Source organism: Bradyrhizobium ottawaense (assembly GCF_002278135.3).
Classification (GTDB): domain Bacteria; phylum Pseudomonadota; class Alphaproteobacteria; order Rhizobiales; family Xanthobacteraceae; genus Bradyrhizobium; species Bradyrhizobium ottawaense.
In genome coordinates, this window is record NZ_CP029425.2 from 3981986 (window position 1) to 4039656 (window position 57671).

Annotated in this window: 51 protein-coding genes and 1 pseudogene (1 of these 52 cut by a window edge); 41 read left to right on the forward strand and 11 right to left on the reverse strand. The window is 64.1% G+C overall.

What is annotated here, in order from left to right:
- The first annotated feature begins 93 nt into the window (after window positions 1-93).
- The 22 genes from CIT37_RS19085 (at window position 94) to CIT37_RS19190 (ending at window position 22185) form a co-directional block, all read left to right on the forward strand.
- The gene (locus CIT37_RS19085; protein WP_161966432.1) at window positions 94-2349 is read left to right on the forward strand and encodes a TonB-dependent siderophore receptor; all 2256 of its coding nucleotides are present in this window, start codon (window positions 94-96) and stop codon (window positions 2347-2349) included.
- A 634-nt stretch (window positions 2350-2983) separates the two neighbouring features.
- Window positions 2984-3349 (forward strand): NADH-quinone oxidoreductase subunit A, encoded by a 366-nt coding sequence (locus CIT37_RS19090; protein WP_018320139.1) that lies wholly within the window; start codon window positions 2984-2986, stop codon window positions 3347-3349.
- On the forward strand, window positions 3340-3927 hold the full coding sequence (locus tag CIT37_RS19095; protein WP_161966433.1) for a NuoB/complex I 20 kDa subunit family protein: 588 nt from the start codon (window positions 3340-3342) through the stop codon (window positions 3925-3927). The genes CIT37_RS19090 and CIT37_RS19095 overlap by 10 nt, the downstream gene beginning before the upstream one ends.
- Before the next feature lie 11 nt (window positions 3928-3938).
- Window positions 3939-4553, forward strand: a complete 615-nt coding sequence (locus CIT37_RS19100) for an NADH-quinone oxidoreductase subunit C (protein ID WP_028141456.1) — start codon at window positions 3939-3941, stop codon at window positions 4551-4553.
- Window positions 4554-4555: 2 nt separating this feature from the next.
- Window positions 4556-5752 carry an NADH-quinone oxidoreductase subunit D gene (locus CIT37_RS19105; RefSeq protein ID WP_038948737.1) on the forward strand — a complete coding sequence of 399 codons (1197 nt, stop codon included), beginning with the start codon at window positions 4556-4558 and terminating at the stop codon, window positions 5750-5752.
- A complete protein-coding gene (locus tag CIT37_RS19110) occupies window positions 5752-6717 on the forward strand; it encodes an FkbM family methyltransferase (protein WP_028141458.1) in 966 nt (321 codons plus the stop codon). The genes CIT37_RS19105 and CIT37_RS19110 overlap by 1 nt, the downstream gene beginning before the upstream one ends.
- Before the next feature lie 12 nt (window positions 6718-6729).
- Window positions 6730-7341 (forward strand): NADH-quinone oxidoreductase subunit NuoE, encoded by a 612-nt coding sequence (gene nuoE / locus CIT37_RS19115; protein WP_018320144.1) that lies wholly within the window; start codon window positions 6730-6732, stop codon window positions 7339-7341.
- The gene (locus CIT37_RS19120; protein WP_028141459.1) at window positions 7341-7547 is read left to right on the forward strand and encodes a hypothetical protein; all 207 of its coding nucleotides are present in this window, start codon (window positions 7341-7343) and stop codon (window positions 7545-7547) included. Before nuoE ends, CIT37_RS19120 begins: the two co-directional genes overlap by 1 nt.
- Window positions 7548-7562: 15 nt before the next feature.
- Window positions 7563-8888, forward strand: coding sequence for an NADH-quinone oxidoreductase subunit NuoF (gene nuoF, locus CIT37_RS19125; RefSeq protein ID WP_028141460.1), 1326 nt, complete (start codon window positions 7563-7565; stop codon window positions 8886-8888).
- Window positions 8889-8893: 5 nt separating this feature from the next.
- Window positions 8894-10969 (forward strand): NADH-quinone oxidoreductase subunit NuoG, encoded by a 2076-nt coding sequence (gene nuoG, locus CIT37_RS19130; RefSeq protein WP_095425439.1) that lies wholly within the window; start codon window positions 8894-8896, stop codon window positions 10967-10969.
- A gap of 10 nt (window positions 10970-10979) precedes the next feature.
- Entirely contained in the window at window positions 10980-12047 is a 1068-nt protein-coding gene (gene nuoH / locus CIT37_RS19135) for an NADH-quinone oxidoreductase subunit NuoH (RefSeq protein ID WP_095425440.1), read from the forward strand.
- 8 nt (window positions 12048-12055) lie between these two features.
- Complete coding sequence (gene nuoI, locus CIT37_RS19140) at window positions 12056-12550, forward strand: NADH-quinone oxidoreductase subunit NuoI (RefSeq protein WP_191093171.1); 495 nt, start codon at window positions 12056-12058, stop codon at window positions 12548-12550.
- Window positions 12551-12559: 9 nt separating this feature from the next.
- Window positions 12560-13198, forward strand: a complete 639-nt coding sequence (locus CIT37_RS19145) for an NADH-quinone oxidoreductase subunit J (RefSeq protein ID WP_018320150.1) — start codon at window positions 12560-12562, stop codon at window positions 13196-13198.
- Window positions 13195-13503 (forward strand): NADH-quinone oxidoreductase subunit NuoK, encoded by a 309-nt coding sequence (gene nuoK, locus CIT37_RS19150; RefSeq protein WP_008547737.1) that lies wholly within the window; start codon window positions 13195-13197, stop codon window positions 13501-13503. Before CIT37_RS19145 ends, nuoK begins: the two co-directional genes overlap by 4 nt.
- 8 nt (window positions 13504-13511) lie before the next feature.
- Complete coding sequence (gene nuoL / locus CIT37_RS19155) at window positions 13512-15590, forward strand: NADH-quinone oxidoreductase subunit L (RefSeq protein ID WP_095425441.1); 2079 nt, start codon at window positions 13512-13514, stop codon at window positions 15588-15590.
- A complete protein-coding gene (locus CIT37_RS19160) occupies window positions 15591-17099 on the forward strand; it encodes an NADH-quinone oxidoreductase subunit M (RefSeq protein WP_038948733.1) in 1509 nt (502 codons plus the stop codon). It begins immediately after the preceding gene.
- Window positions 17100-17121: 22 nt separating this feature from the next.
- Window positions 17122-18558 (forward strand): NADH-quinone oxidoreductase subunit NuoN, encoded by a 1437-nt coding sequence (gene nuoN / locus CIT37_RS19165; RefSeq protein ID WP_028141465.1) that lies wholly within the window; start codon window positions 17122-17124, stop codon window positions 18556-18558.
- Between the two features lies 1 nt (window position 18559).
- A complete protein-coding gene (locus CIT37_RS19170; protein ID WP_095425442.1) occupies window positions 18560-19366 on the forward strand; it encodes a biotin--[acetyl-CoA-carboxylase] ligase in 807 nt (268 codons plus the stop codon).
- Window positions 19366-21033 carry a ribonuclease J gene (locus CIT37_RS19175; protein ID WP_095425443.1) on the forward strand — a complete coding sequence of 556 codons (1668 nt, stop codon included), beginning with the start codon at window positions 19366-19368 and terminating at the stop codon, window positions 21031-21033. Before CIT37_RS19170 ends, CIT37_RS19175 begins: the two co-directional genes overlap by 1 nt.
- A gap of 67 nt (window positions 21034-21100) precedes the next feature.
- On the forward strand, window positions 21101-21505 hold the full coding sequence (mce, locus tag CIT37_RS19180) for a methylmalonyl-CoA epimerase (protein ID WP_038971429.1): 405 nt from the start codon (window positions 21101-21103) through the stop codon (window positions 21503-21505).
- Between the two features lie 9 nt (window positions 21506-21514).
- A complete protein-coding gene (locus CIT37_RS19185; RefSeq protein ID WP_028141469.1) occupies window positions 21515-21790 on the forward strand; it encodes a DUF1467 family protein in 276 nt (91 codons plus the stop codon).
- A gap of 47 nt (window positions 21791-21837) precedes the next feature.
- Window positions 21838-22185: a hypothetical protein gene (locus CIT37_RS19190; RefSeq protein ID WP_028141470.1), complete on the forward strand. Its 348-nt coding sequence runs from the start codon at window positions 21838-21840 to the stop codon at window positions 22183-22185.
- A 90-nt stretch (window positions 22186-22275) separates the two neighbouring features.
- On the opposite strand, the gene CIT37_RS19195 is transcribed toward CIT37_RS19190, so the two are convergent.
- Both CIT37_RS19195 and CIT37_RS19200 read right to left on the reverse strand, forming a co-directional pair.
- Window positions 22276-22539: a GlsB/YeaQ/YmgE family stress response membrane protein gene (locus CIT37_RS19195; RefSeq protein WP_028141471.1), complete on the reverse strand. Its 264-nt coding sequence runs from the start codon at window positions 22537-22539 to the stop codon at window positions 22276-22278.
- A gap of 32 nt (window positions 22540-22571) precedes the next feature.
- Window positions 22572-23000: a YidB family protein gene (locus tag CIT37_RS19200; RefSeq protein WP_202975894.1), complete on the reverse strand. Its 429-nt coding sequence runs from the start codon at window positions 22998-23000 to the stop codon at window positions 22572-22574.
- 296 nt (window positions 23001-23296) lie between these two features.
- Here CIT37_RS19200 and mtnK point away from each other — a divergent pair, with 296 nt between their 5' ends.
- A complete protein-coding gene (gene mtnK / locus CIT37_RS19205; protein ID WP_095425445.1) occupies window positions 23297-24586 on the forward strand; it encodes an S-methyl-5-thioribose kinase in 1290 nt (429 codons plus the stop codon).
- Between the two features lie 163 nt (window positions 24587-24749).
- Here the strand turns inward: mtnK and CIT37_RS19210 are convergent, their stop codons facing one another.
- Window positions 24750-25634, reverse strand: coding sequence for a hypothetical protein (locus tag CIT37_RS19210; RefSeq protein WP_095425456.1), 885 nt, complete (start codon window positions 25632-25634; stop codon window positions 24750-24752).
- Between the two features lie 268 nt (window positions 25635-25902).
- On the opposite strand from CIT37_RS19210, the gene CIT37_RS19215 reads away from it, so the two are divergent.
- From CIT37_RS19215 to CIT37_RS19235, 5 genes are read left to right on the forward strand one after another with little or no spacing between them, the layout of a single operon-like run.
- Entirely contained in the window at window positions 25903-27492 is a 1590-nt protein-coding gene (locus CIT37_RS19215) for an ABC transporter substrate-binding protein (RefSeq protein ID WP_095425446.1), read from the forward strand.
- Window positions 27493-27552: 60 nt separating this feature from the next.
- Window positions 27553-28476 carry an ABC transporter permease gene (locus tag CIT37_RS19220; protein WP_038948726.1) on the forward strand — a complete coding sequence of 308 codons (924 nt, stop codon included), beginning with the start codon at window positions 27553-27555 and terminating at the stop codon, window positions 28474-28476.
- On the forward strand, window positions 28473-29294 hold the full coding sequence (locus tag CIT37_RS19225) for an ABC transporter permease (RefSeq protein WP_038948725.1): 822 nt from the start codon (window positions 28473-28475) through the stop codon (window positions 29292-29294). The genes CIT37_RS19220 and CIT37_RS19225 overlap by 4 nt, the downstream gene beginning before the upstream one ends.
- A complete protein-coding gene (locus CIT37_RS19230) occupies window positions 29291-30271 on the forward strand; it encodes an ABC transporter ATP-binding protein (RefSeq protein ID WP_028141479.1) in 981 nt (326 codons plus the stop codon). Before CIT37_RS19225 ends, CIT37_RS19230 begins: the two co-directional genes overlap by 4 nt.
- Window positions 30264-31307, forward strand: coding sequence for an ABC transporter ATP-binding protein (locus tag CIT37_RS19235; protein ID WP_028141480.1), 1044 nt, complete (start codon window positions 30264-30266; stop codon window positions 31305-31307). Before CIT37_RS19230 ends, CIT37_RS19235 begins: the two co-directional genes overlap by 8 nt.
- Before the next feature lie 137 nt (window positions 31308-31444).
- Here the strand turns inward: CIT37_RS19235 and CIT37_RS19240 are convergent, their stop codons facing one another.
- The 5 genes from CIT37_RS19240 to CIT37_RS19260 form a co-directional block, all read right to left on the reverse strand.
- Window positions 31445-32521 (reverse strand): serine hydrolase domain-containing protein, encoded by a 1077-nt coding sequence (locus tag CIT37_RS19240; RefSeq protein ID WP_028141481.1) that lies wholly within the window; start codon window positions 32519-32521, stop codon window positions 31445-31447.
- A gap of 233 nt (window positions 32522-32754) precedes the next feature.
- Window positions 32755-33780, reverse strand: coding sequence for an ABC transporter permease (locus CIT37_RS19245; protein WP_095425457.1), 1026 nt, complete (start codon window positions 33778-33780; stop codon window positions 32755-32757).
- Between the two features lie 11 nt (window positions 33781-33791).
- Complete coding sequence (locus CIT37_RS19250) at window positions 33792-35294, reverse strand: sugar ABC transporter ATP-binding protein (RefSeq protein ID WP_095425447.1); 1503 nt, start codon at window positions 35292-35294, stop codon at window positions 33792-33794.
- A gap of 6 nt (window positions 35295-35300) precedes the next feature.
- Window positions 35301-36323 (reverse strand): sugar ABC transporter substrate-binding protein, encoded by a 1023-nt coding sequence (locus CIT37_RS19255; protein WP_028141484.1) that lies wholly within the window; start codon window positions 36321-36323, stop codon window positions 35301-35303.
- A gap of 138 nt (window positions 36324-36461) precedes the next feature.
- Window positions 36462-36866, reverse strand: coding sequence for a globin (locus CIT37_RS19260; protein ID WP_161966434.1), 405 nt, complete (start codon window positions 36864-36866; stop codon window positions 36462-36464).
- Between the two features lie 479 nt (window positions 36867-37345).
- Between CIT37_RS19260 and CIT37_RS19265 the strand changes: the two genes are divergently transcribed.
- The 10 genes from CIT37_RS19265 (at window position 37346) to CIT37_RS19310 (ending at window position 48180) form a co-directional block, all read left to right on the forward strand.
- Entirely contained in the window at window positions 37346-37720 is a 375-nt protein-coding gene (locus tag CIT37_RS19265) for a DUF2946 domain-containing protein (protein WP_028141486.1), read from the forward strand.
- A 342-nt stretch (window positions 37721-38062) separates the two neighbouring features.
- On the forward strand, window positions 38063-40216 hold the full coding sequence (locus tag CIT37_RS19270; protein ID WP_095425458.1) for a TonB-dependent receptor family protein: 2154 nt from the start codon (window positions 38063-38065) through the stop codon (window positions 40214-40216).
- A gap of 26 nt (window positions 40217-40242) precedes the next feature.
- Window positions 40243-41454, forward strand: coding sequence for a sialidase family protein (locus CIT37_RS19275; RefSeq protein ID WP_095425449.1), 1212 nt, complete (start codon window positions 40243-40245; stop codon window positions 41452-41454).
- The gene (locus CIT37_RS19280; protein ID WP_038948713.1) at window positions 41451-41948 is read left to right on the forward strand and encodes a TlpA family protein disulfide reductase; all 498 of its coding nucleotides are present in this window, start codon (window positions 41451-41453) and stop codon (window positions 41946-41948) included. The genes CIT37_RS19275 and CIT37_RS19280 overlap by 4 nt, the downstream gene beginning before the upstream one ends.
- 28 nt (window positions 41949-41976) lie before the next feature.
- Entirely contained in the window at window positions 41977-42513 is a 537-nt protein-coding gene (locus tag CIT37_RS19285; protein WP_038948712.1) for a copper chaperone PCu(A)C, read from the forward strand.
- A 29-nt stretch (window positions 42514-42542) separates the two neighbouring features.
- On the forward strand, window positions 42543-43073 hold the full coding sequence (locus CIT37_RS19290) for a YcnI family copper-binding membrane protein (protein ID WP_161966435.1): 531 nt from the start codon (window positions 42543-42545) through the stop codon (window positions 43071-43073).
- Window positions 43073-44635: a copper resistance CopC/CopD family protein gene (locus CIT37_RS19295; protein WP_095425451.1), complete on the forward strand. Its 1563-nt coding sequence runs from the start codon at window positions 43073-43075 to the stop codon at window positions 44633-44635. Before CIT37_RS19290 ends, CIT37_RS19295 begins: the two co-directional genes overlap by 1 nt.
- 144 nt (window positions 44636-44779) lie before the next feature.
- On the forward strand, window positions 44780-46099 hold the full coding sequence (gene proS / locus CIT37_RS19300) for a proline--tRNA ligase (protein WP_028141493.1): 1320 nt from the start codon (window positions 44780-44782) through the stop codon (window positions 46097-46099).
- Between the two features lie 88 nt (window positions 46100-46187).
- Window positions 46188-47468: a lipoprotein-releasing ABC transporter permease subunit gene (locus tag CIT37_RS19305; RefSeq protein ID WP_018320183.1), complete on the forward strand. Its 1281-nt coding sequence runs from the start codon at window positions 46188-46190 to the stop codon at window positions 47466-47468.
- Window positions 47469-47475: 7 nt separating this feature from the next.
- A complete protein-coding gene (locus CIT37_RS19310; protein ID WP_018320184.1) occupies window positions 47476-48180 on the forward strand; it encodes an ABC transporter ATP-binding protein in 705 nt (234 codons plus the stop codon).
- A 94-nt stretch (window positions 48181-48274) separates the two neighbouring features.
- Here the strand turns inward: CIT37_RS19310 and CIT37_RS19315 are convergent, their stop codons facing one another.
- Window positions 48275-49354, reverse strand: coding sequence for a zinc-binding dehydrogenase (locus CIT37_RS19315; RefSeq protein ID WP_038948708.1), 1080 nt, complete (start codon window positions 49352-49354; stop codon window positions 48275-48277).
- Between the two features lie 110 nt (window positions 49355-49464).
- Between CIT37_RS19315 and CIT37_RS19320 the strand changes: the two genes are divergently transcribed.
- Window positions 49465-50244: a helix-turn-helix transcriptional regulator gene (locus CIT37_RS19320; protein ID WP_038948707.1), complete on the forward strand. Its 780-nt coding sequence runs from the start codon at window positions 49465-49467 to the stop codon at window positions 50242-50244.
- A 47-nt stretch (window positions 50245-50291) separates the two neighbouring features.
- On the opposite strand, the gene CIT37_RS19325 is transcribed toward CIT37_RS19320, so the two are convergent.
- Entirely contained in the window at window positions 50292-51587 is a 1296-nt protein-coding gene (locus CIT37_RS19325; protein WP_095425459.1) for a COG3904 family protein, read from the reverse strand.
- A 401-nt stretch (window positions 51588-51988) separates the two neighbouring features.
- Here CIT37_RS19325 and CIT37_RS19330 point away from each other — a divergent pair.
- Window positions 51989-55137, forward strand: a pseudogene (locus CIT37_RS19330) (GAF domain-containing protein).
- Window positions 55138-55349: 212 nt separating this feature from the next.
- Here CIT37_RS19330 and CIT37_RS19335 read toward each other — a convergent pair.
- Window positions 55350-56258: a LysR substrate-binding domain-containing protein gene (locus tag CIT37_RS19335; RefSeq protein ID WP_028141499.1), complete on the reverse strand. Its 909-nt coding sequence runs from the start codon at window positions 56256-56258 to the stop codon at window positions 55350-55352.
- A 108-nt stretch (window positions 56259-56366) separates the two neighbouring features.
- On the opposite strand from CIT37_RS19335, the gene CIT37_RS19340 reads away from it, so the two are divergent.
- Window positions 56367-57671: the 5' portion of an FAD-binding oxidoreductase gene (locus CIT37_RS19340; protein WP_028141500.1), read on the forward strand. Its footprint extends 72 nt past the window's final position; 1305 of the gene's 1377 nt are visible here — the first part of the coding sequence; its start codon is at window positions 56367-56369; the stop codon falls past the right edge of the window.

Consider the following 57671-nt stretch of genomic DNA (forward strand, 5'->3'; position numbering starts at 1 on the left):
ATAAGCGTCGCAGGTGAGCGCATGCCGTCCGGGGACAGGCGGCATGACGCATCGAACATGCAGCTTCGGGGTGGCGCGTTGAACAGTCTGGGAATGCTGCGGTCGGCCGTGTTGGCGACCGCGTCCGCTTGGGTTTTGATGCCGCAGGCATCGCTTGCACAATCGTCCGCGCAGGGTGGCGCAGCGAGCCTGCCGCCGGTGACCGTCACCGCGCCGGAAGCGCGCCGCCGCGCCGCCACGACCCCTCAGCGCCGCGCGCCGCGGTCGTCGGAGCAGACTGCCAACAGGAACAGGCCGCAGCTGCAGCGCAACGTCGGCTTCGTCGAGACGCCGCGCGGCCCGGTGAACGGCTACGTCGCGGGTCGCAGCTCGTCCGGCACCAAGACCAACACGCCGATCATCGAGACGCCGCAGTCGGTGTCCGTCATCGGCGCCGAGCAGATCCGCGACCAGAAGCCGAACAAGCTCGATGAGGTCCTGCGCTACACCGCCGGTGTGCGGGCGGGAACGTTTGGCACGGACACCCGCAACGATTGGTGGCTGATCCGCGGCTTCAAGTCCGAGGACATCGGACTGTTCCTCGACGGCATGCAGCTGTTCTACACCTCCTATGCGAGCTGGAAGCTCCAGACGCCGAACATGGAGCGGGTCGAGGTGCTGCGCGGTCCGTCCGCGGTGCTCTACGGTGGATCGAGCCCGAGCGGCATCGTCAACGTCATCAGCAAGTTGCCGCCCGCCGAGCCGATCCGCTACGTCGAGACCGGCGTCAACAATTTCGGCAACGCCTATGTCAGCTTCGATTTCGGCGGGCCGGTCGCGACCAGCCCCGAGAACGGCAAGCTGTTCGCCCGCGTGGTCGGCCAGGTCCAGAACGGCGGCACGCAGGTCAACTTCACGCCCGACAACAACTACTTCATCGCGCCATCGTTCACCTGGAAGCCGGACGCCGACACGAGCTTCACGGTGCTGGCCTCGGCCTCGAAGCAGGACACCCGCGGCATCAACTTCCTGCCCTACCAGGGCACGGTGACCAACGCACCGTTCGGCAAGATTCCGACCAGCTTCTTCGTCGGCGATCCCAGCGTCGACAAGTTCACGCGCGAGCAGGAGATGCTCGGCTATCAGTTCGCGCGCAATCTCACCGAGGACCTGACGTTCCGTCAGAACGCCCGCTTTGCGCATGTCGACATTACCTACCGCGGCTATGTCGGCAACGATTGGGCCAATATCAACACGGCCACGCTCAATCGGTACAATTGGTATGCAAAGAACACTGCCAATCAGGCCAATCTCGACAACCAGCTCGAGTATCGCTTCAATACGGGCCCGGTCAGGCACACGATGCTGTTCGGCGTCGACCTGAAGGGATACCAGATCGACGACTACCAGGCCTTCGGGGGCGGCGTGCCCGCGATCAACGTCTTCAATCCCGCCTATGGGGCGGCCGAGGTCGCACTGCCGGCCGCTCCGTTCCGGAACTTCCTGATCACTCAGAAGCAGGCCGGCACTTATCTTCAGGACCAGATGAAGCTCGGCAACTTCACGCTGGTGCTGAGTGGCCGCAATGACTGGGTCGAGACGACGCAGGAAACGCGTGACACCGGCGCCACGGTCGGGAGCCGCAACGACAGCAGGTTCAGCGGCCGCGCCGGGCTGATCTACAATTTCGACAATGGCATCGCACCCTACGTCTCCTATTCGACGAGCTACAATCCGATCATCGGGCTCAACGCCCAGAACCAGCTGTTTCTGCCGGAGACCGGCAAGCAGGCCGAAATCGGCGTAAAGGTCGCGCCAAAAGGCTTCGACGGTTATTTCACGGTCTCGGCGTTCGATCTGGTCCGTCAGAACGTCGCGACGACATTGCCGGGCAGCGTTCCAGTCCTGCAGAACCAGACGGGCGAGGTGACCTCGCGCGGTATCGAGCTCGAAGCGGTGGCCAATGCCACGAAGGAGCTGAAGTTCATCGGCTCCTTCACGGCCTATCATCTCTTCAACAGCAAGGATCTAGATCCGACGCTCGTCGGCAAGACACCGACCAACACGCCTGAGCTCCTGGTCTCGGGCTGGGCCGACTACACCTTCAAGGACGGACCGCTGGAAGGATTTGGTTTCGGCGGTGGCGTTCGCTACATCGGCGCGTCCTGGGCCGACACTGCCAATACCCTCGAGGTTCCCGCGGTGGTGCTCGGCGATCTCGCGGTCCATTACGAATGGCAGAACTGGCGGACGGCGCTCAACGTGATCAACGTGACCGACAAGATGTATGTCGCGAGTTGCGCGTCGACCACCTCCTGCTTCTACGGCGACCGCCGGCGCGTCACCGCCAGCGTTTCCTACAAATGGTGAGGACAGGTGAGGGCGGCTGACATCTGGTGCCGCCGGTCCTCCACCACGAGATAGATGAGCACCCGGGCTATGCCCCCCCAGCCCGAAGCTCATCGGAGCGCGGCGCGCGCGACGGCCCTCCACGTCGCCGCCGCCGCGCTCGCGACCGGTCGGGCTGCAATATATCGCAAGCCCGAGTTGTCTTCGCAGCAGGCAGGCCCGTCCCGCCGCGATGCATGGCTCGTCTGATCGCTTGCGCCTGTGGATAGGTGTCTTTGCTCCGGGGCGCTCGGCATTATGTCGCCGGGGTGACAGTCAGTCGGGGCCTAATGGCGGCCGCAGCTCGGTTTGGGTGCGCTGCCGCACCAAAAAACCAGGTGCTTTTCTCGTGCAATGCATGGCAAAAAGCTGCCTTGGCTCGCGCGGCCGCAATCTCAGAACGGCTGCCCTGCAAAACGGTGGCCGCCCTTGCTGGCCTTGGCGATCTGCTCCATACCAGCGCGGGGTGATTCCGGGATTTTCACCGTTCTGGGGGCGGCAAAGGGCCTAAAAAGAGCGTGTCTTGCGCCCATTGGTGCACTGCGCTAAGGCTCAGAATAATTCCAAATCGGACGAATCCGTGGCTGTCCCGAGGCTGCGGGAAAAAGGGCTCGCCATGAGCGGCATTCTGCAGAACTATCTTCCACTCGTCGTCTTTATAGGGGTAGCGGGCCTCATTGGCCTCGTGCTGCTGATCGCGCCCTTCGTCGTGGCGTTCCAGCAGCCGGACCCGGAAAAGCTGTCGGCGTATGAGTGCGGTTTCAACGCCTTCGACGACGCGCGCATGAAGTTCGACGTCCGCTTCTATCTGGTCGCCATTCTCTTCATCATCTTCGATCTCGAGGTGGCGTTCCTGTTTCCCTGGGCGGTGGCGTTCGGCAAGCTTGGCGCGACCGGCTTCTGGTCCATGGTGGTGTTCCTCGCCGTGCTGACGGTCGGGTTCGCCTATGAATGGAAGAAGGGAGCACTCGAATGGGATTGAACCCCGTGTCGTCCACAGGTCCGGCTATCGCGCCGGCCCCCAAGGGCATCCTGGATCCGTCGACCGGCCGGCCGGTCGGGGCCAATGATCCGTTCTTCATCGAGGTCAATTCCGAGCTGTCCGACAAGGGCTTCTTCGTGGCCGCGACCGACGACCTCATCACCTGGGCCCGTACCGGCTCCCTGATGTGGATGACCTTCGGTCTCGCCTGCTGTGCGGTCGAGATGATGCAGGTGTCGATGCCGCGTTACGACGTCGAGCGCTTCGGCTTCGCGCCGCGTGCCTCGCCGCGCCAGTCCGACGTGATGATCGTCGCAGGCACGCTGACCAACAAGATGGCGCCGGCGCTGCGCAAGGTCTACGACCAGATGCCCGAACCGCGCTACGTCATCTCGATGGGCTCCTGCGCCAACGGCGGCGGCTACTATCACTATTCCTACTCGGTCGTGCGCGGCTGCGACCGCATCGTGCCGATCGACATCTATGTGCCGGGCTGCCCGCCCACGGCGGAAGCGCTGCTTTACGGCGTGCTGCTGCTGCAGAAGAAGATCCGGCGCACCGGCACCATCGAACGCTAAGGTTTTACGTCATGGACGACGCCAAGCTCGACGCCCTGGGGCAGACGATCGTTAGCGCGCTTCCGGGCGCCGCCATCGGTCATTCGGTGGCCTTCAACCAGCTGACGGTTGATGTCGAAGCCAGCAAGATCGTCGAGGTGGTCAAGTACCTCCGCGACGACCCGAACTGCCGCTTCATCAACTTCACCGACATCACGGCCGCAGACTACCCGTCGCGCGAGAAGCGCTTCGACGTGATCTATCACTTCCTGTCCCCGACCCTGAACGCGCGGATCCGGCTCAAGGCCCAGGCCGACGAGACCACGCAGGTGCCGTCGCTGATCGAGGTGTTCCCCGGCGCCGACTGGTTCGAGCGCGAGGCTTACGACCTCTACGGCGTGTTCTTCGTCGGCCATCCCGACATGCGCCGCATCCTCACCGATTACGGTTTCGAGGGTCACCCGCTGCGCAAGGACTTCCCGACCACCGGTTTCGTCGAGGTCCGCTACGACGACCAGGAGAAGCGGGTTGTGTACGAGCCCGTCCGGCTCAACCAGGAATTCCGCAAGTTCGACTTTTTGTCTCCGTGGGAGGGGGCCGATTATCCGGTCCTTCCAGGGGATGAAAAAGCGGGACCGAAGGTCTGATCATGAACGAGCAACCCGAACAGCTTCGCAACTTCACCATCAATTTCGGTCCGCAGCATCCGGCCGCGCACGGCGTGCTGCGTCTGGTGTTGGAACTTGACGGCGAAGTCGTCGCGCGCGTCGATCCGCATATCGGCCTGCTTCACCGCGGCACCGAGAAGCTGATCGAGCAGAAGACCTATCTCCAGGCGATCCCGTACTTCGATCGGCTCGACTACGTCGCGCCGATGAACCAGGAGCACGCCTTCTGCATGGCGGCTGAAAAGCTGCTCGGCATCGAGGTGCCGCGCCGCGGTCAGCTCATCCGCGTGCTCTATTGCGAGATCGGCCGCATCCTGTCGCATCTGCTCAACGTCACCACGCAGGCGATGGACGTCGGCGCGCTGACCCCGCCGCTGTGGGGCTTCGAAGAGCGCGAAAAGCTGATGGTGTTCTACGAGCGCGCCTCGGGCAGCCGTATGCACGCAGCCTTCTTCCGCGTCGGCGGCGTGCATCAGGATTTGCCGCAGAAGCTGGTCGACGACATCGAGGCCTGGTGCGATCCGTTCCTGAAGGTCGTGGACGACCTCGACCGGTTGCTCACCGCCAATCGCATCTTCAAGCAGCGCAACGTCGATATCGGCGTGGTGCCGCTGAAGGAAGCCTGGGAGTGGGGCTTCTCCGGCGTGATGGTGCGCGGCTCGGGCGCGGCCTGGGACCTGCGCAAGTCGCAGCCCTATGAATGCTATGCCGAGATGGATTTCGACATTCCGATTGGCAAGAACGGCGACTGCTACGACCGCTACCTGATCCGCATGGAAGAGATGCGCCAGTCCATCCGCATCATGAAGCAGTGCATCCAGAAGCTGAACGCGCCCGACGGGAAGGGCCCGGTCGTCGTCGAAGACAACAAGGTCGCGCCGCCGCGCCGTGGCGAGATGAAGCGCTCGATGGAAGCGCTGATCCATCACTTCAAGCTCTACACCGAAGGCGTTCACGTGCCGGCCGGTGAAGTCTATGCCGCGGTCGAGGCGCCGAAGGGCGAGTTCGGCGTCTATCTGATCTCCGACGGCACCAACAAGCCCTACAAGTGCAAGATCCGCGCGCCGGGCTTTGCGCATCTGCAGGCGATGGATCACATCTGCCGCGGCCATCTGCTCGCCGACGTCTCGGCGATCCTCGGCTCGCTCGACATCGTGTTCGGAGAGGTCGATCGGTGATGGGGCAGCAGGCGCCAATCCAGTTTGACCGCGCCTCGGGGGCCCTTGAAGGGGCCAACCTGTGGGAGCGGACGGCTGCCTTGGCGCTGGTGACCGGATCGAAGATCTCCTCGCACTTCTCGCATATGGGCTACATCGCCTGCGCGAATTTGCTGCGGAAGACGCTGCCCGAGCGCAACATCGCGATCAGGCTCAATCCCGACGCCGTGTTCGAATTCCCTTACGGCGATGGCTATTGGAGCAAGCTGCTCAACCGCTCCTACAATTACGAGGACGAGCTCGAACTGCTGTTCGCCGATTCCGTCGACGTCGACTACACGCTGCTCGATTGCGGCGCCAATTACGGTTATTGGTCGGTGCTGGTGTCGAGCAGGCCGTTCGGTTCGCACAAGGCGATCGCGATCGAGCCGTCGGGGCAGAACTATCCGAAGCTCGCCAACAACGCCCGCGTCAACGGTAATCGCTTCGAGACCATGAAATGCGCGATCGGCGCCAGCCGCGGCACCGCGCGTCTGTCAGGCACCAAGCACGAAGCCTTCAGCATCGCCGGCGATCCCTCCGCGGGCGGTGAGGAGGTGCCGGTCATCGCACTCGACAATCTGATCGAGGACGGCAAGGTCGCAAGCACCGGCAAGTACCTGATCAAGCTCGACGTCGAGGGCGTCGAGATCGAGGCGATCAAGGGCGGCGCGCGTCTGCTCCAGGCCGACAGCGTCATCATGTGCGAGGAGCACGGCAGCGACCGCTCTCATGCGGTGTCGCGCTTCATCCTCGAGCAGACCCCGCTGAAGCTGATCGTGTTCGATCCGCGCAGCAACCGGATGGAGACCGTGACCGAGCTGTCGATCCTCGACCGCATCAAGGTCTCGACCCACGTCGGCTACAACGTTTTCGGCACCGCAAGCGCATTTTGGCAGGACAGGATCGAAGCCCTGAATGCGAAAACAGCGCGCCGCATGCAGTGAGAGATTGAAGAGATGTCCGTTCGCCGATTAGCACCGAAGGAAGTCCAGCCCGCGAGCTTTGCGTTCACGGAGGAGAACCTCGCATTCGCCAAGCAGCAGATCGCGAAATATCCGGCGGGACGTCAGGCCTCCGCCGTCATCGCCATCCTCTGGCGTGCCCAGGAGCAGCACGACGGCTGGGTCTCGGAAGCCGCGATCCGCGTCATCGCCGACATGCTCGACATGCCCTACATCCGCGTGCTGGAAGTCGCGACCTTCTACACGATGTTCCAGCTTGCCCCCGTCGGCAAGAAGGCCCACGTCCAGGTCTGCGGCACCACGCCGTGCCGCCTGCGCGGCGCCGAGGATCTGATCCACGTCTGCGAACACCGCATCCATCACGAGCCCTTCCATCTGTCCAAGGACGGCAATTTCAGCTGGGAGGAGGTCGAGTGCCTCGGTGCCTGCGTGAACGCGCCGATGGTGCTGATCGGCAAGGACACTTATGAGGACCTGACCAAGGAAAGCTTCGGCAAGGTGCTCGACGGTTTCGCTTCGGGCAATCCGCCCAAGCCCGGTCCGCAGAACGGCCGCCAGTTCTCGGCGCCGATCACCGGGCCGACCACGCTGAAGGAGAGCACCTGATGGGTGGTCTCTCGCAGCCTTCGGTGCAGGGGAGTGGTGCCATGAAGAAGTGGGGCTTCATCGCGTTGCACGCCGCCGTGGCGGCCGCTTTCATTTTCCTGCTGCAGCGTTTCAGCCTGAACGCGTCGCTGGAATCCAGTCTGCTCTGGGCGCTGACCTTCGCCGTCTGCGCCGCCGGACTTGCCTACAAGCAGACCATTCGTTGATCGGAAAGCACTGATATGCTCGAGGACAAGGACCGCATCTTCAAGAACCTCTACGGCCTCCACGATTGGGGGCTCGAGGGTGCGCGGCGCCGCGGCGCCTGGGATGGCACCAAGAACATCATCGACAAGGGCCGCGACTGGATCATCAACGAGATGAAGGCGTCGGGCCTGCGGGGCCGCGGCGGCGCCGGCTTCCCGACCGGCCTGAAATGGTCGTTCATGCCGAAGGAATCGACCGACGGCCGGCCGAGCTATCTCGTCGTCAACGCCGACGAGTCCGAGCCCGGCACCTGCAAGGATCGCGAGATCATGCGGCACGATCCGCATCTCCTGATCGAGGGCTGCCTGATCGCGAGCTGCGCCATGAACGCGCATGCCTGCTACATCTATGTCCGCGGCGAATTCATCCGCGAGCGCGAGCATCTGCAGGCCGCGATCGACCAGGCCTATGAGGCCAAGCTGGTCGGCAAGGACAACGTCAACGGCTGGCCGTTCGACATCTACGTCGCGCACGGCGCCGGCGCTTACATCTGCGGCGAGGAAACCGCGCTGCTCGAAAGCCTCGAAGGCAAGAAGGGTCAGCCGCGGCTGAAGCCGCCGTTCCCGGCCAATGTCGGCCTGTTCGGCTGCCCGACCACCGTCAACAACGTCGAGTCCATCGCGGTTGCGCCCGACATCCTCAGGCGCGGCGCAGCGTGGTTCGCCGGCATCGGCCGTCCGAACAATGTCGGCACGAAACTCTTCTGCATCTCCGGCCATGTCGAGCGGCCCTGCAACGTCGAAGAGGCCATGGGCATTCCGTTCCGTGAGCTGATCGACAAGCATTGCGGCGGCATCCGCGGCGGCTGGGACAACCTCAAGGCCGTGATCCCCGGCGGCTCGTCGGTGCGCATGGTGCCGGCCGAGCAGATCATCGACACGCCGATGGATTTCGACAGTCTGAGCAAGCTGCGCTCGGGCCTCGGCACCGCGGCTGTGATCGTGATGGACAAGTCCACCGACCTGATCCGCGCGATTGCCCGCATCTCCTATTTCTACAAGCACGAGAGCTGTGGCCAGTGCACGCCGTGCCGCGAGGGCACGGGCTGGATGTGGCGGGTCCTCACCCGCATGGCCGAGGGCCGCGCCCACAAGCGCGAGATCGACATGCTGCTCGAGGTGACCAAGCAGGTCGAGGGCCACACCATCTGCGCGCTCGGCGATGCTGCGGCATGGCCGATCCAGGGCCTGATCGCGCATTTCCGTCACGAGATCGAAGCGCGCATCGACCAATATTCGCACAGGGCCGACATCGACGATATCGGCGTCCGCGATCCCGTGAACATGGTCGCGGCGGAGTAAGAAGAATGACCAAGCTCATCATCGACGGCAAAGAGATCGATGTGCCCGCCGAGTACACGCTGCTTCAGGCGTGCGAGGCGGCCGGCGCCGAGATTCCGCGCTTCTGCTATCACGAGCGGCTGTCGATCGCCGGCAATTGCCGGATGTGCCTCGTCGAAGTGAAGGGCGGCCCCAAGCCGGTCGCAAGCTGCGCCTGGGGTGTGCGCGACTGCCGTCCGGGCCCCAAGGGCGAGCCGCCGGAGATCTCCACGCGTTCGCCGATGGTGAAGAAGGCGCGCGAAGGCGTGATGGAATTCCTTCTGATCAACCATCCGCTGGATTGCCCGATCTGCGACCAGGGCGGCGAGTGCGACCTGCAGGACCAGGCGATGGGCTATGGTGTCGACACCAGCCGGTTCGCCGAGAACAAGCGCGCGGTCGAGGACAAATATCTCGGCGCGCTGGTCAAGACCTCGATGAACCGCTGCATCCAGTGCACGCGCTGCGTCCGCTTCTCGGCGGAAGTCGCCGGCGCGCCCGAGATGGGCGCCACGGGCCGTGGCGAGGACATGGAGATCACGACCTATCTCGAGCACGCGCTCACGTCGGAGCTTCAAGGCAATCTCGTCGACATCTGCCCGGTGGGCGCGCTGACCTCGAAGCCCTACGCCTTCGCGGCGCGTCCGTGGGAACTCGGCAAGACGCAGTCGATCGACGTGATGGACGGCGTCGGCTCGGCAATCCGCGTCGACACCCGCGGCCGTGAGGTGATGCGCGTGCTGCCGCGCATCAACGAGGCCGTGAATGAGGAGTGGATCTCCGACAAGACCCGCCACGTCGTCGACGGCCTGCGCACCCAGCGCCTGGACCGGCCCTATATCCGTGAAGCCGGCAAGCTGCGCGCGGCGAGCTGGACCGAAGCCTTTGCCGCGATCGCCGCAAAGGCGGCGCGCACCGACGGCAAGCGCATCGGCGCGATCGCCGGCGATCTCGCCGGCGTCGAGGAGATGTTCGCGCTGAAGGATCTGCTCGCCAAGTTCGGCTCGACCAATATGGCGGTGCAGGGCGGCGACGCCTTCGACCCCGCGCTCGGCCGCAGCTCCTACATCTTCAACCCGACGCTGGTGGGGGTGGAGCAGGCGGATGCGCTGCTCATCATCGGCGCGAACCCGCGGAAAGAGGCGGCCGTGTTCAACGCCCGCATCCGCAAGCGCTGGCGCGCTGGCGGCTTCAAGGTCGGCGTGATCGGGGCCAAGGTCGATCTGACCTACGACTACGATCACCTCGGCGCGGGCACCGAGACGCTCGGTGATCTCGCGGCCGGCAAGCATTCCTTCATGGACGTGCTGAAGAACGCCAAGCACCCGATCATCCTGGTCGGCGCGGGCGCGGCTTCGCGTCACGACGGCGCCGCCATTCTCGCCAGCGCCGCCAAGCTCGCGCTCGACGTCGGTGCGGTCAAGGACGGCTGGAACGGCTTTGGCGTGCTGCATGAGAGCGCCTCGCGCGTCGGTGCGCTCGATATCGGCTTCTCCGCGACCGGCGGCGGCCTGAACGCCGCGCAGATGACGACGTTCGGCACGCTCGATTTGCTGTTCCTGCTCGGCGCCGACGAGATCAACGCGCCTGACGGTACCTTCGTCGTTTATATCGGCACCCATGGCGACCGCGGCGCGCATCGCGCCGACGTGATCCTGCCGGCGGCCGCCTACACCGAGAAGTCCGCGATCTACGTCAACACCGAAGGCCGCGTCCAGATGACGGGCCGCGCCGCGTTCCCGCCGGGTGAAGCCCGCGAGGACTGGGCGATCGTCCGGGCGCTGTCGGAAGCGCTCGGCAAGAAGCTCGGCTATGACTCGCTTTCGGCGCTGCGCCAGGCGATCTTCAAGGCCGTGCCGCACCTGATCCGTCTTGACCAGATCGAGGCCGGCTCGGCCGACCAGATCAAGAAGCTGGCGGGGAAGGGCGGTTCGCCCGAGAAGGCACCGTTCAAGCCGCTGGTCGAGGATTTCTATTTGACCAACCCAATCGCGCGTGCGTCCGCCGTGATGGCGGAATGCTCGCGCCTCGCCTCCGGGCACATGCTGACCGCAGCAGAGTGAGCGTGATCTGATGGAATTCTTCGAAAGCGCATTCTGGACCGGGTTCCTCTGGCCGCTGATCATCATGATCGCGGAGAGCGTCTTGGTGCTCGTCGTCCTCCTGGTCGCGATCGCCTACATCCTGCTCGCCGACCGCAAGATCTGGGCGGCGGTGCAGATCCGGCGCGGCCCGAACGTGGTCGGCCCCTGGGGCCTGCTGCAATCCTTCGCCGACTTGCTGAAGTTCGTGCTGAAGGAGCCGATCATTCCGGCCGGCGCCAACAAGGGCGTCTTCCTGCTGGCGCCGCTGGTCTCATGCGTGCTCGCGCTTGCCGCCTGGGCGGTGATCCCGACCAATCTCGGCTGGGTGATCTCCGACATCAATGTCGGCATCCTCTTCATCTTCGCGATCTCGTCGCTGTCGATCTACGGCATCATCATGGCCGGCTGGTCGTCGAACTCGAAGTACCCGTTCCTGGCCGCGCTGCGCTCGGCGGCGCAGATGGTGTCTTATGAAGTCTCGATCGGCTTCGTCATCATCACGGTGCTGCTCTGCGCCGGCACGCTGAACCTGTCGGCCGTTGTCGAGGCCCAGCATGTCCGCGGCCTTGCCAGCCTGATCGGGCTGCCGCAGCTCACGATCCTGAACTGGTACGTCTGGCCGCTGTTCCCGATGTTCGTGATCTTCTACGTTTCGGCGCTGGCGGAAACCAACCGCCCGCCGTTCGACCTCGTGGAAGCCGAATCCGAGCTGGTCGCCGGCTTCATGGTCGAGTACGGCTCGACCCCGTATCTGCTGTTCATGCTCGGCGAGTATGTCGCGATCGTCACGATGTGCGCGATGGCGACGATCCTGTTCCTCGGAGGCTGGCTGCCGCCGGTCGACCTGCCGCCCTTCAACTGGGTGCCGGGGATCATCTGGTTCTCGCTCAAAGTCTTCTTCATGTTCTTCCTGTTCGCGATGGCAAAGGCGATCGTGCCGCGCTACCGCTACGACCAACTGATGCGCCTCGGCTGGAAGGTGTTCCTGCCGCTGTCGCTGGCGATGGTGGTCGTGGTGGCCGGCGTGCTGCATTTCGCCGGCATCGCGCCGAAGTGAGGGCCGTCATGGGTATCAACGTCAACGCCACTGCACGCTCGCTTCTGCTGTCGGAATTCGTCTCGGCGTTCTTCCTCGCCATGCGCTATTTCTTCCAGCCGAAGCCGACCCTGAACTATCCGTTCGAGAAGGGCCCGATCTCGCCGCGCTTCCGCGGCGAGCATGCGCTGCGCCGCTATCCGAACGGCGAAGAGCGTTGCATCGCCTGCAAGCTCTGCGAGGCGGTTTGCCCGGCGCAGGCCATCACCATCGAGGCCGGCCCGCGTCGCAACGACGGCACCCGCCGCACCGTGCGCTACGACATCGACATGGTGAAGTGCATCTACTGCGGCCTCTGCCAGGAGGCCTGTCCGGTCGACGCCATCGTCGAAGGTCCGAACTTCGAGTTCGCGACCGAGACCCGCGAGGAACTGTTCTATGACAAGGCCAAGCTGCTCGCCAACGGCGACCGCTGGGAACGCGAGATCGCGAAAGCGATCGAGCTCGACGCGCCGTACCGGTGAGGTGAGGGCATGATCCTTCCCGCGCTGTTCTTCTATCTCTTTGCCGGCGTCTGTGTCGCCTCGGCCGTGATGGTGATTGTCTCGCGCAATCCCGTGCACTCCGTGCTGTACCTGATCCTGGCCTTCGTCAACGCCTCCGGCCTGTTCGTGCTGATGGGTGCCGAGTTCCTGGCGATGATCCTGATCGTCGTCTATGTCGGCGCGGTCGCGGTGCTGTTCCTGTTCGTGATCATGATGCTCGACGTGGACTTCACCGAGCTGCGCGAGGGCTTCATCGAGTACCTGCCGGTCGGCCTCGTGATCGGCGGCATCTTCCTGTTCGAGCTGCTGCTCACCGTCGGCTTCTGGGTCATCAATCCCGGCGTCGCCAAGACGATCACGGCGGCGATCCCGGCCAACGTCTCCAATACCGAGGCGCTCGGGCTCGTGCTCTATACGAAGTACATCCACTACTTCCAGCTCTCGGGCATGGTGCTGCTGGTCGCCATGATCGGCGCCATCGTGCTGACGCTGCGGCACAAGGCGAGCGTGAAGCGGCAGGACATCAACGTTCAGAACGCGCGCACGCCCGACATGGCGATGGCGATGCGCAAGGTGGCGCCGGGGCAGGGGCTCCAGGACTCTGACGCGGCGGAGTGGGTGAAATGACGATCGGGCTCGGACACTATCTGGCGGTCGGCGCGATCCTGTTCACGCTCGGCATCCTCGGCATCTTCCTGAACCGCAAGAACATCATCGTCATCCTGATGTCGATCGAGCTGATCCTGCTCTCGGTCAACATCAACCTCGTCGCGTTCTCGACCTTCCTCGGCGACATCGTCGGCCAGGTCTTCGCGCTTCTGGTGCTGACGGTCGCTGCCGCTGAAGCCGCGATCGGTCTCGCCATCCTGGTGGTCTATTTCCGCAACCGCGGCTCGATCGCGGTTGAGGACGTCAATCTGATGAAGGGCTGAGCTCAGTCATGGTTCAGGCAATCGTATTCCTGCCTCTGCTGGGCGCCATTCTGGCCGGGCTCATCGCCCTGGCCGGCGCGCATGCCCGCAACCCCTCGGGTGACGAGGTCGAGCATCACGGCGATCACGGTCATGGCGATGCCCATGCCGCGGCCGCCCATGACGACCATGGCCACGACGATCACGCCCATGACGACCACGGCCACGGCCCGGTCGAGCCGCCGGCGGCGGGCTCGCGCGGCGCCGAGCTGATCACGACGGGTCTGCTGTTCGTGTCGGCGGCGCTGTCCTGGATGACGCTCGTCGACGTCGGCTTCATGCACCATGACGCCCGCATCCAGCTGCTGCCTTTCATCTTTTCCGGCGACCTCCAGGTCTGGTGGACGCTACGCGTCGACACGCTCACCGCCGTGATGCTGGTGGTGGTGACGACCGTGTCCTCGCTCGTGCACCTCTATTCCATCGGCTACATGGACGAGGACCCGAACCGGCCCCGCTTCTTCGGCTATCTCAGCCTGTTCACCTTCGCCATGCTGATGCTGGTGACGGCGGACAACCTCGTGCAGCTGTTCTTCGGCTGGGAAGGCGTGGGTCTGGCGAGCTATCTGCTGATCGGCTTCTGGTACCAGAAGCCGTCGGCGAATGCGGCCGCCATCAAGGCCTTCGTGGTCAACCGCGTCGGCGACTTCGGTTTTGCGCTCGGCATCTTCGCGATCTTCATGCTGACCAGCTCGACCGATTTCGAGACCATCTTCCATGCCGCGCCCGGCCTGACCGGCAAGACCATCAACTTCCTCGGCTGGCACGCCGATGCGCTGACTCTGACCTGCCTGTTGCTGTTCATGGGCGCGATGGGCAAGTCGGCGCAGTTCCTGCTGCACACCTGGTTGCCGGACGCGATGGAAGGCCCGACGCCTGTGTCGGCGCTGATCCACGCCGCGACCATGGTCACCGCGGGCGTCTTCATGGTAGCGCGCCTGTCGCCGCTGTTCGAGCTCGCCCCGAACGCGCAGGCCGTCGTGATGTTCTTCGGCGCGACCACCGCGTTCTTTGCCGCGACCATCGGCCTCGTCCAGAACGACATCAAGCGCATCGTCGCCTATTCGACCTGTTCGCAGCTCGGATACATGTTCGTGGCGATGGGAGCAGGGGCCTATTCGGTCGGCATGTTCCATCTGTTCACGCACGCCTTCTTCAAGGCGTTGCTGTTCCTGGGCTCCGGCTCGGTGATCTACGCGATGCACCACGAGCAGGACATCCGCAACATGGGCGGCCTCTGGCGCAAGATCCCCTACACCTATGCGGTGATGGTGGTCGGCACGCTGGCGCTCACCGGATTCCCGCTCACCGCCGGCTACTTCTCCAAGGACGCAATCATCGAGTCCGCCTACGCCTCGCACAATCCGTTTGCGATGTACGGTTTCCTGATGACGGTCGTCGCCGCCGGCCTGACCTCGTTCTACTCCTGGCGCCTGATCTTCAAGACCTTCCACGGCGAGCCGCATGACGAGCATCACTACGAGGCCGCACATGAGGCCCCGCTCTGGATCCTGATCCCGATCGGCGTGCTCGCGGTCGGCTCGATCATCGCCGGCTTCCCGTTCAAGGAGCTGTTCGCAGGTCACGGCATCGAGGAGTTCTTCCGCGAGTCCGTGAAGATGAACCCGCACATCATCGAGGAGATGCACCACATCCCCGAGACCATCGCCGTCCTGCCGACGGTGATGATGGTGCTGGGCTTCCTCGTCTCGTACCTGTTCTACATCCGCCGGCCGTACATCCCTGTGCAGCTCGCTAAAGAGCAGCCGATGCTGTACCAGTTCCTGCTCAACAAATGGTACTTCGACGAGCTCTACGACATCATCTTCGTCCGTCCGGCGAAGTGGATCGGCTATCAGCTCTGGAAGAAGGGCGACGGCTTCATCATCGACGGCCTCGGTCCCGACGGCGTCTCGGCCCGCGTCCTGGACGTCACCCGCAACGTCGTGAAGATCCAGACCGGCTATCTCTATCACTACGCATTCGCCATGCTGATCGGCGCCGCCGGCCTGATCACCTGGTTCATGTTCGGCTTTGGAGGCCAGTAAATGACAACCTGGCCCATCCTATCGGTCACGACGTTCCTGCCGCTGGTCGGCGCGCTGATCGTCTATCTCAGCCGCGGCGATGACGAGGCGGCCAAGCGCAACTCGCGCTGGATCGCGCTCTGGACCACGCTGATCACCTTCGCGGTGTCGGTGATCCTGGTCATGCGGTTCGACCCGACCAATCCCGACTTCCAGTTCGTCGAGAAGGCGAACTGGCTCGCGACCGGCATCACCTACCACATGGGCGTCGACGGCATCTCGCTGCCGCTGGTGATCCTGACCACCGCCGTGATGCCGTTCTGCATCATCGCGAGCTGGAAGGCGATCACCAACCGCGTCCGCGAATACATGATGGCGTTCCTGATCCTGGAAACGCTGATGATCGGCACCTTCTCGGCGCTCGATCTCGTGCTGTTCTACCTGTTCTTCGAAGGCGGCCTGATCCCGATGTTCCTGATCATCGGCGTCTGGGGCGGTCCGCGCCGGGTCTACGCGTCGTTCAAGTTCTTCCTCTACACGCTGCTCGGCTCGGTCCTGATGCTGCTCGCCATCATGGCGCTGTACTGGAATGGCGGCACCACCGACATTCCGACCCTGATGCACACCGCCGTGCCGCGCTCGCTGCAGACCTGGGCCTGGCTCGCCTTCTTCGCTTCCTTCGCGGTGAAGATGCCGATGTGGCCCGTGCATACCTGGCTTCCCGACGCGCACGTCGAGGCGCCGACGGCCGGCTCCGTGGTCCTGGCCGCGATCCTGCTGAAGATGGGCGGCTACGGCTTCCTGCGCTTCTCGCTGCCGATGTTCCCGCTGGCCTCGCACGACTTCGCGCCGCTGATCTTCACGCTCTCGGCCATCGCCATCATCTACACCTCGCTGGTGGCCTTGATGCAGGAGGACATGAAGAAGCTGATCGCGTACTCCTCGGTCGCGCATATGGGCTTCGTCACCATGGGCATCTTCGCCGGCACCATGCAGGGCGTCGCCGGCGGCGTGTTCCAGATGATTTCGCACGGCATCGTCTCCGGCGCGCTGTTCCTCTGCGTCGGCGTCGTCTACGACCGCCTGCACACCCGCGAGATCGCGGCCTATGGCGGCCTCGTCAACCGGATGCCGCTCTACGCGCTGACCTTCATGGTCTTCACCATGGCCAATGTCGGTCTGCCCGGCACCAGCGGCTTCGTCGGCGAGTTCATGACGCTGCTCGGCACCTTCAAGGTCTCGATCCCGACCGCGTTCTTCGCCAGTTTCGGCGTGATCCTGTCGGCGGCCTACGCGCTGTGGCTCTACCGCAAGGTCGTGTTCGGCGCGCTGGTCAAGCCGTCGCTGGCGAGCATGAAGGATCTGACCCTGCGTGAATGCGTGATCCTGTTCCCGATGATCGCGCTGACGATCCTGTTCGGCGTCTATCCGAAGCCGGTGCTCGACATGTCGGCCGCCTCGGTCCAGCAACTCGTCAACAACTACAACACCGCTGTGACGGCCGTGAAGGCCGCCGCACTGCTCCAGTGATCGGGCAGGTCAGGATATCGCCATGAGCTTTGAGACTGCAGGTTATCAACTGGCGCCGGTGCTGCCCGAGATCGTGCTCGCGATCGGCGCCATGGCTCTGCTGATGCTGGGAGCCTATCGCGGGCAGGGGACGACCGGTGCGGTCACCTCGCTGGCGGTCGTGCTTCTGGTCGTGGTCGGCGTGCTCGAATACATGCTGCCTGCGGGCAAGCAGGTGACCTTCGGCGGCAGCTTCATCGTCGACGACTTCGCCCGCTTCATGAAGATCCTGGCCCTGATCGGCTCGGCGGTGACGCTGGTGCTGTCGACCGAGTTCCTGTCCGACCCGTCGCGTCGGATCTTCGAATACGCCATCCTCGTGCTGCTCTCGACGCTCGGCATGATGGTGCTGATCTCGGCCGGCGACCTGATCTCGCTCTATCTCGGCCTCGAATTGATGTCGCTGGCGCTCTATGTCGTGGCGGCCTCGAACCGGGACAACGCCAAGTCGACCGAAGCCGGCCTGAAGTATTTCGTGCTCGGCGCACTGTCCTCGGGCATGCTGCTGTACGGCGCCTCGCTGATCTACGGCTTCACCGGCACGGTCAGCTTCACTGGTATCGCGGCGGCCGCGACGGTCTCGAATGTCGGCCTCGTCTTCGGTCTGGTCTTCCTGCTCGTCGGCCTCTGCTTCAAGGTTTCGGCCGTGCCGTTCCACATGTGGACCCCTGATGTCTACGAGGGCGCGCCGACCCCGGTCACCGCCTTCTTCGCGTCGGCGCCGAAGGTCGCCGCGCTCGCCGTGTTCACCCGCGTCACGCTCACCGCTTTCCCGGGTATCGTCTCGCAGTGGCAGCAGATCCTGGTGTTCGTGGCGATCGCCTCGATGGCGCTGGGCTCCTTCGCCGCGATCGGCCAGAGCAACATCAAGCGCCTGATGGCCTATTCCTCGATCGGTCACATGGGCTTCGCGCTGGTCGGCCTTGCCTCCGGCACGGTCGAGGGCGCGCAGGGCGTCCTGATGTACATCGTGATATATGTCGCGATGACGCTGGGCTCGTTCTCGATCATCCTTGCCATGCGCCGCAACGGCCAGGCGGTCGAGCAGATCAGCGATTTCGCCGGCCTGTCGCGCACCAATCCGCTGCTCGCCTTCATGTTCGCGATGCTGCTGTTCTCGCTCGCGGGCATTCCGCCGCTCGCGGGCTTCTTCGCCAAATGGTACGTGTTCGTCGCCGCCATCAAGGCGAATTTGTTCACGCTCGCCGTCGTCGGCGTGCTGACCAGCGTGGTCGGCGCCTACTACTATCTCGCCATCGTCAAGACGATGTATTTCGACGAGCCGGCCGGCCAGGTCGATCCGGTGCGCGTCGAGGTGAAGACGGTGCTGGCGGTGTTTGGCCTGTTCAACATCCTGTTCGCGCTGTTCGCAGGTCCCGTGGTGAGCGTCGCCTCCGCCGCGGCAAAGTCGCTGTTCTAGGATGGGGTTCGCGCTCGGTCCTCGCGCATCATCCGCGGGCTACAGGCTCGCGGCCTTCGAACGGACCGGCTCGACCAATACCGAGGCGATCGAGCAAGCCAGGCGCGGCGAGCGCGGCCCGATGTGGTTCGTCACGTCGGAGCAGACCGCCGGCCGCGGCCGCCGTCAGCGCGCCTGGATCGCGCCGCGCGGCAATCTCGCCGCCAGCATCCTCGAAGTCATGGACGTGGCTCCCGCCGTCGCCGCCACCCTCGGCTTCGCCGCGGGCCTCGCCGAGGAGGCCGCGCTGGAGAAGGTCAGCCTCGAGGCCGCAATCCGCCTCGGCCCTGATCGTCCGCGCTACGCCCTGAAATGGCCGAACGACGTTTTGGCCGGTGGCAAGAAGCTGGTCGGCATTGGCCTCGAAGCCGAAGCCATCGACGACCGCCTTGCCGTCGTCGTCGGCATCGGCACCAATGTCGTCGCAGCGCCCGAGGGCATGCCGACGCCTGCGGTGTCGCTGGCCGCGCTCGGGGTGCAGATCAGTGCGGAGGAACTGTTCTCGGCGCTCTCCGACGCCTGGGTCGAGTTCCGCGGCATCTGGGACAATGGAAGCGGCTTTGCCGCGATCCGCAAGCTGTGGCTGGAGCGCGCCGCGGGGCTCGGCGAGCGGGTCGCAATCCACACGGGAGCGATGACGCTGGAAGGCATTTTTGACACGATCGACGACACCGGCTGCCTGATCGTCCGCACTGCGGAGGGCCGCCGCGTGCCGGTGGCCGCGGGCGAGGTGTTCTTCGGTTCGGCCGCGTCCGTAGGAGCTGCGTGATGGCGAAGCCCGAAGAACTGGTGTTTGCGCCGCTGGGCGGCGTCGGCGAGATCGGCATGAACCTGTCGATCTATGGGCTCGGCAGCCGCCAGCAGCGCGCCTGGATGGCGGTCGATCTCGGCGTCTCCTTCGGCGACGAAGAGCACCTGCCGGGCATCGACCTGATCATGCCCGACATCAGCTTCCTGGAGAAGGAGCGCAAGAACCTGATGGGCCTGGTGCTGACCCATGCTCATGAGGACCATTTCGGCGCGATCATCGACCTCTGGCCGAAGCTGAAATGCCCGATCTACGCGACGCAGTTCAGTGCGGCCCTGTTCGAGGCCAAATGCGCTGCCGAGCGCAACGCGCCGAAGATCCCCGTGACGGTGGTGCCGTCCGGCGGCCGCGTCGACGTCGGCCCGTTCAACGTCGAGTTCATTCCCGTCGCCCACTCCATTCCTGAAGCGCATGCGCTGGCGATCCACACCGAAGCCGGCACGGTGCTGCACACCGGCGACTGGAAGATCGATCCGACCCCGACCCTGGGGAGCCCGACCGACGAGAAGCGTCTGCGCGAACTCGGCGAGGAGGGCGTGCTCGCTCTGATCGGCGATTCCACCAATGCGGTGCGCGACGGCCGCTCGCCGTCCGAGGCCGAGGTCGCCCGCACCATCATCGATCTGGTGAAGGCCGCAAAGGGCCGCGTCGCGGTGACGACCTTCGCTTCCAACGTCGCGCGCATCAAGGCCGTCGCTGCCGCTGCCAAGGCCGCCGACCGCGAGGTTGTCGTGGTCGGCCGCGCCATGGAGCGCGTGGTGCAGGTCGCGCGCGAATGCGGCTATCTCGACGGCGTGCAGAATTTCCGCTCACCCGAAGTCTACGGCCATCCGCAGGACAAGGTGCTGGCGCTGTGCACCGGCAGCCAGGGCGAGCCGCGCGCGGCGCTGGCGCGCATCGCCAATGACGACCATCCCGAGATCACGCTGAACCGCGGCGATAGCGTCATCTTCTCCTCGCGCACGATCCCGGGCAACGAGAAGGCGGTCGGCTCGATCATCAACAATCTGGTGCTGCAGGGCGTCGAGATCATCACCGATCGCGACCATCTCGTCCACGTCTCCGGCCATCCCCGCCGCGACGAATTGCGCGACATGATTGGCTGGGTGAAGCCGCGGCTCCTGATCCCCGTCCACGGCGAGGCGCTGCATCTGAACGAGCACGCCAAGCTGGCGCGCGCCGCCGGCGTGCCGCGCGTGCTGGTGGTCCGCAACGGCGACCTGATCAAGCTCGGCCCGGGCGATCCCGGCATCATTGGCGAAGTGCCTTCCGGCCGCCTCTACAAGGACGGCACGATCCTGGAGGATTCCAAGTCCCGCGCCGTGGTCGAGCGGCGGCGCATGGCGTTTTCCGGCTGTGCCTTCGTCGCCATCGCCATGACCGAGCAGGGCGAGCTGGCCGACGATCCCGAGGTCGATCTGGTCGGCATCCCCGATAAGAACAGGGCAGGCGAGCCCTTCGACGACCTCGTCTTCGATGCCGTGGTCTCCACCATCGAGGGCCTGCCGAAGGCGCGCCGCCGCGACCCCGACGCATTGGGCGAGTCTGTGCGACGTGCTGTCCGGGCCGTGATCAACGAACATTGGGGCAAAAAGCCCCCCTGTCTGGTACACGTACTGACAGTATAATTTGGGCATGATCTTCTCGGAAAACCGCTTCACATTTTTCCGGATCTTGCCTTAGGGGAGAAGACACATGCTGGGCCGGCTCAACCATGTCGCGATCGCGACCAAGGACGCCGTCAAGGCCGCCAGGATCTATGGCGCCGCATTCGGCGCCGAGATTTCGGAGGCTGTCGCGCTGCCAGAGCACGGCGTGACCACCGTGTTCGCGACGCTCCCCAACACCAAGATCGAATTCATCGAGCCGCTCGGCGAGACCTCGCCGATCACAAAATTCCTCGAGCGCAATGCCGACGGCGGCATCCACCATGTCTGCTACGAGGTCGTCGACATCGTCGCCTCGCGCGACACGCTGGTGAAGGAGGGCGCGCGGGTGCTCGGCGACGGCGTGCCGAAGATCGGCGCCCATGGCAAGCCGGTGCTGTTCCTCCACCCGAAGGATTTTTCCGGCGCGCTGGTCGAGATCGAGCAGGCATAGGGCCGAACCATGGCCATCCAGATCTCAACCGCGATCGCAATCTACTTCGTCATCTGGTGGGTCGCGCTGTTCCTGACGCTGCCGTTCGGCGTGCGCAGCCAGCACGAGGATGGCGTCGGTGCGCCCGGCACCGACCCCGGTGCGCCGATCCTGACGCGGATGGGCCGCAAGCTGATCTGGACCACCATCATCTCGGCGATCATCTACGGCCTCGGCCTCGCGGCCTATCACGCCGGCTATCTCTCGATCGAGCGCCTGTCGAAATTGATGGGAATGCCTTTCTAGACGTTCTTGCTAGACGTTTTTGCCGACGACATTGTTTGGGGGAACGAATGACTTTTCAGAGGATCGTCATTGCACTTCTGGTGCTGATCGTCGCCGGCATCGGCGCCATCGGCTATTTCGAATGGCGGATGGCCGCGCAGGTGCGCACCCTGAAGGCGTTCGTCGAGGGCTATGTCTTCAACGAAGCCGTGATGGCCTGCGAGCAGGCCAAGAGCTCGACGCCGTTCAAATGGAACGGGGGCAAGAGCACCTCGGTGATCGGCCTGAACTCGGCCAAGCTGGACAAATACACGGTCAGCGCCAGCTACACGCTGGTGGCGGACAGCGTCTATTGTGATTACGATCCGATCAAAAGAAAGGCCGAGATCGGCTCCAGCTTTTTGGAGCGGGAGTAACGATCCGGCGCTGGCAGGCATGAGCGCGCCGCCGCCTGCTCGATGCGGCGCGAGTTCGCGCACGCCCGATCGGCCGCTTACGCAGTCGGGCTAGATCGCTCGGCGTTGTCGGCCGGCGATGAGCCCGTAGACGAACAGCACGATGATCGCGCCGACGACTGCACCGATCAGTCCCGCACCTTCTTCGGCACGATACCAGCCGAGCGCCTGCCCGAGATAAGTAGCAACGAAGGCGCCGACGATCCCGAGGATGGTCGTCAGGATGAAGCCGGACGGCTCGTTGTCGCCAGGCATGATGAACTTGGCGATCACGCCGGCGACGAAGCCGATGATGATTGTCCAGAGAACACCCATTTCCACACCTCTTCCAGGTTAAGCGGCAACAGCTATGCCTCAGGCAGACGTCCATCCGGCGTGTATTTGTCGACCGCCGAGGGCAATTCCCGGGATAGCCTTGTGAGGATCTCGTCTTGCGAGAGCCCCGTCTGCTGTTCGAGCTTCTCCAGAACGTCGGAGCCGATCGCATTCCTCAGCTCAGGCGACGAAATCTCCTTGTTGGGTCCGGGCTTCACCCATGAATCGGCGACTTCACCCTGGCCGTTCTGGTTGAACCGCTCCAGGAGCTCGCCAAGGCCGCCATTGAGCAGGCCCCCGATCCCGCCCGCGCCGAGCATGCCGCCCAGATTGCCGAGCACTCCCCCGGGCGGCTGCTGACCGCCCGCGGACGAGCCGCCGGTCGCACCTTTCAGCAGCTCAGCCAGCTTGTCGCGGTTCTGATAGCCGGCCATGGCCAGCATCGCCAGAAGGGCAGTCATGGAGGGCATCCCGCGCTCATTGGCAACTCCTTTAAAATCTCAGAAACGCAAAACTGTCTCAGCCCGCTTGTGTTCCAAAAATCGGCCAATCATGAGCTCGCGACCGCGCGGCCCGGCCTGGTCGCCCGACACGGAGAACTTTGCCTGCAACTGCTCCTGGCGTGCGCCGGCGACACTCAGGTGGCGGACCGCCTTGATTGCGATTACGATCCGATCAAAAGAATGGCCGGGATCGCCTAAGCTTCCCAGGAGCGGGAATTGCGATCAGGCCATGCCAAGCATGGGGTGGGATCGTCATGACCGGGGACCGGGCAGCGGACTATCGAATTCTGCATGAAGCGGCGCTGCGGGATTATCTGGCAGGCCTTCACGATATCGCCGCACTCCTGGGCGGCGAGCCGGCCTCATGGGAGATCACCGAGGTCGGCGACGGCAATCTCAATCTCGTCTTCATCATGAAGGGCGCGCGCGGCGGCGTCGCCGTCAAGCAGGCGCTGCCTTATGTCCGCCTCGTCGGCGAGAGCTGGCCGCTGCCGCTGTCGCGGGCCCATTACGAATATCTGGCTCTGTCCCGGCAAGCCCAGCTCGCGCCCGGCCTCGTGCCGGCTTTGCTGCATCACAACGAGGTCCTGGCGCTGACGGTGATGGAGCTGCTCGAGCCCCACATCATCATGCGCAAGGGGCTGGTTGCGGGAACGCAATATCCAGGCTTCGTCGGTGACATCACCACCTTCATGGCGCGAACGCTGTTCTTCACCTCCGACCTCGCGCTGTCCGCGGCCGAGAAGAAGCAGGGCATCGCCGCGTTCGCCGGCAACCACGCGCTCTGCAAGATCACCGAGGATCTGATCTTCACCGATCCCTACCGCATCGCCGAACAAAACCGCTGGACAGCGCCGTATCTCGATGTGCTCGCGGCAAGCCTGCGTGATGACATGGAGCTGCATGTTGCGATCTCCCGGCTGAAGCTGAAGTTCATGGCAGGCCCCGAGGCGCTGCTCCATGGCGACCTCCACACCGGCTCGATCATGGTGACAGACCACCAGACGCGGGTAATCGATCCCGAATTTGCGTTCTATGGTCCGATGGGGTTCGACGTCGGCGCCGTGATCGCCAACCTCGTGATGGCTTATTTTGCCTCCGCCGGCCACGAGCGCTCACCGGGCGAGCGGGCTGCGTTCGAGGCCTGGGTGCTGGAGACGGTCGAACAGGTCTGGAACGAGTTTGCACGAAAGTTCCTCGACCTCTGGCGGGCGAATGGCACCGGTGATGCCTATCCGGTCTCACTCTTTGCCGGCGCGCAGGGCGCTGCGCGCCTGGAGGCCGAACGGCAGGTCTACATGCAGCGTCTGTTCGCCGATACCGTCGGCTTCGCGGCCGCAAAGACCATCCGCCGCATCTTCGGCCTTGCCCACAACATCGATTTCGAGCTGATCGAGGACCCGAAGAAGCGCGCCGTCAGCGAAGCCCGCGCGGTGCGGCTCGCACGGGCGATGATGGTGGAGACGGGGACGTTTCGGACGATCGCCGACGTTACGAGTGCTGCGCGAAAACTGCGGGATTGGCAGCCGGAGCTAGCGGGCTGAAGACGTCGCGAAGGATGGACCCGCATACTCCGTCATTGCGAGGAGTCGCGACAAAATTGCGTAGCAATTTTGCGCTGATGCGACGAAGCAATCCAGACTGCCACCGAGATTCTGGATTGCTTCGCTTCGCTCGCAATGACGGGGAGGGAGCGTAGGCTGGCCCTTAATACAGCCGCATCGGCAGCGGGACGCCCTCGGGTCCGACCAGCAGCCCCCAGGTCTCGCTGACGGCGACCTCGAACGCACGCGTCTGGGCCGCGCTGCCTTTGAGCTTGAGGGTGACCTTGTACTTGCCCGGCGGCAGATCGATCTTCTGGCCATCAGGCAATTTGTCCGCGGCGGCGTCGGAGTCCATCAGGTTCTCTCCGGCGTGAGCCGCCAGTCTGATGGTTCGCTCATTGACCGTGATGTCGGCCGCTTCATCGGTCTTGTTTCCGAGCAACAACATCACTTGTCCCGGCGCCGGCCGGATTTTGGCCGTGGCGGCCAACGGCTTGCGCAGCGCAAGGTCGGCGATTGTTGTGTTGTCCTGACGGACGAGCCGGAGCAGCGCCGGCCCGTCCGACGTCGTGAAGGCGACAACGGCCCTGTCTGGCTCGACGACCGCACCGTCGTTCTCGGTCCAGCCGCGTTTTTCGAGTGCAGCGCGATAGAAGCCGAGCACGGCCTCGAGACCGAGCGGCGTCTCGACGTGAGCCGACCTCATGAAGGGCGAATTCTTCGCGGTCATCAGGGCCCAACGGTCGACCAGCGGCAGGCCCATGTCGTCGGACATTTTGGCCTCGAATGTCCGGCTCGTGGCTTGTGTCAGAAGCCCGATAGTGCCGCAGAGCAGGCGCTCGCCAAGATAGTCCGGGGCGCAACGGTCCCTTGTTGCCCACCATGTATCGTCGACAAATCCGTTTGACCGCTTGGTGTGGGACCAATTGATTTGAATGTTTTTCGTCGCGCCGTCGCGGGCAGGGTCCAGCGTGACGGGGATCGCCATCGCCGCTGTCGCGGCGACCAGACTGCCGGCGAGCAGAATACCTAGCGTTCGGCGGGTCATTTTTTGCGCGATCCCTTGGGCCCAGATAACGATCCTGAGCTTGGTCGCGTCGATCACGGAAAATGTTCACTATCCCTGGTCGCCGGATGACGCACCGCGTCAATCGGCGGCTTGCATCGCCGGACGGATACAACCTGACTTCCGGGTCCTCCATCGAAGGGCCGCCTTCCGGAACTGACATTGGTCTCCATCAAAAACGAAGCTTGCGCTCGACGGGCAACGAATGATCAAATCCCTGATCGGAATACCTGCGCTGGTGGGGACACACATGATGTTCAGGATGATGGCGATCGTCGCGGGCTTGGGACTGGCGCTCGCTGGATCTGCGGAAGCCCAGACGCCGCGCAAGGGCGGAACCATCCGCATGACAGCGCCCTATGGCTCGAGTTTCACCAGCCTGGACATTCACACCACGCAGCGCGCCCAGGACGAGATCTACGCCAAGGCGCTGCATCGTTCGCTCTACATCTGGAATTCCGCGGAAGGAAAGCCGGTCCTGGAGCTTGCCAAGGAGGATGTGGTCTCGGGCGGAGGCCTCGTTCACACCTTCAAGCTGCGCGATGACGCCTATTTCCACAATGGCCGCAAGATGACGGCCGACGATATCATCTGGTCCTACACCCGCATCATGGACGGCACCAAGGCCTATCCCGGCGCGCGGTTTGTCCGCGTGATCGAGGGCGCGGCCGCGGTCGAAAAGGGCCAGGCCAAGGAGATCTCCGGGCTGAAGAAGATCGATGACCTCACCGTTGAGATGAAGCTGACCGAGAAGGTCGATCCCGGCTTCTACTTCTTCACCGCGCTGACCTCGATCTATCCCGCCGACGAGGGTGCCAAGGAGAGTTTTATCCAGAAGCCGATCGGTCTCGGGCCCTTCAAATTCGTCGAGCACGTACCGGGATCGCGCATTGTCCTGGAGCGGTGGGACCGGTTCTACAAGCCCGGCAAGCCCTACGCCGACAGGATCGTCGTGTCGATCATGGGCGAGGCCGCGGCGCGCGATGTCGCTTTCCGCAACAAGGAGGTCGACACCTCGGTGCTCGGGCCCGCGCAATATGTGGCCTACCAGTCCGACGCCAATCTCAAGGGCACCATCGTCGAGGTCGCCGAGGTCTTCACCCGCTACATGGGCATGAATCCGTCATTCAAGCCGTTCGCCGACAAGCGCGTGAGACAGGCGATCAACTACGCGATCGATACCGACCTGATCATCAACAAGCTGGTCAAGGGCAAGGCCTATCGCGCCACCAGCTGGCTGCCGCTGACCTCGCCCGCTTACGACAAGGCGATGAAGCCGTACGCTTACGATCCCGCCAAGGCGAAGCAGCTGCTTAACGAGGCCGGCTATCCCAACGGCTTCGAGTTCGAATGGACCACCAGCCAGAACGAAAGCTGGGGCTTGCCGATCGTCGCGGCCGTGATCCCCATGCTGGACAAGGTCGGCATCAAGGCGAAGGTCAAGCAGGTTGAGACCGCGGTGCTGGCGGAGGTGGTTCGCACCGGCGACTACCAGGCCTTCATCTATTCCCAGGCGAGCGGGCCCGATCCCCAGGCGGCCCTCAAATGCTTCCACTCGTCGACGCCGCAGCCAGCCTGCAACTACATGATCTTCAAGAACGCCGATTTCGACAAGATCGTCGACGAGGCCGGGCAGGCCGACGACCCGGCAAAGCGCGCCCAGCTGCTGCAAAAGGCCAATGCGCTGCTCTACGAGGAGGCACCGGTCTGGTTCTTCAACTACAACAAGGCGGTCATGGCGGTGCAGCCATGGCTCAAGGGGATTCAGCTGAACGCGACGGAGCTGACCCATCAGAACGTCGAAGACCTCTGGGTCGACGAGACCTCGCCCGCGAAGTGACATGCGCTCTCGCGCTCCCTCCGTCGCCACAGACGATGGAGGGAGAGAGGAAAAGTGCCGATGCTCTCCTTCCTGTTCCGTCGCCTGCTGCAAACCGTTCCGACCGTGCTTGCCGTCGTGCTGCTGGTCTTCGTGTTGTTCAGCGTGGTTCCCGGCAGCATCGTCTCCTCCATGAGCGACGACAGCGATCCGCAGGTCGAGCTGCGCATGAAGAAGCAGCTCGGCCTCGACGATCCCGTTTACGTGCGTTTCGGCGTCTACATTGCCAAGCTCGCGACCGGTGATTTCGGCACCTCGTTCCGGACCCGCGAGCCTGTCACGACCATGATCGCCAAGCGGGCTTGGCCGACGCTGCAACTGATCTTCGCGGCCATGGCGTTTTCCGTCGTGATCGGCGTGCCGCTTGGCTTCATCGCGGCACTGCGACCGGGCGGAATCGTCGATACGCTTGCCATGGTCGTCGCGGTGTCGGGCCTTTCCATCGCCAAATTCTGGCTCGGACTTGTTCTGATGTACCTGTTCGCGTTGAAGCTCGGCTGGCTGCCGAGTTTCGGCTATGGCGACGGCGGACTGAAATATCTGCTGCTGCCGGCCGTGACCCTCGGCGTCTCGCCGATGGCGCTGTTTGCCCGGACGACGCGCGCCGCGGTCCTCGAGATCATGACCGCCGATTTCGTCCGCACCGCGCGCTCCAAGGGCATGAGCGAGACGCGGGTGGTGAAGTGGCATGTCATGCGCAACGCGCTCGTCATCATTCTCACCACCGTCGGCCTGCAATTCGGTGGCCTGATGGGGCAGGCGGTCGTGGTCGAGAAACTGTTCTCATGGCCAGGCATCGGCTCATTGCTGGTCGACAGTGTCTTGCAGCGCGACATTCCGGCGGTCCAGGGCTCCATTCTCGTGGTGGTGCTGGCCTTTCTCGCGATCAATCTGCTGATCGATTTGCTCTACGGCGTGATCGATCCCAGGATCAGATACGCATGAAGCTCCGCGCCAATCTCGTCATCGGTGGGGTGTTGTTCGCGCTGGCGATCCTGGTCGGTTTGCTCGCGCCCTGGCTGGCGCACACCGATCCCGTCATGGACGCGAATTTGATGAACGCGGAGGAGCCCCCGAGCTGGACCTGGTGGTTCGGGACCGACGACCAGGGCCGTGACATCTATTCCCGCGTCGTGTACGGCGCGCGGGTCTCGCTGACGGTCGGTATCATCTCTCAGCTCATCAACAGCGTCATCGGCGTGGCCCTGGGGCTGAGCGCCGGCTATTTCGGCGGCTGGTGGGACGATATCGTCAACGCCCTGACCAACCTCATGCTCGCGATCCCCTCGCTGATCTTCGCGCTGGCGATCATGGCGGTGCTCGGACCCGGCCTGACCAGCCTGCTGATCGCACTCGGGCTGACCAACTGGTCCTTTACGTGCCGGATCGCGCGGGCCTCGGCGCTGTCGCTGAGGAGCCAGGGTTACGTGCAGGCTGCGACCGTGCTGGGCTACGGCGATCTGCGCATCATGATCACGCAGCTGCTGCCGAACATGCTGGGCCCCATCATCGTTATCGGCACGCTGGGTATGGGCAGCGCGGTGTTGTCCGAAGCCGCATTGTCGTTCCTCGGCCTCGGCGTCCGTCCGCCGTTTCCCAGCTGGGGCAGCATGCTGTCGGAGGCCCGCGAGCAGATCACGACGGCGCCGTGGCTCTCGGTGTTTCCGGGCCTGGCCATCTTCCTGACGGTGCTTGGCCTCAACCTGCTCGGCGATGGCCTGCGCGACATTCTCGATCCCCAATCGCGGAGCCGGCGGACATGACCGGCGCGCCGCTGATCGAAGTCGAGGATTTGCGCATCGATCTCGACGACGGATCGAGGCGCGTCGCGGCGGCCGAGGGCGTTTCGTTCCGCATCTCACGCGGCGAGACGTTCGGCCTCGTCGGCGAATCCGGTTGCGGCAAGAGCATCACGGCGCTCGCCTTGATCGGGCTGTTGCGGCCGCCGCTCTCGATCGGCGGCGGCCTCATCCGGTTCGAGGGACAGGAGATCCAGCACCTTTCGGCGGCCAAACAGCGGGAGTTGCGCGGCAACCGCATTGCCATGATCTTCCAGGAGCCGATGACGGCACTGAACCCCGTCTCGCCCGTGGGCCGGCAGATCGCCGAGATGTTCGTGCTGCACAAGGGCAAGAGCTGGCGGGAAGCGAGCCGGTTGGCGGTGGAGGCGCTGGCGAGCGTCCGCGTCCCCGCGCCCGAGCGCCGCGTCCACGATTACCCGCACCAGCTCTCCGGCGGCATGCGCCAGCGCGTGATGATCGCGATTGCGCTCGCCTGCGGTCCGGATCTCCTCATCGCCGATGAGCCGACCACAGCGCTCGACGTCACCGTGCAGGCCGAGATCATCGAGCTGATGCGGAATTTGTGCGCCGAGCGTGGAACGGCCATCCTGATGATCAGCCATGATCTCGGCCTGGTCGCGAACGTCTGCCGCCGCGTCGCCGTGATGTATGCCGGCCGCATCGTCGAGGAGCGGGGTTCGGCCGATATCTTCCGCTCGCCCTCGCACCCCTATACGCAAGGCCTGGTCGCCTCGCTGCCGAGGCTCGGCAGCCGCGCTGCGCTCGGGCGCACCAGGCTCAAGGAGATCGCGGGCGTCGTCCCGGCGATCACGAATTTCCCCGATGGCTGCCGGTTCAATCCGCGCTGCGCGCAGGCGACCGAGATATGCCGGACAGTCGTGCCGGAGACGGATTGGCTGGACGCCGGCGGCCTGGTCAGGTGTCATCACCATGCATGAGCCGCAAAACATGCTGGGTGAGCGGAGGCCGGACGATGACCTCATCCTCAGCGTTAGGGATCTCGCGGTTCACTTTCCGCTCGGTGGCGGCCTGCTGGGCCGCGGCAAGCGGATGCTCCGGGCTGTCGATGGCGTCGATCTCAAGCTGAAGCGCGGCGAATGCCTCGGCCTCGTCGGTGAGTCCGGCTCCGGCAAGTCGACGGTCGCATTGTCGATCCTTGGCCTGCTGACGCCGACGCGCGGCCGCATCGTGCTGGACGGGCAGGTCGTGAGGAGCAGGCAATCCGGCGATCGGAAGGCGTTGGCGCGCACCGTGCAGATGGTGTTTCAGGACCCCTACGCCTCGCTCAATCCGCGCCAGACCGTTCGCCGCACGCTGGAGGATCCCCTGCGTGTGCACGGCGTCACCGCGAGGAGCGAGATCGAGGATCGCGTCGCGACCATGCTGCGGCATGTCGGCTTGCGGCCCGAGCAGTCGGGCCGCTACCCGCATGAATTCTCCGGCGGCCAGCGCCAGCGCATCGGCATTGCCCGTGCGCTGATCCTCAACCCGAAAATCGTCATCTGCGACGAGCCGGTCTCGGCACTCGACGTCTCGATCCGCGCCCAGATCATCAACCTGCTGCTGGAACTGAAGGACACTCTCGGCCTGTCCTACATCATGATCAGCCACGACCTCGGCGTCGTCGAGCACATGAGCGACCGCGTCGCGGTGATGTATCTCGGCCGCATCGTCGAGAACGGCCACTGGCGCGAGATCTTCGAACGTCCGGCGCACCCCTATACGCAGGCCCTGATCGCCGCGATTCCTGATCCGCTACACCATGCCCCGCTGGCGACCACAGGCGGCGACCTTCCCAACCCGCTCAATCCGCCGAACGGCTGCGCCTTCAGCCCAAGATGCCGGTACGCCGAGGCTGTGTGCCGGAGCGAGCCCGGGCCGTCGCTGGAGACGCGAGCCGATGGACATGCCGTGAGGTGCTGGCGGGCAGACGAGATCGGTGCAGCGGGCCTTGCCCTATCACCGTCACCCTGAGGTGGCCGCTTCTTCAGCGGCCCTCGAAGGACGACGGCCCGGCTGGCAGCGTGGCCGGTCATCCTTCGAGGCTCCGCATGCGATGCTTTCGCATCGCCTGCTCCGCACCTCAGGATGACGGGTCCTCGCACGACGTTTCACTTCAGCCCGGCCAACACGACATCACGCACCACCCGGACAGGCGGCATCCATTGCTGCTCGTCGGCGTAGTTTCCGCAGGTGATGGCGACCACGATGCCGAGGTCGGGCATCGCGAACAGCCGCTGGCCGCCATAGCCGAAGCCGCCGATCCAGTGCGTGATCGGGCGGTGCGGCGGCTGGCCGTATTGCAGGTCGCCGCTGTACCAGAAATAGCCGTATCGGCGCTGCTCGTCACATGGGACGTACGGCTGGAACGATTTCGCGAGCCAGTCCGACGAAACGACCTGACGCCCATCCCATTGCCCGCGGTTGAGGATCAATTGCCCGACGCGCGCGAGATCGCGCGGCGTCATACGCAGTCCTGATGCGGGCGCGGGCTGCCCGTTAAAGCCCTTGGTCCATTCGGTTGGTCCGATCCCGAGGGGATCGAACAGGTTTGCGCGCGCGAAATCCGGCAGCGAGTGACCGACGCCTTTCACCAGCAGTTGTCCGATCAGCTCGGTGCCGGCCGCGCCGTAGATCCAGCGGGTGCCGGGATCGGAAATGAAAGGCCGGCTGAAGATGTAGCGCAGGCGATCGGGCGCCTGCTCCATCTGAATTTCGCTGTTGGTCGGGTCCTGGTAGGGAATGTCCTCGTTCCAATCGAACCCCAGCGTCATGGTGAGCGCGTGCGCGATGGTCAGACGCTGGAGGCGGGGATCGGTCGCGGCGGCGGCGCATTCGGGGAATTGCGCGATCAGATTCTGGTCGGGCGCGGGCACCTTGCGGAGGTCGAGCGCGATGCCATAGAGCAGGCCGAGAATGCTTTTCGTGACCGAGCGCAGGTCGTGCAGCGTGTCGGGGCCGAAGGCGACGCTGCCGCGCGGAGCACCCCAGACTTCGTCCTCGCCGGCGAAATAGCGTTCGAGCACGAGCTTGCCCATGCGCGTGACGACGACACCATGCAGGCCCCAGGCGCGTTTGTCCGCAATCGCCTTGTCGAGCCGCTCATCGAGGTCGGGCGCGAAGCCGGCGTCGGCTGGGTTGATCGATCGCCATTCGAACTGAGCGGAGGCAAGCGGGCCTGTCGTCAAGAGAAGCGCTCCTGCACCCGCAAGGGCAGCGCGACGATCGATGACAGCCATTCGGGCGCTCGCTCCACGGGGCACGCGATCGGTGCCATGATGAAGTTGTGCTCCTGCATTGCCCGACGTGTCAAACGTCAGCGCGGTGGCATTCACGCAATTGTAGTTTGATAAGCAGCTGAACTTCCTTACAGTTTCTACTGTGCATGGGGTTGTTTTCGCGTTTTTTGTTTTGGGCTCGTCTAGTCCGCCGCCTTTTCCCTCAGCCGCTGCGCATAGACGTTGATGACAAGCGCTGCCAAGAGGATCAGGCCGCGGATCAGGATCTTCAGGAAGCTGTCGATGTTGACGTGGTCGAGGCCGTTGTTGAGAACACCGAGAACGAAAAGCCCGACGATGGTGTTGCCGATGCCGCCGCGGCCGCCGAATAGGCTGGTGCCGCCGACCACGACGGCGGCGATGGAGTCGAGCAGATAGGTGTCGAACTCGTTCTGCTGCGCGCTGCCGAAATGGGCTACGCCCAGCATGCCGCCCATGCCGGAGCACACCGCCGAGATCACCATGACGGCGCCGAGGATGAGCTTGACGTTGAGGCCGGAATATTCGGCCGCTTCGCGGTTGCCGCCGACCATGTAGACGTAACGGCCGAAGCGCGTGTAGGTCAGCACCAGATGGCCGCCGAGCAGCATCAGCGCGGCGATGATGACGAGCCAGGGGATGCCGCCGATCGAGCCCGAGCCGAGCGTGGTGATCAGGCTGGGCACCTTGTAGGCGATCTGGCCGCGCACCAGCAGCGCGGAGATGCCGGCGGCGATCTGCATCATCGCCAGCGTCATGATGAAGGAGGGGATGCCGATCACGGTCAGCCCCAGCGCGTTGACGAGGCCGAGCAGGGCGCAGAGCAGGATCGACAGGATGATCGCGACCGCGCCGGGCAGGGGAATGTTGGCGATGTTGACGTAGGATTCCTGCAGCGTGAAATAGGCGACCGCGATGCCGGTGACGTTGGCGATGCTGGCGATCGAGAGGTCGATCTCGGCGCAGAGGATCACGAAGGTGAGGCCGACCGCGATGATGCCCGTGACCGACACTTGCGTGAGGATATTGCCGAGATTGTCGAGCGTCGCGAAGGAGGGGCTTGCGAAGGCGAAGAAGCCGGACAGGAAGATCAGGGTCAGGAACGGGGCGATGTTGCGCATCTGCGAGCGCAGGAAGGGCGCAACGCCTCGCGCCCGCTGCCCCGCCGCCAAAGCCGTTTCGCTGCTCATGTGCTTCTCCGTCACGCCGCTTCCAGCAGGCGGTCCTTGCTGACCGGCTCGTTCTTGAATTCCCGCACCAGTGCGCCGCGCTTGAGCACGAGAATGCGGTCGGCCAGCGACAGCACCGTTTCAGGCTCAGTCGACAGCACGATGATCGCAAGCCCCTTGGCGCGGAGGTCGCGGACGATGTTGATGACGTCGTTCTTGGCGCCGACATCCATGCCGCGGGTCGGCTCGCACAGCACCAGCAGCTTGGGCGGGTAGGTCAGCCATTTTGCCAGCGCCACCTTCTGCTGGTTGCCCCCGGAGAGCATGCCGAGGTCGAGGCCGACCACCGGCGGCCGGATCTGCAACTGCTCGACCTGGCGCTGCGCGATGTCGCGCTCCTGCGCCGGCTTGAGCAGCAGCGCCGAGATGCGGTCGAGAATGCTGATCGAGATGTTCTTGTAGACCGGCTCCTGGTGAAACAGCATGTCGCGGCGGCTCTCGGGCACCAGCGCCACGCCGGCGCGCAGCGCCGCCGCCGTGCTGGCAAAGGTTTTTGGCTTACCCTCGACGAGAAGCCCGCCGCTATCAGGCTTCAGCTTGCCGAACAGGATTCTCGATAGCTCCTGCTGGCCGCAACCCATGAAGCCGTAGATGCCGAGCACCTCGCCGGCGCGCGCCTCGAAGGAGATGTCCTTCAGGCTACGGGCCAGTGACAGCTGGTCGACTTTCAGAACGACCGAGCTGTCGCTCGGCTGCGGCAGCATAAGGTCGTCGGTGTAGCTGTGCTCGAGCGCCTCGCCGCCGCGCCCGATCATGGCCTCGATCAGCGCGCCCTTGCTGGTTGCGGCGCTTGCCGTCTCGGCGACCTTCCGCCCGTTGCGGAACACGGTCACCGTGTCGGACACGCGCAGGATGTCCTCGATGAAATGCGAGATGAAGACGATGCTGGTGCCTTCTTCACGTAGCCGCCGCAGCGTCGCGAACAGCCGCTCGACCTCGGGCGGAGAGAGGGCGGAGGTCGGCTCGTCCAGGATGACGATGCGGGCGCCGGAGAACAGCACGCGCGCAATCTCGATCAGCTGCTGCAGCCCGATGGGCAAGTCACCCAGCCGGCTCATCGGATCGACGTCGATGCCGAAGCGGGCGAGCTGCTCGCCGGCCTCGCGCGCCATGCGCCGCCACTGCACGAGGCCAAGGGCGTTGGTTGGCTGGTTGCCCAGGAAGACGTTCTCGGCGACCGTGAGATCAGGCGCGACACTGAGCTCCTGATGCACCATGGCAATGCCGGCCGCATGCGCATCGCGCGCCGAGCGGAAATGCGTCTCCTTCCCGTCGATCAGGAAGCGGCCGGAGAATTCGGTGTGCACGCCGGCGATGATCTTCATCAGCGTGCTTTTTCCAGCCCCGTTCTCGCCGACGAGGCCGTGGATCTCGCCGGGATGGAGCGCGAAGTCGACACCACGAAGCGCTTCGACGCCGCCGAAGCTCTTCGTGATGCCCTGCAGTTCAAGGATGGGCGAACGCACCTCGGGCATGGAAGCTCAGATCAGGAAGTGATCCTGCATCCACTGCATCCCGGCGGCGTTGGCCTTGGTCACGACCGGGCCGTCGGTGACGACGTTCTTGGGGATGCCCTGGCCGCTCTTCTCGCCGCCAACTACGGCCGATACGCCCGCGATGATCGCGCCGCCATGGATGCGGCAGGAGGGATTGCGGACGGTCGCGAACATGCGGCCTTCGCTCACCGCCTGGATCGCCGGCGGCATGGCATCGACGCCGCCGATCAGGATGTTGGTGCGGCCCCGCGCCTTCATGATGTTGGCAGCCGCGAGCGCCATGTCGTCATTGTGGAAGAACGCCGCATCGATCTGCGGATACTTGGTCAGATATGTTTCCCAGAGGCGCGCGGTCTTGGAGACGTCCCAGTCTGCCGGCTGGGTGTCGAGCACCTCGATCCCCGGGAATTGCTTGACCACAGAGGTGAAGCCCTTGGCTCTTCCTTGCGCGCCTGTATGGCCGAGCGCGCCCTGCGTCATGATGATCTTGCCCTTGCCGCCCATCGCGTTGCAAAGCGCCTGGGTCACCGAGGCGCCCATGAACTCGTTGTCGGGGGCGAGGAAGGAGTGGACGTTGATCTGGTCGAGCGGCGCGATCAGCGTGTCCATGTCGATCACCGGCGTGCCGGCGTCGATCATCTTCTGCACGGGCTGGGTGAGAGTGCCGATGCCGAAGGCCTGGATCGCGACGAAGTCCCATTTCTGCGAGGCCATGTTGTCGATCGCCGCGCGCTGCTTCACGGCGTCGAGCTGGCCGTCGAACCAGGTGACTTCGACGTTGAACAGCTTGCCCCAGAATTCGGCGGCTTGCTTTCCTTGCGCGCACCATGTGGCCTGCAGGCCCGCATTGGAGAACGCCGCCTTCAGCGGCTTCTCGCTTCGCCCGACCTCGGCGGCCAATGCGGGGTTTATGCCCATGCTGCCGAGGAGGGCAGCTCCGGCGCCGGCGGTCGCAGCCGCCTGAAGAAGATCGCGCCTCGTCGTCGAGAAATCTTTCGTCCCGGACATCGCTCGCTCCCATAAACTTTATCGTCGGCGCGTCATTGATTGCGCGACCGATGTCGAAAGTGTCTCACAAGAGTTGATGCCACTCAATCTGCAATCACACGCGCCATCGCAGTACGCCGCGTGGTGCAGCGCAAAGCGTCAGGCGGTCGATCCGGTGAGTGCGTCGATGTCGACGAGCAATGTGTCCCAGGCTCGCGCGATCTCGATGGACCATTCATCGCCGAGCAGATCGCGCAGCGTATCCCTGATGATGGTGAAGAAGGCGGTGAACAACTGGCGCGACATGCCATAGGCGTCGTGCGAGGCAAGTTCGCAGGCAATCAGACGGAAATGCCCATGACGCATCCCGGCAAAATCGAGAATCGCCTCGATCGTCAGCGCGAGCATCGATCCCTTCACGAGGTCGCTGCCCTTCGAGCGGAACATCGCCTGCGTTTCGGGATGCTCGTCGAACAGGCGCTTGTAGACGAGGGGCGTGAGATCCGCGCAGCGCGAGGCGGCGAGTTCAAAGCTGAGTTCGACTGGATTGGAGGGCATATTCATCGGCGAAAGTGCCATGCAGACAAAAAAAGAGCGGGGCCCTGGCCCCGCTCAAAAATTGTGTCGACCCTATTATCCCCGATTCTAAGATTTGCTCTTGATTGACGGGGCGACGCTGCGTTTTGCGCGCCAGGGGCTCCTCCCGAGACTTGGACCACCAGACTTCGACCTCACGGCCAGCCTGAGCAAGGGGGATGCTAGATCAACTTTTCTCACTTGTCATCATTTTCGGCAACGAATGTTCAAAATTCGAGCAATAGACGAAATGATCGGGCTTTTGGCCCCGCAAGTATATGACAAATATAAGAAATCTGTGGATGCCGGGCCGTTTGATTTGGCTCAAATGCCCCCGCTCGGTGCCGTGCTGGGGTACCACGGTCACAGTTTTCGCCAATTTGCGCTGGGCCAAGTAGGCGGCGGAACTGATCTCGACTTGGGCCCGGCGCGGTGTTTAGTTAGCGGACGAACGAACGGTTCGGCAGATGCGCGCGCGGTTACAGAAATTCCTACCCCTGGTCCTGCTCGCCCTGGCCATGCAGGTGCTGGCGCCGATTGCCGCCTGTTGGGCGACGGGCCAAGCCATCGCCGATCCGCTGTCTGCCGCCGTCATCTGCCACAGCGCGAGCGATCAGGGTGGCCTCGACGATCGGACGGGGACCCCGACCGCGCATGCCGGCGCGTGCGCCCTGTGCTGCCTCGCCCAGGCGGGCGCGTCGCTCGATTCGCCGACGCACGCGGCACTCTCGATTCCCTTCCGCCATGCCGCGCGCGTGGTGTGGCAGCCGGCGGATGCGTCCGCCATCGCCGCTCCCAGGGGTTCGAGCGCTCAGGCCCGCGCCCCACCTCAATTTTCCTGACGTAGCGACAAACCGAACCGTTGGCGCGCGCCGTTGCCGCCGATGGCGTGCTCAATGGACCGGCCGAGGCGCCGGATGTCAGGAATTCAAGAGATGTTACGCATTCGTGCGATCGGAAGTGCGGGCTTGCCCGTGCTTTTCGGGCTGGTGTCCCCGATCGGTTCAGACGCGCTCGCCCAGGCTGCGTCGGAAGCGATTCCCGCAGTGACGGTCGAGGCGCCTAAGGCGTCCCGTCCCAAACCAATCACCCGGCCAGCGCGGCTGCGTTCCGCTTCGGCGGCGCGCGCAGCGAGGCCGGTCGCGCCGATCGGGACCGATGGCGCCCAGGGGCAGAACAACACGATGTCCGCCGGCGCAGTGCGAGCCGGTCTCAATCAGGCGCCGGCCGGCCAGACCGCGACGACCATCGATCGCAGCCAGTTCGACAACCGGCCCTCGTTTTCGGTCAGCGACGTCTTGCGGGACAGTCCGGGCATTTCGATCAAGCAGGGCAACGGTCCCCGGGACTTCGGCATCTCGATTCGCGGGTCCAACGCCCGGAACGGTTTCGGCATCCGCAATCTCGTGATCTTCGACGACGGTTTCCCCGTCACGCAGCCGGACGGCCTGTCGCGCAGCGACCTGATCGATCCCCACGCCTATGGCGCGATCGACGTGATCCGCGGCCCCTCGTCGGCGCTCTATGGCAATTACGCGACCGGCGGCGCGCTCAATTTTCGCACACGGCCGGGCGGCACGATCGACGGTGTCGAATACGGCGTCGACGGCGGCAGTTATGGCTACCTCAACAATTACCTGGCGGCCGGCAAGAAGGTCGGGAATTTCGAGGGCTCGCTGTTCGCGAGCGACACGCGAGGCGACGGCTATATCGGCAATAGCTGGTTCAACACGCAGACCGTCAACTTCCTCGGCACGCTCAAGGCGACGCCGGACGACCGTTTCACGGTCAAGATCATCAACAACGATCTCAGCGCGCGGCTGCCGCTTCGCTCCACGCTGAACCAATACTATCAAAATCCCTTCCAGCAGGGTTGTGCGACCGGTGCCACGGCCGCGCCCGGATGCGGTACGGTCAGGCTGTTCAACAATGGCTTCAACGCGACCGCCGGAACCGATACGGAGACGGCCGTGCAGGCCGGGCTCGGCCGCAACGACCGCCGCACCATCGTCGGGGGCCGGTGGGAGCACGATTTCGACAACACCACGACGTGGCGCAACCAGTTCGTGTTCGACGACCGGAACATCAGTCAGCCAACTGGCTCAACCAGCTCGATCGGCGACTTCCCGTCGTACAACTACATGAGTGATCTCACCAAGCGCGGAGAGATTCTCGGCCTGGAGTCCACAGCGTTCTTCGGCGCCTTCTACAATACCCTGACGGCGTCGAGCGACACGCGAAACGTGATGCCGGGAGGCAACGCAACACTCGGCAGGCTGTCGAGCAATCTCTACAGCGAGACGACCAACTATGGTGTTCGTGCCAGGGAAGAGCTCAAGCTTACATCGTCGCTAACGGCCGTTGCAGGCATCGGTTGGGAGACAACCTTGCTCAAGGGCACCAATACGGCCTATTCGTACGCCGGTCCAACCGGCATCACCACGACAACGCCGACGACCGCGGACCGGCAGTTTCAAAATACTGCACCAGAGTTGGCGCTGCTCTATAATCTCAGTAATGAATGGCTGGTCCGGGCACGCGTTGCCACGGGGTATGGCACACCGCAGGTCTCGAATCTCTTCGTCGCTCGGACGGGGCTATCAGGCAACAATACGCAGCTCCAAGCCCAGAAGAATCTTGGCTACGATCTCGGTTTCGATTGGACGCCGAACAGCGCGCTCAAACTCAGCGCGACTGGCTTTTACGAGTTCTTCCGTAACGAGATCGTCAACCAGGCGACGCCGGTCGCGGGCGTAAGCTATTCGTTCAACGCGCCCCGGTCGGAGCACCGCGGCATCGAGCTTGCAGCCGATTGGAAGTTCTATCCGGGCTGGCGGTTCATGGCGGCGTACACCTATCTCGACGAGGTCTACACCGAATATGTCGAGAACATCACCAATGGCGCCGTGTTCAGCTTCAACCGTGCCGGCAACAAAATTCCCGGTATCTCGCCCAACGAGCTGACGGCTCGAATTGGCTATGACGAGTTCGCCGGGCCGCTGGCAGGCCTCGGGGGCTTCGTCGAGGTCCAGTGGAAGGACTCTTTCTACATGGACAACGCGAATCTGCTGAAGGCGCCGGGCTACGAACTGGTCAATGTGAATGTCCACTACAAGACCGACTTGGTGTCCGACACCTTCAAGTCACTCAATCTGTTTCTTGAGGTCAGGAACGTGTTCGATCGCACCTATGTTGCGTCGGCAAACAACATCGCAAACACTGTGACGGCGGCCGGCCTGCAAATTCCAGGGAGCACGCTCGCAAGCACGGCGCCCGGATCGATCTATGCGGGCTCGCCACGCCTGTTCGTTGCAGGTATGAAGGTGGCCTTCAAATGATCCGGGCTCTCGAAGGGAATAGGGCCATGATCCGAACTGGCTTGCTCGCGATAGCCGCTCTCGCCTGCCTGCAAGGTGCGGCGCTGGGGCAGATGCACGGCAAGCACGCGTCCGAAGCCGCGTGCGAGGAGCCGACGCTGCGCTGTGCGACCAAGGCGACGCCTGCCTTCGGTCCGGACGGCGCGCTGTGGCTGGTCTGGATGGCGGGAGGGCAGGTCTCGGTCGCAAGTTCGCAGGATGCGGGCCGAAGTTTCTCGACGCCCACGCAGGTCACGACGACGCGGCTGAACCTCGATTGGGGGCCGGATGCGCGGCCGAAGATCGTGGTCGACCGCAAGGGGGGCATTGCGCTCGCGTTCTCGACCTTCAGGGACGAGGCCTTCAACGGTCAGGTGCTCACCACGCGCTCGGCCGACGGCGGCAGGAGCTTTGCCGAGCTGAAGCCGATCACCGCCAGCAACGAGAGCCAACGTTTCGAGGCGCTGGCGCTCGATCAGGATGGAACAGTATTTGCGGCGTGGTTGGACAAGCGCAATCGCATTTTTGCGAAGGAAGCGGGACAGAAGTACGAGGGAGCCGGGCTGTTCTTCACTTCGTCCAGCGACGGCGGCACCACCTACGCAGAAGCGAAGCTGGCGCGCGAGGGCACCTGCGAATGCTGCCGGTTGGGGCTGGCATTCGCTGCGTCCGGGCGGCCGGTCGTGATCTTCAGGAACATATTTGAGGGCGGCGTGCGCGACCACGCGGTGATGACCTTCACGGACGTCGCGACGCCAGGCGAAGTCCGTCGGGTCAGCAACGACGACTGGCAGATCAATGCCTGCCCACACCATGGGCCGAGCCTCACCGTTGCCCCGAACGGAACCTATCACGTCGCCTGGTACACCAACGGGAAGGCGCGGAAGGGATTGTTCTACGCCCACTCGCGCGACGAAGGCCGCACGTTCTCTTCGCCGATGGTGTTGGGGCGGCCGGATCGTAATCCGACGCGCCCCTTCGTGCTCGCGGGCGCGGCGGGAACGGTGATGGTCTGGAAGGAGTTCGACGGTGAAAAGACCTCGGTCCAGATGACGGTCTCCCGCGACGATGGCGAGACGTGGTCGGCGCCGAAGGCGATATCGAGCACGACCGACACGTCCGATCACCCTTTGCTGGTCTCCAGCGGCAAGCAGACCTACCTGTCGTGGATGACGAAGGCGGACGGCTATCGGCTCACGGCAATCGAGGACCAACCATGAGATTTCGATTTGCAGGCATTGCCAGCCTTGTTGTTCTGATCGCATCGGCGGCGGCGCTCGGCGCATCTCCGGCTCTGAAGCCATTCGAACGCGGCACGTGGCAAGGCGTCCTGAGGGGGCACGCCGGCCGCCCCGTGCTCGTGCATTTCTGGGGTGTGACCTGCGGGCCTTGTAAGGTCGAGCTGCCGCTGCTCGGGCGGTTTGCAAAGGAGCATCCGGAGATCGACGTCGTCACGGTCAGCGCCGATCTCGTGCCGAACCTGCCGGCCGCCACGCAATCGATGCTCGACAAGGCGGGTCTGGCGTCGACCGAAAATTTCATCTTCAACGACGGCTTTGTCGAGCGCTTGCGGTTCGAGATCGATCCGGCCTGGCAGGGCGACATCCCCAGGACCATGCTCATCTCCCCGGAAGGGACCGTCACGACGATCGAAGGCTCGGCCGAAATTGCCGATCTCGAAAAGTGGTCGGCGCAACAACTCTCCAAACACTGAAGTTAAAGACTGCAAAGGGAATACCGACATGAAGACAATCTCGAAAAACGTGCTGCTCGCCGCGTTCGCTCTCGCGATCTCCGCAGCCCCGGCGGTCGCCGACGACGTCAAGGCCGGCGATCTCGTCGTTTCGCAGGCCTGGAGCCGGGCGACGCCGGGCGGCGCCAAGGTCGCCGGCGGCTATCTGACCATCGAGAACAAGGGCACTGCGGCCGACAGACTGGTCAGCGTGTCCGCCGATATCGCGGGCAAGGCCGAGATCCACGAGATGGCGATGGACAACGGCGTGATGAAGATGCGCCCGCTCGACAAGGGGCTCGCCATCGATGCCGGCAAGACGGTGAAGCTCGCGCCCGGCGGCAACCACTTGATGCTCCAGGAGCTGAAGGGCGCGTTCAAGCAGGGCGACAAGGTGCCGGTGACGCTGCAATTCGAGAAGGCCGGCAAGGTCGCCGTGTCCCTAGACGTCCAGGGCGTCGGCGCACAGGCGCCTGGCGATGCCGGGCATTCAGGTCATATGGACATGAAGAAAATGCCGGATCACTCGGGAATGAAGATGAAATGAAACGGATCTGGACTCTCGGGAGGCCGAACATGTCGAAGCAATCCTGCCTGATCCTGATTGCCGCGCTAGCCGCCTCGCCGGCGGCGGCGCACGTGTCGATCGAGACCAAGCAAGCCACGGTCGGTACGTCCTACAAGGCCGTCTTCACCGTGCCGCATGGCTGCGCGGGCTCGCCGACGGTGAAGATCCGGGTGCAGATTCCGGAAGGGGTGATCGCGGTGAAGCCGATGCCGAAGGCCGGCTGGAATGTCGATGTCGTCGAGGGCAAATATGCCGGGGAATACGACTATCACGGCAACAAGCTCTCCTCCGGCGTCAAGGAGGTCGCGTGGTCCGGCGGCAAGCTGCCGGACAAGAACTATGACGAGTTCGTCCTCAGCACGTTCCTGACCGACAGCCTGAAGCCGAACACGGTTCTGTACTTCCCTGTCGTTCAGGAATGCGAGGCCGGCGTCAGCCGCTGGATCGAAATTCCGGCGGCGGGGGCAGGGCATTCACATGAGGGCAAGTCCGAGGGCAAGTCGCCGGCGCCGGGCGTGAAACTGTTGCCAAAACCCTGATGCGCCTCTTCGCCGCGCTTGCGACGCTGCTCCTCGTTGCCGGCTTCGCAAGCGGTGCGTCGGCGCATGCGGCGCTGGTCTCGGTTGAGCCGGCGAGCGGCAGCATGCTCAAGGCCGCGCCCAAGGCGGTGGAACTGCGCTTTAACGAGGCGGTGACGCCGGGCGCGATCCGGCTGATCGATGGCGCGGGCAGGGCGCGGAATGATGCGCGCGTCAGCGCATCGGGCGAGACGATTTCGGTCGTGATGCCGGTGGATCTGCCTGAGGGCACCGCGGTCGTCAGCTATCGCGTGATCTCGCAGGACGGCCATCCTGTCACCGGATCGGTGATCTTCTCGATTGGCATGCCGACCGCGACGAAGCCTGCCGCCGCTGAGGATAGCGGGTTGAACGCGCTGATCTGGCTGGCGCGCGTCGGCCTGTACGTTGGGCTGTTCATTGGCGTCGGCGGCGTGTTCTTCGCGCGCTGGGTTGCGTGGTCGATGACCGGCATGGCCGTGCCGCGCATGGCGCTCGCCATCGGCATCCCAAGCGCGGTGGCGTCCGTCGGCGCGTTGGGCCTCGATCTCCTCGGGCTGCCACTGGCAGCCCTTGCGACCGCCGCTCCCTGGAAAGTCGCGCTCGCGACCAGTGCCGGCCCTGCGCTGCTGGTTGCTCTGCTTGCGATGCTACTCGCGTTGATGGCGCTGCGCAGTGCGTGGTACGCGCGTGCTCTTGCGATCATGGCGTTGGTCGGCGTCGGTCTGTCGCTCGCCATGACCGGGCACGCCGCAACGGCACCGCCGGAGGCGTTGACCCGGCCTGCAATCTTTCTCCACGGCCTCGGTGTCACCATTTGGATCGGTGCTCTCGCGCCGCTCGTGGTGCTGGTGTCGAAGCCGACGATTGCGACGCTCGCGATTGTGAACCGCTTTTCCCGCATTGCTGCGCTCGCGGTCGGCGTGTTGGCCTTGACCGGCCTCGCACTCGCGATCGTGCAGCTCGAAAAGCCTGAAGCGCTGGTCGGGACCCGCTACGGGCTAATCCTCTCGGTCAAGCTAGTTCTGGTCACGGGATTGCTGGCGCTGGCCGCGCTCAATCGGTTCCGGCTGACTCCGGCTCTGGCCCGGAACGAGACAGGGACGCCCGCGCTCAAGCACTCGATCGTGCTGGAAGGTACGATTGCTCTTGCCATCCTGGCCGTGGTCGCCGGCTGGCGCTTCACGCCGCCGCCGCGGACGATCGTGCCGGAGACACCTTTGGCGATCCACATCCATAGCGACAAGGCGATGTTCCAGGTCCTGGTCTCGCCAGGCAAGGCGGGGGCCAATGATGTCGTGCTCCAGCTCATGACCGGCGAGGGGACGCCGCTGGCGGCCAAGGAGGCGACGTTGACCCTGAGCCTGCCCGAGCGCGGCATAGAGCCGATGGAGCGAAGGGCCTCGCTCGGGCCCGACGGCTATTGGCATGTGCGCAAGGTCGAACTGCCGTTTGCCGGCCGCTGGCACGTGCGGATCGACGCGCTGGTGACCGACTTCGAGCAGATCACGCTCGAGGATGAACTCGACGTCACGCCGTCGTGAGACGCAGCTTGGGCCGAACCTGAAGTCCGACGGAAAAATGACAGGAATTCCGTTGCGTTAGCGGCTTTTCCTCATTCCCGGTCTTGTGTTTTCGCTCTCAATCCGGTTTCACTGCAACCCATCACTGATTCCCAGAGTATTACCATGCGGTTGTCGCGGTTCTTTCTGCCCATCCTGAAGGAAAATCCGAAAGAGGCTGAGATCGTCTCGCATCGGCTGATGCTGCGCGCCGGCATGATCCGGCAGGAGGCCGCCGGTATCTATGCCTGGCTGCCGCTTGGCTTCCGCGTGTTGAAGAAGATCGAGCAGATCGTGCGCGAGGAGCAGGACCGGTCGGGCGCGCTGGAGCTGTTGATGCCGACGCTCCAGCTTGCCGACCTCTGGCGCGAGAGCGGCCGCTATGACGCCTATGGTCCGGAGATGCTCCGCATCGCCGACCGCCACAAGCGCGAGCTGCTGTACGGGCCGACCAACGAGGAAATGATCACCGAGATCTTCCGCGCCTATGTGAAGTCCTACAAGAACCTCCCGCTGAATCTCTATCATATTCAATGGAAATTCCGCGACGAGCAACGTCCGCGTTTCGGCGTGATGCGCGGCCGCGAGTTCCTGATGAAGGACGCCTATTCGTTCGACCTCAACGAAGCGGCCGCGCGCGTCGCCTACAACAAGATGTTCGTGGCGTATTTGCGCACCTTTGCGCGGATGGGGCTGAAGGCGATCCCGATGCGCGCGGAGACTGGCCCGATCGGCGGCGACCTCAGCCACGAGTTCATCGTGCTGGCCGAAACCGGGGAATCCGGCGTTTTCATCAATCGCGACGTGCTCGACCTGCCGGTGCCGGGCGAGGACGTCGACTACGACAGCGACCTGACGCCGATCATCAAGCAATGGACCTCGGTCTACGCCGCCACGGAGGACGTCCACGACGCCGCGCGGTTCGAGCAGGAAGTGCCGGCGGACAAGCGGGTGAACACCCGCGGCATCGAGGTTGGGCAGATCTTCTATTTCGGCACCAAATATTCCGACGCGATGAAGGCCCTGGTGGCGGGCCCCGACGGCGTCGACGTGCCGATCCATGGCGGTTCCTATGGCGTCGGCGTCTCGCGCCTGCTCGGCGCGATCATCGAAGCCTGCCATGACGATGCCGGCATCAAATGGCCGGAGGCCGTCGCGCCGTTCCGCGTGTCGATCCTCAATCTCAAGCAGGGTGATGCGGCGGTCGATGCGGCCTGCGAGAAGCTTTATGCCGAGCTCACGGCCAAGGGCGTCGACGTGCTCTATGACGACACCGACCAGCGCGCCGGCGCCAAATTCGCCGCCGCCGACCTGATCGGTATCCCCTGGCAGATCATGATCGGGCCGAAGGGGCTCGCCGACGGCAAGGTCGAGATCAAGCGGCGCAGTGACGGCTCCCGCGAGACTATGTCGCCAGCGGACGCGGTCGCAAGACTTGTGGGCTGATAAGCCTGGTCGGCTGAATATTGTTCATCGCGATATCGCGGCCGCCAATCCGGCCACAATTGACCCCGAATCATGGGATTATCGAGCGATGGATGAGACCATGACCGAGACCGTGCAAACCGCGCCTTTTGCGCCATTCGAGTGGATGCTGTCGGCGCGCTATTTGCGGGCGCGCCGCAAGGAGGGATTCATCTCGGTCATCGCCGGGTTCTCCTTCCTCGGCATCATGCTGGGTGTGGCGACGCTGATCATCGTCATGGCCGTGATGAACGGCTTCCGCAAAGAGCTGCTCGACAAGATCCTGGGGCTGAACGGGCACATCCTGGTGCAGCCGCTGGAATCGCCGCTGACCGACTGGAAAGACGTCGCCGACCGCCTCAGCCAGGTCAAAGGCATCCGGCTCGCCGCGCCCGTGGTGGACGGCCAGGCGCTGGCGTCCTCACCCTGGAACGCCTCGGGCGTGCTGGTGCGCGGCATCCGCTCCGACGACCTCAACAACCTCACCTCGATCGCCAAGAACATCAAGCAGGGCTCGCTCGAGGGCTTTGACGACGGGCAGGGTGTCGCGATCGGACGGCGCCTCGCCGACCAGCTGTCGCTGCATGCCGGCGACAGCATCACGCTGGTGGCGCCGAAGGGCGCGGTCACGCCGATGGGCACGACACCGCGCATCAAGCCGTACAAGATCGTCGCCGTGTTCGAGATCGGCATGTCCGAATACGATCTCGGCTTCGTGTTCATGCCGCTCGCGGAAGCGCAGGCCTATTTCAATCGCAGCAACGACGTCACCTCGATCGAGGTGTTCACCACCAATCCCGATCAGATCGTCGCCTTCCGCCAGGCCGTGACGGAGGCTGCGGGCAGGCCGGTGTTCCTGGTGGATTGGCGGCAGCGCAATTCGACCTTCTTCAACGCGCTCCAGGTCGAGCGCAACGTGATGTTCCTGATCCTGACCATGATCGTGCTGGTCGCGGCTCTGAACATCGTCTCAGGCCTGATCATGCTGGTGAAGGACAAGGGCAGCGACATCGCGATCCTGCGCACGATGGGCGCCTCGCAGGGCTCGATCATGCGCATCTTCCTGATCACGGGCGCCTCGATCGGCGTGGTCGGCACGCTGGTCGGCTTTGTCGTCGGCCTCGTGATCTGCCTCAACATCGAATCCATCCGGCAATTCCTGTCCTGGCTGACCAGCACCGAGCTGTTCTCGCCAGAACTCTATTTCCTTTCGAAACTGCCCGCCGAGATCGACGTCGGCGAGACCACGGCCGTCGTCATCATGGCGCTGACGCTGTCGTTCCTGGCGACGCTGTATCCGTCGTGGCGCGCCGCGCGCCTCGATCCTGTCGAAGCGCTGCGGTACGAGTGAGGGGTTGATGGAGCAGCAGCAGGGGGCGGAAGACGTACCGGTCATTTATCTCCACGAGATAAAGCGGCAGTACTTGCAGGGCGAGGTGCCGCTGACGATCCTGGACGGCGCCAAGCTCGCGCTGTGGGCCGGGCAGTCTGTCGCGCTGGTGGCGCCGTCGGGCTCGGGCAAATCGACGCTGCTGCACATCGCGGGGCTGTTGGAAGCACCCGATTCCGGCGAGGTCTATGTCTCGGGCGCGCCGACCTCGCAGCTGCCCGACATCGAGCGCACCCAGCTGCGCCGCACCGATATCGGCTTCGTCTACCAGTCGCACCGGCTATTGCCGGAGTTCTCGGCGCTGGAGAATGTGATGATGCCGCAGATGATCCGCGGCCTGAAGAAGTCCGAGAGCGTCAAGCGCGCCAAGGAGATCCTCGGCTATCTCGGTCTCGGCGACCGCATCACCCATCGCCCGGCCGAGCTGTCCGGCGGCGAGCAGCAGCGCGTCGCGATCGCGCGCGCGGTGGCCAACGCGCCGCGGGTGCTGTTCGCGGACGAGCCGACCGGCAACCTCGATCCGCACACGGCCGATCACGTGTTCCAGGCGCTGATGCAGCTGGTCAAGGCGACCAAGGTTTCGATGCTGATCGCGACCCACAACATGGAGCTCGCCGGCCGCATGGACCGGCGGGTGTCGCTGTCGAACGGCCAGGTGGTCGAGCTCGAGTAGAAAATCGCGAAAACAACCCCATGCACAGTAGCCAAGTGCTTGGGCCGACTGACGAAAAAATCGATGACGACGGGCACGCCGTCGTCTGAATTTTTCAAGGCCGGATCACCGTCATTTTGAACGGCCCGCCATTGGCGGCGGCGTGCGCCACCGCCTCGTTGGCATGGTCGAGGTCGAAGGCCGTCGTCTCGTATTCCTCCAGCCTGAGCAGACCCGCACGCACCAGCGCGATCAGACGGCTCGCGGCATCCGGCGGGTACATCCAGACGCCGTGGATGCTGATGCAGTTGCGCATGATCCAGGGGTAGGGCAGCTCGAGGCCCGCGCCGCCGGCCATGCCGACGCCGCCCATCAGTACGACGCGCCCATAGGGGCGCACCGTCATGATCGCTGCACGCACGACGTCGGTGCTCACGGAGGGCGGCATGATGTCGAACGCGCAATCGATCGGGCCGGGCGCTGCGCGCTTCATCGCCTCGCGGTCGTGATCTTCATTGCCAGTAAGCTTGACCGGTTGCACGCGGCTGCCGAAGCGTCGGACGAGGTCGGCGAGGATTTTCTCGTTGCGGCCGGGCGCGACCACGCTGGCTGCGCCCATCGCCAACGCAACCGAGACGGCGGCGCTGCCGAAATTGCCGGTAGCCCCGCTCACCAGCACGGTCTCGCCCGCTCTAAGGTTCGCAGCGAGGAAGCCGCCGTAAGGCACTAGCAGCGTGCCCAGCGCGCACCATTGCGTCGCGTCCTCGGGCGTGATCGCACCGAGCCGCTTCACGTTCTCGGTCGGCACCCTCATTTGTTCGGCAAAGGAGCCGTGGCGAAAATGCTGTTGCAGCCGCATGCCGCCGGGCCCGGCAGCGGTGAGCCCTTGCAGAGCGATATCGGGCGCAACGGTGTCGTCGCGCGAGCGCACCGTCGGGTCGCAGAACACCCAGTCGCCCACGCTGAGCTTGGTGGCATCCGGGCCGACCGCGCGCACCCGGCCGATGCCGCCGGGACCGGGGATAACAGGCAGATCGAGCGCGTAGTTGCGTGTCCCGTCAAAAACCTCGTTCATGTACGACAGGACGCGCGTGGCGACGATGTCGACAACGACTTCGCCGGTACCGAGGGTCGGCTTCGGAACGTCCTCGATCACCAGCGGCGATCCAAGGGATTTGAGTACGGCAGCTTTCATGGATGTTCACCTCAAAGTCGCGGTGAATCCCATATGCGCCGCCTTGGAGGGGCCAAGAAGGCCTGGTATTATCCTAGTATTCCAAAGACCCTCCATATGGGAGCGACATCATGGCCGATCCGCGCCGCGTTGAATTCGGCGACTTCCTGAGGTCTCGCCGCGAAAAGCTGTCGCCGAAGACGGTTGGTCTTCCGGTCGGCCGGCGCCGGCGCACCGCGGGGCTACGCCGCGAGGAGGTCGCGCAGCTCGCCGGCATCGGCGTCGACTGGTACATCCGCCTCGAACAGGGCCGCACCGTCAGCCCGTCGGTGACCACCGTCGATGCGCTGGCCCGCGCACTCCGCCTCAGCAAGACCGAGCATGCGCATTTGAAGGCGCTGGCGCGCGACGGCGCCAGGGGGGCGTTCACGCGCGAGACCGTGCCGCCGCCCATTCGGCGGATGATCGAGAGCCTGCACCAGCCGGCCTATATCACGGGGCGCCGCTGGGATGTGCTGGCCTGGAACGCGGCGGCCGAGGAGGTCTTTGCCTTCGGTCAGTTGCCCGAGCAGGATCGCAACACGCTGCTGCTGGTGATGACCAACAAGCAGACGCGAAAATTCTACGGCGCGAGCTGGACCGACGTCGCCAGGAGCATGGTCGCGATGTTCCGCGCCAATCACGACGTCTGGGCCGGCGATCCCGCTTTCACGGAGTTGCTGACGCGGCTGCGCCAGGGCAGTCCGGAGTTCGTCAAATGGTGGGAAGCCCACGACATCCGCAACACCGCCTCAGGCCTCAAGACCATGAACCATCCGACCAGGGGCGTGCTCCGGTTCGAGCACACCAGCTTCCAGGCCAACGACGATCCCGCGCTGAAGCTCGTGATCTACACGCGGGTCGAGGGCTGAGGGAGGGGGCAGGCTTCAGCTCTTGAAGACTGTTGCAAGCCTGCGCGCTACGGCGCAGGCGTTGCGCTGACGTTCGGCAGGGTACCACCTGCTTTCCATGGACTGTCCGTCCAGGGTGTCGGCTGCAGAGAATTCGCCGGCCAGGGTTTTGCCGGGCCCGTCGCCACTGAAGTGCACGACGTCCCGAGTTGCGTCCACACCGACGCCAAGCCGGTCGTGTCGATGTTGAAGCTTGTGACGTCAGCCCGTCCCTCTGGTTCCGGCGTGGTTTCCCGGACCTGCAGGGAGTGCGAGGCCAGCACCGCCTTGACCATGTCCGGGTCGACGGCGCCGTTCCAGACCTCGTACTTCCCGAACCGCACCGGAGGCCCTCCCGCTTGCTTGCTCATGTCGGCGCTGGCCGCGATCAGGATCGTTTTCTTGCCGGCGGCCGATGCGTCGATCTCACCCGCGAACATCAGCGGCACGCGCTTCTTGTTTTCGCAATACAGGCGCCATTCCATGGTCCGGAACGAGGCATCGTTCTCCTTCTTCACCGCGGCGATCTTGCTGATGAACGGTCGCGCTCCCTTTTCCAGCCGCCACATCGTCTCGGCCAGCGGTCGCGTGTCGATCCCGAACCGGTAGAGTTCGGGCCGCGTCAGCACGTGCAGGTTTTCGAATTTCACGGTGCTGATCAGTGCATCGAGCTCGCGGCTGATTCCCATCGCCGCAATGAACGCGGCGCGGTCGCGGTCGGCACCGGCGATCCGGCGCCGCCGCGCTTCGGCGACCACTTCCGGAGGCGGATTGCCTTGAAACCGGAGGATGAGCCTGGAGTTATGGACCGCCAGCGCGGCATCGGGCGCAACCTCGCGAGAGGTCGCTCCGAGAAACAGGTAACCGCAGGCCGAGTTGCACATCGCATGATAGGTGCTGAGTTCGGCCTCGACCTCGCCGTTCCCGTTCTTGATCTTCTGGCATGCGGCGTCGATCTGCGTGCCCGCGGCGCACGCCGTCGCGATCGTCCGGCCAACCCGGGCGATCGCCTTGCGGCTGCGCAGCAGCCGGGCGATCACATAGGACTGCTCAACGTTTCCGCCGGGCGAATGGAGGTAGATCGGGCGCTGCAGGTCCTTGACGCCGGCGAGGAAGCGGCGAATGCGGGACGCTGCGTCTTGATCGATCTGGCCCTCGATCGCGATCCAGCGGTCGCAGCCCGGCCCGCACGCGTCGGGCGCGCCTTTGGCAAGATAGATCGTCAGCCTGGAGGCAAAGCCGGGTTTCTCGGCCGGGGTCCCTTCGGCACGCAATGCGCCGGGAAGCGACAGCAAGGCCAGCAGAAGCAGGGCACGGACGAGCATGAATTGTGAGACCACGAGGTGCATCCTGATGCTGACGCTATACGACCAAGGGTGCGTCCACAACTTGCGGTGGCGCGGGCAGTCGCGTTTATTTTCTGCCGACACCTGCAGATGGCCGCGTGCGGGGACACGCAACTTTGACGCCGGCAGCGTGTCCATCGGCCCAGGCGCTCACGCTGTTGCGGCGAGGCGGTCGAGGTCGCGGCAGCATGCGCTAACTAAGCACTGACGTCGTGATTTGCTCGAGCCCGCGCATGGCACAGGCCGGGCCGGAACCTTGATGCCTTCATGAAGTTATCAGAACGCGCGGGTGCCACTCTCCCGCTGGCATCGTCGTCGGCCTGAAGCGGATGCCGCAAGAAACGCTATTCGGTGACGAGCCAAGTGTCAGGGGAGGTCAGATGACATCGACGGCCGGGGAGAACTCGACCGATCGCAATGCCGTCCTGGCTGCACTTGGCGATTACATCCGAGAGATCGCCAACCCCGACGATCTCGCTTATGCAGCGGTAGAGCTGCTCGGCCGCAGCCTCAAGGTCAGCCGGGCAGGCTACGGCACGGTCGACACATCGGCCGAGACCATTACCATCGTCCGTGACTGGAACGCGCCGGGCATTTTGAGCCTGGCGGGGGTGCTGCACTTCCGCGACTATGGCAACTACATCGAAGATTTGAAGCGCGGCGAGACGGTCATCTGTGCCGATGCGGAGAAGGATCCTCGCGTTGGCGACCGCGCCCGCGCGCTCGAAGCGATATCCGCTCGCGCGCTTGTCAACATGCCGATCTCCGAGCCCGACGGAGTCGTCGCGCTGCTCTACCTCAACAACGCAACCCCGCGGGTCTGGAGCTCCGAGGAGCTCGAGCTCATCCACGATGTTGCCGAGCGCACGCGAACCGCCGTCGAACGTCGACGCGCCGAGGCGGCGGTGCGGGAGAACGAGATCCGTCTGCTCTTCCTTGACGCCCTCAACAAGGAGACGGCCAGGACCCGCGATGCCGACGGCGTGATGGCAGTGACGACGAGAATGGTCGGAGAGCACCTCGGCGTCTCGAACTGCGCTTATGCCGACATGGATCCCGATCAAGACGGCTTCACCATCCGCGGGGATTGGGCGGCTCCTGGTGCGATGCATATCCTTGGCCACTACAGCCTGGCCGACTTCGGTGAGAAGGCGGTGCGAGAGCTCAGTGCTGGCAGGCCTCTCGTCATCAATGACAATTTGAAGGAGATCGCGCCGGAGGAGGCGGCCACCTTTCAGAACATAGGAATAGGTTCGACGATCTGCATGCCCTTGGTCAAGGAAGGGCAGCTCACGGCCTTGATGGCCATTCATCACCGCGGCCCGCATCGGTGGACGGCGCGCGAGCTCGCGTTGCTCACGGAGGTCACCGAGAGATCGTGGGCCCACATCGAGCGGGTTCGTTCGGAACAGGCGGCGCGAGAAGCTGCCGAACGCCTGAGTCTTGCGAACAGGGCGGCAGGTATAGGCATCTGGGACTATAATCCGGTGAACGACGTTCTTAGATGGGACAACCGCTGCAAGGAGGTGTTCGGTTTGTCGCCGGACGCCGAAGTGAGCTACGAAGGGGCGTTCCTGAAGGGTCTCCATCCAGACGACAGGCAGCGGGCCCACGAGGCCGTCTCCGCAGCCCTGACGCCGGATTGCCCGAAAAGCTACAACATTGAATTCCGAACCATCGGCATCGAGGATGGTGTCGAACGCTGGATCGCGGCGACGGGGCAGGCGATCTTTTCCAATAGGCAGGCCGTCCGGTTCATCGGGACGGTTCTGGATATTTCCGCGCAAAAGAAGACCGAACGCCAGCTTCGAATACTGAATGATACGGGGGCGTCGGTCGCCCGCGAACGCGACCTCGAGAAGATCGTGCAGATCGTTACAGATGCCGGCGTGGAGCTGACGGGCGCCCAGTTCGGAGCCTTCTTCTACAACGTTCTGGCGCCGGACGGCGGCAGCTACATGCTGTATTCGCTGTCCGGAGCGCCGCGATCCGCCTTCGAGAAGTTTCCTATGCCGCGCAACACCGCGGTGTTCGAGCCCACGTTCAAGGGTACGGGCGTGGTGAGGTCTGACGACATCCTGCAGGACCCGCGCTATGGCAGGAACGCGCCGCGTAAAGGCATGCCGGAGGGGCATCTTCCAGTCCGATCCTACCTCGCGGTCCCCGTCATCTCGCGAACGAGCGAAGTCCTCGGCGGACTCTTCTTCGGCCATGCAGAGACGGGTAAATTCCAGGTAGAGCACGAAGCCGCCTTGCTCGGGATTGCCGGCCACGCCGCCACGGCTATCGACAACGCTCGGCTCCTGACCCGGCTCGAGGCGCTCAATGCCGAACTGGAGCAACGTGTCGCCGACGAGATTGCCGAACGCATGAAGGCCGAAGAGCAGTTGCGCCAATCCCAGAAGATGGAGGCCGTGGGGCAGCTGACCGGAGGCATCGCCCACGACTTCAACAACATGCTGGCCGTGATCCTCGGCAGCTTGAATCTCGCCAAACGACGGCTCGGCAAGGGAGAGGTCAACATTGACCGCTTCATCGAGGGGGCAATCGACGGCGCAAATCGCGCTGCCACTTTGACGCAGAGGCTGCTGGCGTTCTCGCGCCAGCAGCCTCTGGCGCCTGAAGTCGTAGACATCCACAAGATGATCGGGGGGATGAGCGAACTGCTCGAACGCTCGCTCGGAGAGCTTGTCCGCCTCGAGGCAGTCCTGGCGGCCGGTCTTTGGCGCGTCAAGGCAGATCCGGCCCAGCTGGAAAGCGCCGTGATCAACCTTGCGGTCAATGCGCGCGATGCCATGCCGAAGGGCGGGCGGCTGACGATAGAAACCAGCAACGCCTCGATCGATCGGAAATTTGCCCGTGAATATGCTCTGTCGCCCGGACAATATGTTCTCATTGCCGTGACGGATAACGGCACCGGAATTCCGCCCGACGTGCTGGGAAAGGTGTTCGACCCGTTTTTCACGACCAAGGTCGTGGGTAAGGGCACCGGCCTCGGCCTCAGTCAGGTCTACGGCTTCGTGCGGCAGTCGGGCGGCCACGTCAAAGTCTACTCGGAAGTCGACGTTGGCACGACGGTGAAGATCTATCTGCCACGCTTCGCCGGCGACGAGGGAGTATCGACCCCATCGCAAGGAGTGTCGCATCCCGGCGCAAGCCTTCAGGGTGAGACCATTCTCGTCGTCGAGGACGACGAGCGGGTCCGCAGCATCTCGTCCGAAAGCCTGCGGGAGCTTGGTTATACGGTCATCGAGGCCGCGAGCGCCAAGGAGGCGATCAGGATGATCGAAAACGGTCTGGTCCCAGATCTGCTGTTTACCGACGTCGTCATGCCCGACATGACCGGCGCTGAACTTGCGGGCGAACTGTCGAAACGATACCCGGATTTGAAGGTGCTGTTCACCACCGCTACACGCGCAACGCAATCGTTCACAACGGCATGCTCGATGCCGGCAAGCATCTGCTGTCCAAACCCTTTGCGATCGAAGATCTGGCCGCGAAAGTCCGTGCCTTGCTGGACGAAATTTGATCGTCTATTCGGTCCGGCAAATCCAGCCGGTCCAGCCCGACGGGTATCCATTCAAGCCCTGATGCTCTCGTTTGCAGCCGACTGGCGAAACCGTCGGCCTGCATGCGGCACGGTGGCCCCGGATTCCTCGAATGGCGAGGGCCGCACGAGATCCGAAACACGCATCGGTCTCAACATCATGACTTGACGGATGTGCGACACCAAGAAACGGATCAAGGGTCTGATCGCAGCCACTCCGAAAAGGCTCGGATGGTTCTTGCGCGCGGATGGCCTGCCTTACTGACCACATGGAAGCCGTAGCCAGGCAAGCTCAGCTTGAACGCCTTCACGAGCGTACCGGCGGCGAGGTCGTGTGCCGTGAGCACATCACTGAACACTCCTATTCCTTGTCCTGCGATCACCGCCTCGATGGCGTGCAATTCCTCGCGGAAACTCAGATGCTGCATGTCCTTGAACGGGGGGACGTCACGCCATCTGCGCTGAGCCGCGGCGAGCCATCGCTGCCAGGTGGGCGGCTCACGATCGGCCGGCGACCAATAAGAGTGGATCAGGACGTGATTTGCGAGGTCGACCGGTCGCATCAAGCGCCCCGTTGCAAGCAGGCGCGGACTGCAGACGGCCCAGAATGTATCGGTGAAGAGATCTTCGACGATGCCGTCTGTCGGCCGTACTCGGCTGGTCGCGTAGCGAATGGCGACGTCGCCGTCTCCGGCCTGCAGATCGAGCACCGTGTCAGTGCCGATGACCTCCAGCGGCACGTCGGGATGCAACTTGCGCCACAGGGGCAGGCGGGGCACGAGCCAGCGGCTGGCGAACGCGTTGGTCGTCGTCACGCGGAGAGGCTGTTGGGCGCCTTCCTGCTTGACGCTCGCAACGGCGGCGGCAAACGCCTCGAGCCCGCCGCGTATGACGGGGAAAAGCCGCGCTCCGGCATCGGTCAGCGAGAGTGGCCGTGGTCTGCGGCGGAACAGAGCGCGACCGCAATATTGCTCGAGCAACCCGATCTGGTGGCTGATCGCCGTTGGCGTCACGCCGAGTTCTGCCGCCGCCTTCTTGAAGCTCAGATGGCGGGCGGCGGCTTCAAAAGCGCGAAGCTCGATCAGGGGCGGGAGCTTGTGCATGCCGGCCAGTCTAGGTGAAATCAATTCATCGTCACCTGAATTCTTCGGATTTGCGCGGAGATCGTGCGCGGCCAAGGATATGGCGGGTCAAGCTGAGGAGATCAGGTCATGTCGTCCATCGCATCTGTCGCCAGCGCTGCCGCCGATCTTGGCGCCTCCTTCGGAGGACAACTGCTCAAACCGGCGGACGAGGGCTATGAGGAGGCGCGAAAGGTCCATAACGGGCTGGTCGACAAGCGGCCGGCATTGATCGCCAGGTGCCGCAGCGTGGCCGACGTCGTCGACGCCGTCGCTCTTGCGACCAGGCTCGGCCTCGAGGTCGCCGTTCGCGGCGGTGGCCACAATGTAGCAGGACGCGCAACCATCGACGGCGGGATCATGATCGACCTCTCGCCCATGAAGGGCGTCCGGGTCGATCCGGTCGGCAAGACCGTCTGGGCGCAGGGCGGGGCCACCTGGGGCGAGCTCAATCGCGAAACGCAACTTCACGGACTTGCGGTCACCGGCGGCGTGGTCTCGACCACCGGGATTGCCGGCCTGACCCTCGGCGGAGGACTGGGCTGGCTGATGGGCAAGTACGGTCTGGCACTGGACAATCTGCGGGCCGTCGAACTCGTCACCGCCGATGGCAGGGTTTTGCGCGCCAGCAGGCAAGAGGAGCCCGATCTGTTCTGGGCTCTCCGCGGCGGCGGCGGAAACTTCGGGATCGCCACCAGTCTCGAATACGATCTTCATACAATCGGGCCGATCATCACCGGCGGCCCGATCGTCCATCCCATCGAACGCTCCCGCGAGGTGCTCGAATTCTTCCGGACCAGCACGCGGTCGCTCGCGGACGAGCACATGCTGTTCGCATCCCTGACGCATGCGCCAGACGGCTCCGGCACGGAGGTCGCGGTCCTGGTCACCAGTCACTGCGGACCGCTGGCGGATGCCGAACGAGCGGTGCGGCCGCTGAAACAGTTCGGGACTCCGATCCTGGATGCAGTCGGGCCGATTCCCTATTGCGACCTCAACCGCATGCTCGACGCCAACTATCCGAAAGGCGCCTTCAACTATTGGAAATCGAACTTCCTCGCGGAGCTCAGTGATGGCGCGATTGCGACCATGATCGAATGCTTCGCGCGCTGCCCGACTCCCATGGGGCAGTTTCTGGTCGAACACGTCCACGGCGCGGCGGCCCGCGTCGATGCCGTGGATACGGCATTTCCGCATCGGCAGGAGGGCTATAATTTCCTGATTCTCGCGCAGTGGATGCAGGCCAGCGATACCAGCCGCTGCATGTCCTGGGCGCGCGACACCTACGAAAGGATGCGGCCCTTCTTCGCCTCCGGCCGCTATGTCAATTATCTCGATGATGACGAGACGGGCGATCCCGTCGCGGCCGCCTATGGACCGAACTACCGGCGACTG

Bases quoted from the DNA above. Each gene is read 5' to 3' on its own strand.
- CIT37_RS19295 (WP_095425451.1), top strand. From the start codon at position 43,073: ATGCGCCTCTTCGCCGCGCTTGCGACGCTGCTCCTCGTTGCCGGCTTC.
- nuoG (WP_095425439.1), top strand. From the start codon at position 8,894: ATGACCAAGCTCATCATCGACGGCAAAGAGATCGATGTGCCCGCCGAG.
- CIT37_RS19315 (WP_038948708.1), bottom strand. From the start codon at position 49,354: ATGAAAGCTGCCGTACTCAAATCCCTTGGATCGCCGCTGGTGATCGAG.
- CIT37_RS19270 (WP_095425458.1), top strand. From the start codon at position 38,063: ATGTCCGCCGGCGCAGTGCGAGCCGGTCTCAATCAGGCGCCGGCCGGC.
- CIT37_RS19200 (WP_202975894.1), bottom strand. From the start codon at position 23,000: ATGACTGCCCTTCTGGCGATGCTGGCCATGGCCGGCTATCAGAACCGC.
- CIT37_RS19190 (WP_028141470.1), top strand. From the start codon at position 21,838: ATGACTTTTCAGAGGATCGTCATTGCACTTCTGGTGCTGATCGTCGCC.
- CIT37_RS19185 (WP_028141469.1), top strand. From the start codon at position 21,515: ATGGCCATCCAGATCTCAACCGCGATCGCAATCTACTTCGTCATCTGG.
- CIT37_RS19320 (WP_038948707.1), top strand. From the start codon at position 49,465: ATGGCCGATCCGCGCCGCGTTGAATTCGGCGACTTCCTGAGGTCTCGC.
- CIT37_RS19120 (WP_028141459.1), top strand. From the start codon at position 7,341: ATGGGTGGTCTCTCGCAGCCTTCGGTGCAGGGGAGTGGTGCCATGAAG.
- CIT37_RS19220 (WP_038948726.1), top strand. From the start codon at position 27,553: ATGCTCTCCTTCCTGTTCCGTCGCCTGCTGCAAACCGTTCCGACCGTG.
- nuoK (WP_008547737.1), top strand. From the start codon at position 13,195: ATGACGATCGGGCTCGGACACTATCTGGCGGTCGGCGCGATCCTGTTC.
- CIT37_RS19255 (WP_028141484.1), bottom strand. From the start codon at position 36,323: ATGTCCGGGACGAAAGATTTCTCGACGACGAGGCGCGATCTTCTTCAG.
- CIT37_RS19285 (WP_038948712.1), top strand. From the start codon at position 41,977: ATGAAGACAATCTCGAAAAACGTGCTGCTCGCCGCGTTCGCTCTCGCG.
- CIT37_RS19265 (WP_028141486.1), top strand. From the start codon at position 37,346: ATGCGCGCGCGGTTACAGAAATTCCTACCCCTGGTCCTGCTCGCCCTG.
- proS (WP_028141493.1), top strand. From the start codon at position 44,780: ATGCGGTTGTCGCGGTTCTTTCTGCCCATCCTGAAGGAAAATCCGAAA.
- CIT37_RS19100 (WP_028141456.1), top strand. From the start codon at position 3,939: ATGGACGACGCCAAGCTCGACGCCCTGGGGCAGACGATCGTTAGCGCG.
- CIT37_RS19145 (WP_018320150.1), top strand. From the start codon at position 12,560: ATGATCCTTCCCGCGCTGTTCTTCTATCTCTTTGCCGGCGTCTGTGTC.
- CIT37_RS19085 (WP_161966432.1), top strand. From the start codon at position 94: ATGCTGCGGTCGGCCGTGTTGGCGACCGCGTCCGCTTGGGTTTTGATG.
- CIT37_RS19170 (WP_095425442.1), top strand. From the start codon at position 18,560: ATGGGGTTCGCGCTCGGTCCTCGCGCATCATCCGCGGGCTACAGGCTC.
- CIT37_RS19245 (WP_095425457.1), bottom strand. From the start codon at position 33,780: ATGAGCAGCGAAACGGCTTTGGCGGCGGGGCAGCGGGCGCGAGGCGTT.
- nuoE (WP_018320144.1), top strand. From the start codon at position 6,730: ATGTCCGTTCGCCGATTAGCACCGAAGGAAGTCCAGCCCGCGAGCTTT.
- CIT37_RS19110 (WP_028141458.1), top strand. From the start codon at position 5,752: ATGGGGCAGCAGGCGCCAATCCAGTTTGACCGCGCCTCGGGGGCCCTT.
- CIT37_RS19215 (WP_095425446.1), top strand. From the start codon at position 25,903: ATGATGTTCAGGATGATGGCGATCGTCGCGGGCTTGGGACTGGCGCTC.
- CIT37_RS19175 (WP_095425443.1), top strand. From the start codon at position 19,366: ATGGCGAAGCCCGAAGAACTGGTGTTTGCGCCGCTGGGCGGCGTCGGC.
- nuoI (WP_191093171.1), top strand. From the start codon at position 12,056: ATGGGTATCAACGTCAACGCCACTGCACGCTCGCTTCTGCTGTCGGAA.
- CIT37_RS19310 (WP_018320184.1), top strand. From the start codon at position 47,476: ATGGAGCAGCAGCAGGGGGCGGAAGACGTACCGGTCATTTATCTCCAC.
- CIT37_RS19160 (WP_038948733.1), top strand. From the start codon at position 15,591: ATGACAACCTGGCCCATCCTATCGGTCACGACGTTCCTGCCGCTGGTC.
- CIT37_RS19335 (WP_028141499.1), bottom strand. From the start codon at position 56,258: ATGCACAAGCTCCCGCCCCTGATCGAGCTTCGCGCTTTTGAAGCCGCC.
- CIT37_RS19275 (WP_095425449.1), top strand. From the start codon at position 40,243: ATGATCCGAACTGGCTTGCTCGCGATAGCCGCTCTCGCCTGCCTGCAA.
- CIT37_RS19235 (WP_028141480.1), top strand. From the start codon at position 30,264: ATGCATGAGCCGCAAAACATGCTGGGTGAGCGGAGGCCGGACGATGAC.
- nuoN (WP_028141465.1), top strand. From the start codon at position 17,122: ATGAGCTTTGAGACTGCAGGTTATCAACTGGCGCCGGTGCTGCCCGAG.
- nuoF (WP_028141460.1), top strand. From the start codon at position 7,563: ATGCTCGAGGACAAGGACCGCATCTTCAAGAACCTCTACGGCCTCCAC.
- CIT37_RS19225 (WP_038948725.1), top strand. From the start codon at position 28,473: ATGAAGCTCCGCGCCAATCTCGTCATCGGTGGGGTGTTGTTCGCGCTG.
- nuoH (WP_095425440.1), top strand. From the start codon at position 10,980: ATGGAATTCTTCGAAAGCGCATTCTGGACCGGGTTCCTCTGGCCGCTG.
- CIT37_RS19280 (WP_038948713.1), top strand. From the start codon at position 41,451: ATGAGATTTCGATTTGCAGGCATTGCCAGCCTTGTTGTTCTGATCGCA.
- CIT37_RS19305 (WP_018320183.1), top strand. From the start codon at position 46,188: ATGGATGAGACCATGACCGAGACCGTGCAAACCGCGCCTTTTGCGCCA.
- CIT37_RS19230 (WP_028141479.1), top strand. From the start codon at position 29,291: ATGACCGGCGCGCCGCTGATCGAAGTCGAGGATTTGCGCATCGATCTC.
- CIT37_RS19105 (WP_038948737.1), top strand. From the start codon at position 4,556: ATGAACGAGCAACCCGAACAGCTTCGCAACTTCACCATCAATTTCGGT.
- mce (WP_038971429.1), top strand. From the start codon at position 21,101: ATGCTGGGCCGGCTCAACCATGTCGCGATCGCGACCAAGGACGCCGTC.
- nuoL (WP_095425441.1), top strand. From the start codon at position 13,512: ATGGTTCAGGCAATCGTATTCCTGCCTCTGCTGGGCGCCATTCTGGCC.
- CIT37_RS19260 (WP_161966434.1), bottom strand. From the start codon at position 36,866: ATGAATATGCCCTCCAATCCAGTCGAACTCAGCTTTGAACTCGCCGCC.
- CIT37_RS19290 (WP_161966435.1), top strand. From the start codon at position 42,543: ATGTCGAAGCAATCCTGCCTGATCCTGATTGCCGCGCTAGCCGCCTCG.
- CIT37_RS19250 (WP_095425447.1), bottom strand. From the start codon at position 35,294: ATGCCCGAGGTGCGTTCGCCCATCCTTGAACTGCAGGGCATCACGAAG.
- CIT37_RS19090 (WP_018320139.1), top strand. From the start codon at position 2,984: ATGAGCGGCATTCTGCAGAACTATCTTCCACTCGTCGTCTTTATAGGG.
- CIT37_RS19195 (WP_028141471.1), bottom strand. From the start codon at position 22,539: ATGGGTGTTCTCTGGACAATCATCATCGGCTTCGTCGCCGGCGTGATC.
- CIT37_RS19095 (WP_161966433.1), top strand. From the start codon at position 3,340: ATGGGATTGAACCCCGTGTCGTCCACAGGTCCGGCTATCGCGCCGGCC.
- CIT37_RS19210 (WP_095425456.1), bottom strand. From the start codon at position 25,634: ATGACCCGCCGAACGCTAGGTATTCTGCTCGCCGGCAGTCTGGTCGCC.
- CIT37_RS19325 (WP_095425459.1), bottom strand. From the start codon at position 51,587: ATGCTCGTCCGTGCCCTGCTTCTGCTGGCCTTGCTGTCGCTTCCCGGC.
- mtnK (WP_095425445.1), top strand. From the start codon at position 23,297: ATGACCGGGGACCGGGCAGCGGACTATCGAATTCTGCATGAAGCGGCG.